Raw genomic sequence first — 49,144 nt, 5'->3', positions numbered from 1 at the left:
GGCGGTCAGCTCCAGCCCCCTCAAGTTCTACCGGTCGAAGCAGGCGATCCCGGCCCGCATGACCGGCCGCACCGGCGGCCGCCGCAACCGCCTCGCGTCATGACGCCGGCGCGCGGCCCTCGCTCACGTGCAGCACCGCGTCGGCGCCCGCCAGGACGGCCCGGTCCAGTGGAAACGGCCCTTGCGGGGACGCGATGTCCGTGCGCTCGGCCGCCGCGGGCAGGCCCGCGGCGGCGACGAGTCCCCACGAGTCGAACCGCCCCTGCAGCCGGCCCTCATGCGTCCCCGGGTCAGGGGCGGGCAGCCCGATCCCCGCGCTGCGACCCAGGCTCCCGACGACGCACGCGTACCGGTCGCCCAGCAGCGACGCCAGGATCGCGCCGGTCCCGGACCACGTCAAGTCCATGCCGCCCATCGACATCCGGGTCACGCTCCGCTGCAGATGCAGGTTGTGGCCATAAAGGAGCGTCGGACCGCGGTCGGCCTCGAGCGAGCGGATGTCGAGCACGTTCTGCGCCATCACCGCATCCCGCACCGCCCCCAGGCGGCTCCACCGGCGCGCGTCCTCCCCCGACCGGGCCGCCTCGCGGTGGTAACGCAGCAGGGCGAGCGCGGTCGTGGCGTTGACGCGGGCCTCGTCCCAGCGGGCCCGCGCGGCGCCCGCGGCGAGCTCGGGGGCGCGGGCGTACAACTCGGTGAGCAGGTCGTCCGCGATCGCGCGCAGCCGCATCGCCTCCTGACCGTCGCCGGGCGACCGCACCGGATCGGTGACGGCCTCCATGCCGGCCCAGCGCTCGTCGTCGCCCGCGAGACCCGCCACGTCGAGGTCGAGCCCCAGATAGTCCCGGACGTGCTCGATATAGCGGCGAGGGCTTTCGGCCGTGAACTCGAACGGCGCGTCGATGCCGTGGAACGCGAGCCGCTCCGGCTCGGGCCGGTCGGCGTTGTACCCGCGCATCCACTCGACCAGCGCCCGGTTCGCCGGAAACGCGCCGAAGCCGTGCGAGAAGCCCTCGGCCATCGCCTCATCGAGCGTGCCGAGTCCATGTTGGACGTAGGCGTTGACGCGGAGGCCGGCCACCCGGTCGGACTCGTACGCGATGGAGCGGAAGCCGCGCTCGACGAGCTGCGCGAAGATCTCGTTGCGGATCTCGGCGAACGCGGGCTCGCGGTGGTCGGGCTCGCCGAGGGCCACCAGGTCGTGGGAGTCGTTGACGAATTCGCGGATGTCTTGAGTCATGGCCTCAAACATAACCTTGAAAGAACGGTTGAGACTTGTCATGGATCTGAGCGCCGACAGGCGCTCCAGAGTCTCAATCTGCGGTCGAACCGCCGTAGCGCGGCGGGGCGCTGTCGGCCCGTTGCCTTAGCGCCCGGGCCATGGCAGTGCGATGGCCCGGGCTCATCCTCGGGCAGCTCGAGTGCTACTGGGACTTCCGCCTGCGGCCGCGACTGGAGGGATGACCGACGATGAGCGCCTGTGGGAGCCGGTCGCCGACTGCTGGAGCCTGCGGCCCGGACCCGAGGGCGCGCTCGAGATGGAGAACGCCGACCCCCGCCCCCGACCCGCCGCGGGTCACCTCCATCGCCTGGCGCGTAGTCCACATCGGATTCGATGTGTCCGGCGTGCGCCCGCGCGTTCGTCGGACCCACGAGGGCCTCGAGGACGCGGACATTGGGAACGCCGACCCCGCCCCGACCCGCCGCGGGTCACCGCCACCGCCTGGCTCATGGTCCACATCGGACAAGATGCGCTCGGCGTGCGCGCCCGCGCTTTCGTCGGACCCCACGAGACCTCGAGGACGCGGACATGCGGGACCTGCGGCTGTGGCCCGACCCGCTGCCCGCCACCGCCTCCGGCGCGATCGCCATGGTCGAGGCCGCCTACGCGGCCTGGCGCGACGGGGTGCGGGCGCTCGGCGCCGCGGCCGTCGAGCGACCGCTCGGACCGAAGGGCGCCTGGTTCGCCGAGGACTCCGTGGCGGCCCTCGTCCTCCACGTCAACCGCGAGTGCCCCGCCCACGGCGCCGAGATCCGCCTCCTCCGCGACCGCTACCGCGACCGGGAGCGGTGGCCGGTCACCCGGTCGTCAGCCCGAATCCGAAGGGGTACAACGGGTCGTAGGCGGTGTCGCCGACGTTCATCGGCTCCTGGTCGTTCGCGCGGGGCCACGTGACCGGCAGGCGCCCGCCGTACGGCGCCGCGCCGAACAGCGGATCGGCCACGCCCGCGCCCTCGCTGCCCGGCAGCCACGCGGCCACGAGCGCGTCGACCTCCGCGAGATGCGACGTGAGCTCGATCGGGCGGCCAGAGACGACGATGACCACGCAGTCGACTGCGGCGCAGACGGTGTCGATCGCGGCCGCATCCGCATCGGACACCCGCATGTCGTGCACGCCCACGCCCTCGTCGCCGATGCCCTCGGCGTACGGGTCCTCGGCGACCACGACGACGCCGACATCGGCGTCCCCGATCGGCTCGGAGGCGTTCTCGCTGAAGGTGATCGCCGCTTCGGGCGCGACCGCCGCCATGCCCTCGAGGATCGTGGTGCCCTCCGTGACGGCCTCGACCGAACCCTGCCAGGAGGCGGTCCAGCCGCCGAGTTGGCGGCCGAGCGAGTCGGCGCCCGAACCGGCCACGTAGACCGACGCGTCGCCGGCGAGCGGCAGGAGGTCGTTCTCGTTGCGCAGCAGCGTCTGCGACGCGGCCGCGGCCTGCCGGGCGACCTCGCGGTGCGCGTCCGAGCCGATGCCGCCCGCCCCGGAGGTGTCCGCGAACGGCCGCTCGAACAGGCCGAGTTCGAACTTCTGGGTGAGGATGCGGGCGACCGCGTCGTCGATCCGCTCCTCGCTCACCCCGCCGTTGTCCACTTCGGCCACGAGCGTGTCGATGAAACGGCGGTACTCGAACGGCACCATCACCATGTCGACCCCGGCGTTGATCGAGAGGCGCACGGCTTCGGCGTAGTCGGCGCTGACCTGGTCCACCGCCTGCCAGTCGGAGACGACGAAACCGTCGAACCCGAGCTCCCCCTTGAGGACCTCGTTGATGAGGTACGAGTCGGCGTGCGCTTTCACCGGCCCCTCGCCCAGGTCGGTGGAGGAGAACGACGCCATCACCGAGCCGACGCCCGCGTCCACCGCGGCCTGGAAGGGCGCCAGGTGGATCGAGCGGAGCTCCTCCTCGGTGAGGGTGGCGACGCCCTGGTCGAGGCGGTACGTGGAGCCGGGCGGGAGCAGGTCGTTCGGGGTGGTCGAGGTGCCGTACGCGGTGCCGCCGTCGCCCACGAAATGCTTCGCGGTGGCCAGGACGCTCGTGTTCGCGGCCAGGTCCTCGCCCTGGTAGCCCCGCACGACCGGCCCGGCGTACTCGACGGCCAGACCCGGATCCTCGCCGTAGGACTCGTACGTGCGGCCCCAGCGGTTGTCGCGGGCCACGCACACGCACGGCGCGAACGTCCAGTGCACGCCGGTCGCGCGGGTCTCGGCGGCGGTGATCGCCGCCGCCTGCGCGGCGAGGTCCGGGTCGTGCGCGGCGCCCAGGCCGATGTTGTGCGGGAAGATCACCGCGCCGGGGAGGGCGCCGTTGCCGTGCACCGCGTCGATGCCGTAGACGAGCGGGATTTCGAGACGCGACTCCATCGCCTCCCTTTGGAAGCCGTCGATCATCCCGGCCCAGCCCTCGGGGGTGTCGTGGAGGGCCTCCGAGCCGCCGTTGAGCAGCGAGCCGATGCCCAGCAGGCCGATGTCGGCGGGGATCCGTTCGATCGCGGGCACGGCGACCTGCGTCATCTGCCCGACCTTCTCCTCGATCGTCATGCGGCCGAGCAGGTCGTCCACGCGGTCGGCGACCGCGGCGTCGGCGTCGCGATAGGACGCCCCGCGGCCGCCGCCGGCCGGCACGACCACCAGCACGGTGATCACGGCGGCCGCCAGCGCGGCGATGAGGGCGGTCCAGAGGACGGCCGGACGGCGGAGGACTGCGGGCAGATGTGCGCCCATGGGGCTCCTTGAGGGGTGAGCGATCGTCTACGGCCCCAACCTGGCTCGACTGTAATGGAAGAGCGCTCCCATGTCCAGTGGGCCGGGAGCGGTGGGACTGGACCGGGAAGGCGGACTCGGGCGACCCGGAAGTGTACGGCCAGGCCTGCATCGGCATCGACGGCGGCGTTCGGTCCGCGGCGGCATCACGGAGTGGCGACCATCCATTCAGTACTTCGACGGGTGCTCTCTGCGGAGCGATCGCGCCGGTCGCGGGACCAATGTTCGACCCCGCGGCCGGCGCATTGCTTACATGGGAGCGCGAGACGTTTGGGGCGCGGTAACGCTTCCACGCAGTACGCGGTCCGCTGGCATGAACTGTCGGTAATGCCCAATACGAACGCCTGCATGGCACCGGTAAGGTAATCGCATGAATCGCCCTGTATAGGAAGGACTACTTCCGGTGCCCGACGCGCCCTCCACTCGTCTGGTCTACGACACCCTCTTGATCACCTCCCTCGACGACGTGTACAAGCCGGCCACGGGCACCCGCGTGACCGGACTGGGCATCGGTGCGGCGCTCCTGGCGGAACTGGTGCTCTCGCAGCACCTGACGGTGTGGGCGAGCAAGGGCGTCGACCTCGTGTGCTTCGACGAGCGGTTCCGGCCGCCCTCGGACTCACTGGCGCTGTGGCTGGTTGAGCACGTCCGAGCCGAGCGCACCAGCCTGAGCGTGCGCGACTGGCTCGGGTTCCTCTCGGCCGCGGACGTGTACACGAAGACCGCCGAGCACATGGTCATGCTCGGCATCATGGTCCGCCGCGAATACCGGTCGCGGTGGCGCCAGCGCGTGGAGGTCGGCTACGAGCCGGCGGACGCGCTCATCGCGAACGCGGTGTTCTCGCGACTGCGCCGCCATCTGTCCACTTCAGAGCGTGATATCTCGGTAGAGGACGCGTTCCTGCTGGCGCTCACCGAAGCCGTTGGGCTCGCCAAACCCCTCTACCACCAGTTCCCTTCCGGCGCACGCGTGTACGCCGGACAGCGGCGGCAGGCCCTGCCCGCACCGCTGCGCGCCGTCCTGGCGCACTTGGCGGCGACGGTGGCGGACATCGCCATCACCGGCGGCCGCTGAACCCCGTTCCCCGACGCCCGCAACTCCCCCGTCACCCGAAGAAGGAGTCCCCATGCCCGCTCCCTCCTCACGCCCCAGCGCGGTGCAAGCCGTCCTGGCGCGCGACAAGCTCGGCACGCTGAGCCTGCTGCACTTCTCCCTGACCGCCGCGACGCCGCTGACGGTGATCGCGGGCGGCGTCGTCGTCATGTTCGCCCTGGCCGGGCAGATCGGCATCCCGCTGGGGTACCTCATCATCGCCGCGTGCCTGTGGCTCTTCAGCGTCGGCTACACGACGATGTCGCGGCACATCACGAACGCGGGCGCGTTCTACGCGTTCATCGCCCGCGGCATCGGCCGCATCCCCGGGGTGGGGGCCGCATGGGTCGCGGCGACCGCCTACTGCGCCATGCAGATCAGCCTCTTCGGCCTGCTCGGACTCACGGCGGAGGGCGTCATGGCCCGGATGGGCCTGGACGCGCCGTGGTGGGCCTGCGCCCTCGTCGCGTGGCTCCTCATCGGTCTGCTGGGCACGCGCGCGGTCGACATCAACGCGAAGGTGCTCGCGATCCTCCTGCTCGTCGAGATCGCCGTGATCCTGCTGTTCAGCGCCTCGAACTTCGCCAACGCCGCCGACGGCGTCCCGCTCGCGGCGATGTCGCCGTCCACGCTCGGCGGTGAGGCGGCCGGGGCGATGCTGGCGCTGGCGGTCACCGGCTTCATCGGGTTCGAATCGCCCACCGTCTACGGCGAGGAGGCGAAGGACCGGCGGCGCACGGTCGCGCGGGCCACCCTCGCCACCGTCGGGATCCTCGCGTTCATCTACATCGCCTCGTCGTGGTCGATCATCGCCGCCGTCGGCGCGGACCGCGTCGTGGAGGCCGCCGTCGCGGACCCCTCGCTCATGTTCACCCTCGCCGGCGACCAGCTCGGCGCCCCGTGGGCGGTCATCGGCGAGGTGATGCTGCTGACCTCGGTCACCGCCGCCGCCTTGAGCTTCCACAACACCACCGCGCGCTACCTGTTCGCGCTCGGCCGCGAGCGCGTCGCGCCCGCGTGGCTGGGCCGCACCTCGCCGCGGACCTCCTCCCCGGCGGCCGCCTCGCTCACCCAGACCGTCGTCAGCGGCGTGGTGATCATCGCCTGGGCGGTCCTAGGCCTCGACCCGCTCGTGCACCTGTTCTTCTACATGAGCACGTCGGCCGGGATCGGCCTGCTCGCCCTGATCGCGACGTGCGCGGTAGCGGTCGTCGTGTACTTCGCGCGCGACCGGCGCGGGGAGTCCCTGTGGGCCACCAGGATCGCGCCGGTGCTCGCGGTCGTCGCGCTGCTGTGGGTGCTGTACCTCTCGGTGCTGCACTTCCACACGCTGCTCGGCGTCGAGAAGGGATCGACGCTGCCGGTGCTCGTCCCGATCCTGTTCGCGGGGTTGGCCTTCCTCGGCGCGGCCTGGGGCGCGTACCTCAAGTGGGGGCGCCCGGACGTGTACGCCGGGATCGGGCACGGCGCGAAGGCCGCGCTCGTGACCGAGGCGTCGGAACCGGTGGGAGTGGCCGGTGGCCGCTAGCGCCGCGCAGGTGGCGGGAATGATCGGCGAGGCCTTCGTGGACGTGCCGACCGCGGTCTGGCTCGTCGAAGACCCGGTCGAACGCGTCGCGGCCGTGGGCGGCCAGTTCGCGCTCGTGGTCGAGCACGCCCTGGCCCACGGCGGCGTGCTCACCTCCGGGCGCGACGACGCGCTCGAGGGCGCGCTCGTCTGGTTCGACCGCACCAAGGACGAGCCGCCGATCCCCGACTACGACGCGCGCCTGCGCGCGGCCTGCGGGCGGCATTACGAGGCGTTCGCCGAGCTCGACCGGATCATGGACGAGCAGCACCCGGCCGAACCGCACCTGTACGTCGCGCTCGTGGGCGTGCGCGCGGACGCGCGCGGCCGCGGCATCGCGGCGGACCTGTTCCGCGACATCCACAAGAGACTCGACGAGTCCGGCACGGCCGCATATCTGGAGGCGGTGTCGCCGCGCACCGCGGCCCTGTACGCGTCCCTGGGCTACCGGCCGCACGGCGAACCGTTCCCGATCGGCGCGGGCGGCCCGCCGCTCTACCCGATGTGGCGTCCCGCCGGCGGCTAGGACCGCCGGTCATCGCACGCCTCCGCCGCGCTTAGAGTCGGCGGCGGAGGTGTGCGATGACCGACTGGTGGTGGCTGGACCTGCTGCTGGCGATCGCGGGCGGACTGGCGCTGCTGTGGATCGCGCTGATCGTCGCCCTGGCGGTCGCCGGCCCGCGCGGGCCGCTCCTGCGCGAGGCGCTGCGCCTGCTGCCGGACCTACTCCGGCTCCTGCGTCGCCTCGCCGCCGACGGCGGCCTCCCGCGCGGCGTCCGCGTCCGGCTCGTGCTGCTCTTCGCCTACCTCGCATTGCCTTTCGACCTGGTCCCCGACTTCATCCCCGTCCTCGGGTACGCCGACGACGCGATCATCGTGGCCCTCGTCCTCCGCTCGGTCGTCCGCCGCGCCGGGATCGAGGCCGTGCGCGCGCACTGGCCCGGCACCGAGGACGGCTTCGACGTGCTCTGCCGCCTCACCGGACTCCCCCTGCCGCGTAAGGAGAGCTGAGGTCAGCGCCAGTCCTCCGGCGGATCGGCGCAGGCCACGGCCTCGGCCGGGCCGAACCGGTGCAGCCGCGCCCGGACCGCTCCGCACACGCACCGGGTCCACACGATCTCGCCTTCCGAGGTGCGGTGGCGCGAGACGACCGCTTCGTTTCCGTCGTCGGTCCAGCCGCACGCCCAGCACGTCGCGGCCCCTGCGCGGTCACCCATGACCGCCTCCTCCGGTCGCGGCGAGGCTCCCCGCCTGCGTGACCGGGCAGGCAGCGCCTTCACGTAGGCACGCGGCCCGGTCGCACAGGCGGCACAGCAGATCGCCCAGAGCGTCGTCCGGCACGCGCCCGGCCCGCTCGGTGCGGTCGTAGACGGCGTGCAGGACCTTCTCCAAGAGCGCTTCCAGCGCAACGCGTTCCGAGGGGTCGAGGGACGCGACGATCGGTTGCAGGACCCCCTTGCGGCTCTCGAGGATCCGCGCCGCTTCCCTCTCGCCTTCGGCCGTGAGATGCACCGCGACCGCGCGGCCCGTGCCGGCGCGGCGCTCCACGAGGCCGCGCTGCACCAGGCCGTCGACCATGCGGGCGGCCGCAGGCTGGCTCAGGCCGATGTACCGGCCGAGCGTCGTCACGGCGAGGCCCGGGAACTCGTCCACGGTCAGCAGCGCCGCACTGGCACTGTCGCCCAGGTCAGCGGCCTTCCGGTGCGCTTCGGCGACCAGATCGGCCACGTTCAGCGCGGTCGCGCCCAAGAGGTTCGCCAATCGATCATGCATGACTCATGCATACCCGCCGCTGCGGCGGGCAAACCGCAAAGCACTGGCGGATCCGGGACCTGCGTGGGAGGGTGTCGCGGTGCCCCACTCCTTCCCGGCGCAGGCCCGCCGATGACCTACCAGACTCGCATCCGACGCGTCCGCAACCCCGATCTGCCGATGGGTCAGCGCTACACGGCCCTGCGCTGCGCGGTTGAGCACTACCGACGGATCGGCTTCCACGCGACATGGCAGTTCATCACAAGCACCGATCCGCACCGACCGGTTCCACTCGATGAGTCCGGACTGTTCGAGGCCCTGGCCCGCCTGGAGACCTCCCGGAACGTGTGGCTTGCCGAGATGGACTCCTACGCTGCGCGCCGGACTGCGCTCAAACACCTCGGAATCCAGGCCGACCGCGAGGAAGTGCATTACCGACACAGTCAGCGCTGGCCCGGCCCGGACGCCCACGAGGCCGCGACCGTCGCCGTGCGGTACTTGCGGGACCGGGATCGGGAGTTCCACGGCCCGCCCGAGGTCTGGGAGCCGTTCACACCGCTCGAACAGGAGCTGTCCGGGCTGGTGGACGCCTTCCTGGGTCTGGGCCTCGACGCCTCACAACGCCGGCTGCTCTCGACCCTTCATACCCAGGTCACGAACGCCCGCCGACGACACACCCGCCACTACGACCTGTCGCTCGCGACTTCGCGGCTCTCTTGGGCGGCCACACTCATGCGAAACGACGCACTGCCGCTCGTTCGGCGCGGCTGGACCGGGGACGCCGAGGCGATCACCGCGATCTTCTGGGCCGCCCGAGGCCGCATGGCGTACCTGCCGACGCTGCACACGTTCGAGCAGACGCGCTGGTGGGTCGCGAACATCATGGCCCCGCAAGCGGAGCTGTGGGTCGCCGAGATGCGCGGCGTCCCGGTCGGGTTCGCTGCGCTGCAGGGCGACTCGCTCGACCACCTCTACCTCGACCCCGCGCACCAAGGCCGGGGCATCGGGGAGGCGCTGCTCGCGAAGGCGAAGCGCCGCCGCCGCGAGCTGCGGCTGCACGTGTTCGAGCAGAACACCGGCGCCCGCGCCTTCTACGCGCGGCACGGATTCACCGTCGTCGGCGGCGGCAGCGACAACGAAGAGGGCCTCCCCGACCTCGAGATGCGCTGGCGTCGCTAGAGCTGCTTCGCCAAGTCCGCGGCCGTGGCGAGTGCGCTCGCGGCGGCGTCGCGTTCGGCGTCGGTGAGTTCGGTGTCCTCGACCTGCTTGACGAGGGCGGCGGCCTTCGCGTCGTCCCCTTCGCGCAGTGCGAGTTCGGCCCGGTAGACGAGCGCGTCGAGCAGTTCGGGCTTCGGGGCGTCGCCGCCGTGGCGGGCGAGGGTCGAGTCGAGGAGCTTGACCGCCTGGACGGTGTCCCCTTTGGACTCGCCGAGGATGACCGCCTTGACGAGGGTCCGGCCCAGTTTGCCCTGCGGCGCTTCGGCTTTCTCGGCGTCGTCATGCTGCGGGAAGAAGCGGATGACATTGCCGCTCGGGTCGGTCAGGGAGAACCCGGCCCGGTTGCCGGTGTTGCCGCGTTTGCGCGGCCGGGTCACGCGAGGCGTCCCCGAGACGAGGACCTTGCCGTGGACCTTCCGCATCCCCGCCGCGAACTCGTCCCACAGCGACCCCGTGTCGGGCACGAACACCAGGCAGGTGCCGTAGTTGGCCTCGGGGTCGAGGGCGTCGAGGCCGAAGAAGTGCAGCTGCCAGTCGTCGCGGGCCATGACGATGTACGGATTCGGGCGGGTCTGGTGGTGGGTGCGGCGGAAGCCGAGCATCTCGTAGAACTCGCTGGTCTCGTCGATGGACCTGCACGGCAGCAGGGGAACGGTGACCGTTCCGGTGACGACGGTGCCGCTCATCGGCTTCCTTCCGGTTCGAGCGCGTCGGTGAGTGCGCGCAGGGCCGCCGTGGCGGTCGCGATCTGTGACGGGGCAAGGGAGGCCGCGAGGGCGTCGGCCCAGACGGCATGGGCGCGTTCGACTTCGGCCAGCGCACGGCGTCCGGCCGGGGTCGGGTCGAGGAGCTTCGCCCGGCGGTGGCGCGGGTTGTCTGTGAAGGCGGCGAGGCCGTCCGCGGCGAGCGCGTCCGCGGTCTGCTGCACGCTCTGGCGGCGCAGGCCCATCGTGCGGGCGATGTCGGCGACCGTCGCCGGGGCGTGGTCGATGACGCCGAGGACCTGCCAGCGGGCGCTGGTGAGCCCGGCGGGCCGGGCGAGGGCGTCGCCGGCGGCAAGGAGGGCGCCGTTGGCGCGGAAGACCTCGATGGCGAGTTCGGACACGGCGAGGCCTCGGGGGCTGAGTTCCATGCCTCCGAGGCTACGTCAATTGACAGGTACCTGTCAACTAGGCGACTGCGGTGGCCATCCGGTCGACGGCCTCGGTGATGATCTCCGGCGAGGTCGCGTAGTTGAGGCGCACATGGCCCGCGCCACCGGTGCCGAAGCGGTGCCCGGCGTTGAGGGCGACGCGGCCGCGTTCGAGGAAGACCGCGGCGGGGTCGTCGCCGAGGCCGAGCGCGCGGCAGTCGAGCCAGGCCAGGTAGGTGCCCGGCTGCGGGCGGTAGACCACTTGCGGGAGTCGGGTTTCGATCGCGGCGGCGAGGTGGCGGCGGTTCTCTTCGAGTCCGGCGAGGAGGGCGTCGAGCCAGGCGCCGCCTTCGCGGTAGGCGGCGGTCTGGGCGATGGCGCCCAGGTGGCTGGTGCTACCGCTGAGCTCCTCGGGCATGCGGGCGAGTTCGGCGGCGGAAGCCGGTCCGGCGACGGCGAGGGCGGCGCGCAGGCCGGGCAGGTTCCAGGCCTTGGCGGCGGAGGTGAGCGCGAAGCCGTTCTCGCCGCCGGGGACGGTGAGGTAGGGCGTGAACGCGGTGCCGGGGGCGCAGAGCGGGGAGTGCGCTTCGTCGGCGACCACGCGGACGCCGTAGGAGTCGGCGACGCGGGCGACCCGGGCGAGTTCGGCGGCGGTGTGGACGGTGCCGGTCGGGTTGTGAGGGCTGCAGAGGAGGTAGGCGGCGCGTCTGCCGCGGCCGAGGGCGAGTTCGAAGGCCTCGGCGAGGGCGGCGAAGTCGATGCGGTGGTCGCGACCGAGCGGCGCTTCGATCACCTTGCGGCCGTTGTAGGCGCAGAAGTCGTAGAACGGCGTGTAGACGGGGCTGTTGACGATGACCGCGTCGCCCGGGGCGGTGATGAGGTCGAGCATCGCGACGACGCCGAGCATGACGTCGGGGACGGGGCGGACGCGGGCGGGGGCGAGGTCGCTCCAGTCCCAGCGCGCGGCCGCGAATTCGGCGAAGGACTCGGCGTAGGCGGTGCCGTGGGGGTAGCCGGTGTCGCCGGCGGCCATGGCATCGGTGACGGCCTTGGTGATCGGTTCGGCCAGGGGGACGTCCATCTCGGCGACCCAGAGGGGCAGGACGTCGGCGGGGTGTTCGCGCCATTTGCTGCTGGTGCGCTGGCGGAGCTGGTCGAGGTGGAGTTGCCGGAGCGGGTTGCCGGGCAGGTCATTCGAGGCATTTGTGACGTCGCTCATAGCAGAACGGTAGCGAAGTTTCTCCGTTGTGTCACCTAGCGGCGGTTGGGGTCTGGCGCGTGAGCGGTGTCACGGGACCGGATCGGACTCGCACCTTGTAGTTCGTACTGCGAACTATTATGGTTCGTTATACGAACTAGTTTTCCGGAAAGGGAACGACATGACGCAGCAGGGCAAGACCGTGGCGATCATCGGCGGCGGGTACGGCGGCGCCGCCCTCGCCAAAGCGCTCGACGAGCACGCCGACGTGGTCCTGATCGAACCCAAGGACGCCTTCGTCCACGCCGCCGCATCGCTCCGGGCCCTCACGCGGCCGGACGAGTTCGCGGCGCGGATCTTCTATCCCTACGACGGAATCATCAAGCGCGGCAGGCAGATCCGTGAATACGCCGCCGGTGTCGACGAGCGGGGCGTCACCCTCGCCTCGGGCGCGCGGGTCGAGGCCGACTACATCGTGGTCGCCACGGGCTCGGGTTATCCGTACCCGGCCAAGACCCGCGCCGACTCCACCGATGAGGCCCTGGCGCACTTCAAGGCGACGCACACCGAACTGGCCGGGGCCGCTCGCGTGCTCATCGCCGGGGCGGGGCCGGTCGGCTTGGAGCTGGCCGGCGAGATCAAGGCCGTGTGGCCCGAGAAGCAGGTCACCATTGTGGACCCGTCCCGCGAGCTGATGCCCGGCTACGAGCCCGAACTGCGCACCGAGCTCCACGCGCAGCTCGAGAAGCTCGGCATCGAGGTGCGCCTCGGCACGAGCCTCGACGACGAGCCGGCCGTCGAGCCCGGCCGCGCCGGAGCCGTCTCGGTCACCGCCGAAGGCGAGCGCATCGAGGCCGACATCTGGTTCCGGGCGTTCGGGGCCAGCACCAACTCCGGGTACCTCGAGAACGGCGGCATCGCGCCGCTGAACCGGCGCGGCCGGCTGCCCGTCACCCCCAAGCTCAATGTGGAGGGACACGCGCACGTGTACGCGATCGGCGACGTCACCGATGTGAACGAGGAGAAGCGCGCCGCCTTCGCCGGCCGGCACGCGGAAGTGGTGGCCGCCAACATCATCGCGCAGATCAACGGGAAAGCGCCGGAGCAGGAGTACGAGCCCTCGCCCGTGCGGGTCGCGATCGTGCCGCTCGGACCCGAGCTCGGCGTCGGCCAGATCCCGACCGAGAACGGCCCCGCGCTGGTGCCGCTCGAATCGGTCATCGAATGGAAGGGCCGCGACCTCATGACCGGCTACTTCGACGCCGCGTTCCGGCTCGAGCCGACCGCGTAGCGAGACTCCCCCGTCCGCCTGATCGTCACAGGACGGGGAAGGCCCCCGCCTCGACCCGAGGCGGGGGCTTCGTCATGCCGGGAAACGCACTGGGCGCCTTCAGCTCTCGGTGCAGGTCTGGTTCGCGGACGGGCAGCCGGAGTCGGTGAAGACGACCGGCACGCGGTTGTCCACGACCACCCGGCTGAGCAGTCCGGCCAGGACCTCCTGCTCGGTGGCGCTGAGGCCCAGCGGGAGCTCCGCCACCCGCTTGACGGTCTCGTCGTGGAACTGCTCGGCGAGCTGCGCGCCCTTCTCGGTGAGGGCCACCCGGAACGCCCGCCCGTCGGCGGGGTCGGCCTCGCGGCGCACCAGGCCGTTCCTCTCAGAGCGGTCGACGAGCCCGGAGACGCTCGACTTCGCCAGGTTCAAGGTCTTGGCCAGCTCGAGCATGCCGAACGGCCGGGCGATGAGGACGCACAGCAGCTGCGCCTGCGCCATGGTGAGGTCGAACTCGCGCACCGAGTCGGCGTACACGGCGTCGACCAGGAACGCGGTCCGCACCAACGCGGTCCCCATGCTCATCGGCTCGCCCGTGTGCTCCTCCATAGACCAAGCTTACCCGCAGGCCACGCCCGGTGCCCGGTGTCATCGACCACCCCGCCGGCCCGGAAGCCGCGCGCACCGGCGGCTCCGGACCCGTGCTGACAGGCAGTTTCTTTGTTGTTACAGCTGACCGAAAGATTGACATATGTGGCTCGCCCTGGAATCATTGCCGGAGCGTTTCGACCCCGCAATACGGGATCTTCCCGGCAAATTCGATTCAACGCGCCAAGCATGGAAGGCCGACCCGGCATGCCCTCCCGCGGCGCATAGAAAGAGTGATCACCCTTGCGACGCAAACCGATCCGGCTCCTTGCGGCCGTGGTCGCGGTCGCGGCCGCCGCCGCGGCCGCGTTCACCGTCAGGACCGCCTTCGCCGAAACCGAGACCGAGCACGCGGACACCGCGCAGCTCAGCGCCGCCGAGACCGTCGCGGCCATGCAGCCCGGCTGGAACCTCGGCAACTCGCTCGACGCCGTCGGCGAGGACGAGACCGCCTGGGGCAACCCGCGCATCACTCCTGAACTGCTCGACTCGATCCGGGCCCAGGGCTTCAACTCGATCCGCATCCCCGTCACCTGGTCCGCGCACCAGGACGAGGCGGCCCCGTACGCGATCGACACCGCGTACATGGACCGCGTCGAAGAGGTCGTGGACCTCGCCCTCGAGGACGGCTTCTACGTCCTCATCAACATCCACCACGACTCGTGGCAGTGGGTCAACCAGATGCCCGCCCAGCACGACGCGGTCCTCGCCCGGTACGACGCGGCGTGGACGCAGATCGCCGAGGCCTTCGCCGACGCCCCGCCGGAACTCGTGTTCGAGAACATCAACGAGCCCCAGTTCGCCGACGTGAGCGAGGAGGAGGGCGACGCGCTCCTGCACGAGCTCAACGCCTCCTTCCACGAGATCGTGCGCGGCTCCGGCGGCGGCAACGCCGAACGGCTCCTCGTGATCCCGACGCTGCACACCAGTGCCGAGCAGCCGCGCCTCGACGCCGCCGCCGAGAGCATCGCGTCCCTCAACGACCCGATGATCGCCGCGACCGTGCACAACTACGGGTTCTGGCCCTTCAGCGTCAACATCGCCGGCTACACCACCTTCAACGACGAGGTGCGCGCCGACCTCGAAGGGGTCTTCGACCGCGTCAAGGCCACCTTTGTGGACAAGGGCGTGCCGGTCATCCTCGGCGAGTGGGGCCTTCTGGGGTTCGACAAGCACGTGGGCGTCGTCGAGCAGGGCGAGAAGCTGAAGTTCTTCGAGTACCTCGGCTACTACGCCGCGAAGACCGGCGTGACCACCATGTGGTGGGACAACGGCCAGCACTTCGACCGCACCGCCCACACCTGGAAGGACCCCGAGCTGTTCGCGCACGTCGCGGGCGCCTGGGAGGGCCGCTCCGGCACCGCCGCCACCGACCTCGTGTACGTGCCGGCCGGCGAGACGCCCGCCGCGCAGACCATCGCGCTGCATGAGAACGGCCTCGAGTTCACCGGGCTCTCGCACGGCGACGCCGAGCTGGCTGAGGGCACCGACTACACCGTGGGCGCCGACGGCCTGACCTTGAGCGCCGACCTGCTGGCCCGCCTCGTCGGCGACGGCGGGCTCGGCGAGCGGGCCGTGCTCGAAGCGCGCTTCTCCTCGGGCGTGCCGTGGCGGTTCCACGTCATCTCCTCCCGGGCCCCGGTCGCGCAGGACGCGAGCGGGACCACCGCCGGGCTCGACGTGCCCGTGGCGTTCAACGGCGACCAGCTCGCCACCATGGAGGCGGTCTACGCGGACGGGACCCCGGCGGGCCCTGCCGACTGGACCGCGTTCAAGGAGTTCGCCCTCGCGTTCGAACCGGACTACGAGGCCGGCACGATCGCGCTCACCGAGGCGTTCTTCGCGGCCGTGGACGACAATTCGACCGTGAGCCTCACCTTCCACTTCTGGAGCGGAACGACGCTCGAGTACACCGTGGAGCGTTCCGGCTCAGGCGTGACCGGCAGCGCCGCATAGCGACTCGCCCTATATAAACAACCGCGCACACGGGGCGCCCGGCGACCGGGCGCCCCGTTTCGTCCCTGTGTTGGGAGCGTTTCCCCAGTAAGGAGGCCCGGAGGGGGACGCCCCGACCGGTGTGCACTCGCTCGTGTTCGACTCCCCAATGGGCTAGTCTGGAGCGGCGTCCCGCACCGGCGAGGGACCGCTCGCGCGCTCCAGCGCCGGGCGCGCGCTGACTGCCCGAAGCGACGCCCCCGCTCCCCTGACACCTGCCCATTCAGTGCCGATTGGATAGTCCTTGAACGAGTCAGCAGCCAAATGGCCGCCGCGGGGGTTCGATCCCACCGTCCCCTCCACGGCGCGCGTCTACGACGCCGCCCTCGGCGGCAAGAACAACTTCAAGGTCGACCGCGAGGCCGTCGAGGTCTTCGAGCGACTGATCCCCCAGGTCCGCGAGGCGACCTGGCTCAACCGGAAGGCGCTCATCCGCGGCATCCAGTACCTGGTCCGCGCCGCGGGCATCGACCAGATCCTGGACATCGGCTGCGGTCTGCCGACCGAGCAGAACACGCACCAGGTCGCGCAGGAGATCAACCCCGACACGCGGGTCGTCTACGTGGACAACGACCCCATGGTGCTCTCGCACGGCCGCGCGCTCCTCGCCGACAACAGCACCACGACCGTGGTCACCGCGGACCTCCGCGATCCGGCCGGCATCCTGGCCAACCCCGAGGTGCGCGGGCACCTCGACTTCGACCGGCCCATCGCCCTGGTCATCGTCGGCATGATCATGCAGATCCACGAGAACGAGAAGCCGGACGAGATCATCGCCACCCTCATGGAACCGCTCGCGTCCGGCTCGCACCTGTTCCTCACCGCCTGGCCCGACACCGGCGACGAGGCCCAGCGCGGGCTCTCGCAAGGCTGCCTCGAGACCCTCGGCAACGGGTGGATACGGCCCGTCGAACGCCTGGAACGGCACTTCCAGGGCATGCCGATGGTCCCGCCCGGGCTCGAGTACGTCTCCCGCTGGCATCCCGAGGAGCCGGACCGGAAGGTCCCCTCCTTCGAGGAGCTCGAGCCGTACGAACGCACCCAGATGGCCGGGATCGCGGTCAAGCCCTGACGAAACCCTCCGGCGAGGCGGCGGCGGCCGAGCCGTAGATTGGTACCGCGCAGCGTGTTCGAGAAGAGAAGAGACCGCCTATGCCCATGCTCGAGATCCGCCGGCACAGCAAGCGCAACGGAGACGAGGCCGTCCACCTCTCTCAGGAAGGCGTCGAGCTGGCCCGCTGGTCGGGCACCCTCATGGGACCGTTCCAAGTGGTCGCCACGAGCGTCGCGCCGCGCGCTCGTGAGACCGCGATCGCCATGGGGTTCGCGGTCACCGTCGAACTCCCCACCCTCCCCAACGTCAACGGGTTCCTGCAGGAGTCCCAAGCCGCCACCTACGACATCGGCGCGCCGTTCACCCGCCTCGCGCGGCTCGTGAACCGGCGCGGCAGCACCGCCGCCGACTACGCGCACGCGCTCGCCCGGCAGTGGTCGGAGCTCATGGCGCCGCTCGGGCCCGGCGACGCGGCCCTCGTGATCGGCCACGGCGGCCACATCGAATGCGGCCTCGTGACGCTCTTCCCGGAAGCCGACCACGACGAGTGGGGCGCGTTGTTCGGGTACATGGAAGGCGCGCGGCTGCACTACGACACGGCCGCGCGGCGCTTCCACGACATCGAGTTCGTACGCGGCTGAGCCGCTGAGGTGAAGCGGGGGCCGACCGCCGTCGGCCCCCGCTTTCAGTCTTTGCCGGTGCGGATCGCCAGGCGCGGCAGGTACCAGACCGCCGCGGCCGCCGCGGCGAGCGCGTACAGGACCACCAGCGGGACCGGGAAGCCCAGGGCCACACCGGACTGCTCGAACTCCAGGTTCTCCAGGGCCGAGATCATCGGGCCGGAGGAGAGCATGTCCTGAAACGTCAGCTGCTGCCAGAACAGGTCCTGGGCGTTGACGAGGAGCAGCGCCATTCCCATGAGCGCCACCATGGGCCAGGCCTCCTTGAGGAACGCGGCGCGCGCCTCGCGGGGCTCGGCCCCGCGCATGAGCGCGGCGCGGCGGCGGTCCTCCAGGCCCCAGTACAGGGCCGTGAAGACGAACAGCAGCGGGACGGCGACCCAGGCGCGGGCCGGGAACGACCCGATCACCATGTACTCTCCTTCGCCCGCAACGGCCTCCAGGTTCGCCGCGCCGAGCGGCCCGGAGCCGGTGAAGAGCCACGGCGCGAACGGCAGCAGCAGCCAGCGCGAGGCGTTCCCCAAGGGCCGCAGGCAGCCGAGCGCGTAGCCGCCGAGGGCCGCGAGCGGGAGCGCGACGGCGGTGGTGATGAGCGGTGGACCCCACGTGCGGCGGATCGCCAGCCACAGGTCCGCGCCTTCGCTGGTGTCCTCGCCCATACGGGCGAGCCAGGGCAGCAGGAACGCGCCGACGGCGGCGAGCAGGAGCGTGAGCGCGATGGCGCCGGCGACCGTGGCGGCGGGCCGGGCCGGTGCCGGGTCGACCGGACCGACGTCGATTCTGGTGCGGGCGACGATGAACACGAGGGCGGCGGCGATGCCGAGCCCGGCGAGGATCGCCATGAGCAGCACGGATTTCGCGGCCGAGAGGCCCGGGGAGATGCCGGAGTAGAGGCCGCTGAAGATCTGCGCCACGGGGGTGGCGGGTTCGAGGCCGCTGATGGTGCTGTAGGCGAAGGTCTGGAGGCCGCACGCGGTGACGGCGAGCGCGGTCAGGCAGGCGGTGACGGCGACGGCGGTTTTCGGGCCGCTCTCGGTGCCGCGGATGGCGGCGAGCGCGGCGAGGACGCCGAGGCCGACCACGACGCCGGCGATGAGGCCGGGCCAGTCGTAGAGGCTCGCCGGGCGGTCGCTCTCGGCGACGACGCGGTCGATGAGCCGGGCGACGGTGAGCGCGGCGGGGGCGAACGAGATCGCCGCGAGGCTCCATACGACGCGGGCGGCGGTGCTCAGGCGGGTGCTGGAGCGGTGGAGGAGCCAGGCGGCGAGCGGGGCGACGACGGCGCCGGCGAGGATCATCACGAGGATCGGACCGGCAAGGGCGGCAAGGCCTTCGGTGAAGGCGCCTTCGGCGGCGACCTGGTCGTAGTTCGCAGGTCCGATGGTCTCGGCCGAGCCGAAGACGCTGAGGCCTTCGATGCGGCTGAGCTGGATCGTGCGGAGGGTCGGCAGGAGGTAGGCGCTGACGGCGGCGGTGACGGGCGCGGCGAGCAGGAAGAGGGCGAGCGCGATGCGGGCGGTGTCGCTCTGGGTCTGCAGCAGCGTCGGGTAGGACGGGTCGATCTCGGTGCCGCTGCTCGCATGGCCGCTCTCGTCGCCGCGCAGGGGCTCGGGTCGTCCACTGGGGCTGGTTCCGGGGTCCGCCCGGATGCCGCCGGTCGAGCCGTTCGCGGCGTCGGGTGGCGCGGCCGGGTTGCGGTTGGGGGCGGGCAGGAATTGGGGCGCGATGCGGGCCGGGGCGGATCGGGACGACGGGGGCGGTCCGCCGGCGCTGGGCGGCTGGTCCATGAACACTCCTGAATGGATAAAGGGTGGGAGCTCACGAAAATTATGCGCCACGTCACCTGACCGAAACCAGGCGGGCATGGAGGCATGAAATAGGAACCCGCCGGACGCAGTAGTACGTCACATGTCATGCGTGACGCGCTATGCGAGACCGCTCGGAAACGGACCCGGCAGGGTTCGACCGCTTATAGGGTTGCCCCGGGCCGGGACCGGGTGCTTTGATCAGACCATGCCGAGCACCGCGCAGTTCCTGGCGTTCATCGTCGCCTCGCTGATCCTGATCCTGATACCCGGCCCCTCGGTCATGTTCACCGTCAGCCGGGCGCTGGTGTACGGCCGCAGGCAGGCGGTGCTCACCGCGTGGGGCAACGCGTCGGGCACGTTCCTGGCCTCGGCGCTCGCGGCGGTCGGGCTCGGCGCGCTCATCCAGGAGTCGGCGGTGGCGTTCGCGATCGTGAAGTACGCGGGCGCGGCGTACCTGGTGTACCTGGGCGTGAAGGCGCTGCGCGACCGCAAGGGCCTGATGGCGGGGCCGGAAGAGGAGTCGGGCAGTCCGAAGCGCGCGCTGGCGACCATGGCGGAGGGGTTCGTCGTGGGGCTGCTCAACCCGAAGACGATCCTGTTCTACCTGGCGATGCTCCCCCAGTTCATCAACACTGAGTCGGGTTCGGCGACGGCCCAGATGCTGCTGCTCGGCGCGATCTTCGCGGCGCTCGCGGCCCTCTGCGACACGGTCTGGGGCCTGGTCGCCTCGGCCGCCCGGGAGGTCCTCCGGCGCCCGCGAGCCAAGCGCGTCCTCAACCGCACCGGCGGCACCGCCCTCATCGGACTCGGCATCGCGGCGGCAGCAGGCGAACGCGCCTGACGCTCGGAGCCGCGACGCTGTTCGAAGCGTTGGCAGAAAAGCCCTGTCGCGCCCCGAGCGATCGTTGATCCCGGGGACGTCGCTATCCCCGCGGGCGTGACGCGCCCTCGGGGTGCCCTCGACGGAGACTGGAACGGCTCGGTCGCCGCGGGCCGGACCCGGACCTCGGCACAATCGGTCAGGACATGCTTCGACACATACCAGAAGTCGCCAGGAACGGGGCTTCATCGGCATCGGAACGGACGCCGACGGTGACCTGCACGCCGAATGAGGGTTCCGGCCCGCTCGACCCCGGGGCCGCGGCCGGGTAACCGGCCGCGGCCCTTTTCGCTAGCGCGCCAGGGCGTTCGCGTGCAGTCGGGCGCGCAGGAAGGCGAGGATCTCACGGCGGGCGGGCCGGGAGGCCGGGACCAGGCCGGGGACGCTCATGAACTTGTGGACCGCGTTCGGGTACCCGATGTAGCTGGCGTCGTTGCCCGCGGCGCGCAGGCGCCGGACGTACTCGCGGGCGTGGTCGCACACCGGGTCGAGCTCCCCCGCCACGGCCAGCGTGGGCGGCAGGCCCGCGAGGTCCGCGGTCTGCAACGGGGACAAGGGGTCCGGGTCGAGACCCGCCGGAAGGGCGGTCCTGCGCGCGAGGCCCAGTTCGCCGGCGGAGAGGCCCGGCCGGCCGATGTTCCGTTCGACCGAAGGGTAGTCCGTCATGGTCGCGGTCCAGTCGAGGGCGGCGTAGAGGAGGACCTGCGCGCTGACGGCCGGGCCGGACTCGCGCGAGCGCTGGGCGAGGAGCGCGGCGATGGTGCCGCCGGCGCTCTCGCCGACGACGGCGATCCGAGCCGGGTCGATGCCCCAGCCGAAGGGGTCGTCGGCGAGGCGGTCGAGCGCGTCGCGGCCGTCGTCGACGGGCGCGGGGAGCGGGTGCTCGGGAGCGAGGCGGTATTCGACGGCGGCCACGACGGCGGGGAGCGCCGCGGCGAGGCCGCTGTTGAGCCAGTCGTTCTGGGCGGCGGTTCCGGTGATGAAGCCGCCGCCGTGGAAGGAGAGGACGAGCGGGAGCCGGTCGCGGCGGTCCTCGGGCCGGTGGACGCGGAGGGTGACGCGGCGGCCGGGCAGGTCGAGGGCGTGCTCCTCGATGCGGACGCGGCGGTCGGGGCGGCCGGCGATGAGGCGCATGACGGGCGAGCGGAGCATGCGGGCGAGTTTGGCGCGCCCGGCGACGATCTCGTCCGGGGTGACGGCGTCCCAGTCGGGTCGGTCCTTGAGGAAGAGGCGGGCGCCGAGCGGGGCGTTGACGGTCATGGTGTCCTCCCGGGTCGAATTACGCTACTTCCAGTAGCATAATTGGCAGGATAGCCTGTCCCCGTGCAGGAATCCACTTCACCGGGAGCAGGACGCCCGCGCGCGGACGTCACCGCCGACGTGTTCGCCGCGACCCTGCGCTCGGTACACGAGTCCGGGTACGCGGGCGCGACGATGGACAGGATCGCGGTCGCCGCGGGCGTCGCGAAGACGACGCTGTACCGGCGCTGGCCGTCGAAGGGCGCGTTGATCACCGCGTGCCTCGTGGACGCGTTCGGCCCCGCGCCGCTCGTGGGCGAGGGCCGGGAGGAGGTGCTGACCACCGCGATCCGCTGGGGCGCGGCGAAGATCGGCGAGCCGGGCGTCGGCGCGGCCTTCGCGGGCGTGTTCACCGACGCCGTGAGCGACCCGGCCCTGCGCGAGATCCTCGCGAACGAGCTGCAGGCCCCGTACCTGCGGGTGCTGCAGGACGCGCTCGGCGAATCCGAGCAGCGCGTCCGGTTCGTCATCGACGTCGCCATGGGCGCACTGCTGCACCGCATGGGGATCTCCGGCGAGCCCATGGCCGAGGACGACGTCGAAACGCTCATCGCGATGGTCATCGGCGTCTTCCGCTGAGGGGCGGGCGCCGACCTAGACTGGGCGGGCGCATCGCAGCGCAGGACAGGAACGGAGCGCCCGAGATGACCGAGTTTCCCGCTGAGGTCCGCGACCGGTTCGCCGGTGCGGGCATGGACCTGGACCAGCTGTTCTCCGCCGGAGAGCTCGGCGACCGCATGGGGATAGACGTGCTCGAGGCCGCCCCGGAGCGGGTCGTGGCGCGCATGGTCGTCGAGGGGAACCGGCAGCCGTACGGGCTGCTGCACGGGGGCGCGTCGGCGGTGCTGGCCGAGACGCTCGGCTCGATCGGGTCGATGCTGCACGGTGGCCCCGAGAAGATCGCGGTCGGCGTGGACCTCAACGTGACCCACCACCGGGCGGTCCGGTCGGGAACGGTCACCGGGGTCGCCACCCCGATCCACCGCGGACGGTCGACCGCGACGTACGAGATCGTCGTCAGCGACGAGGCCGGCAAGCGCGTGTGCACCGGTCGCCTCACCTGCCTGATCCGGGACGCCCCGCAAGCCTGAGACGGTGCGCCGCAGGCATGGCGGTCCCGGTTCGCAGCGCAAGGGACCGGCGCCCCGCGTGCCGCGACCCCCTGGTGCGCGGCGCGCGGAGCGCCGGTGTTCGTGCGGCTCAGTCGGTCTCGACCGGGAGCTGCACGGGCGCGTTCGCCGACTGCCGGAACCGGTGAACGCGCACCTCCTGCCACACCCCGCCGGTGCGGAACGGATCGGCGTCGATCCACTCCAGCGCCGCGGCGCGGTCGGGGACGTCGACGATGAAGAGGCTGCCGATGCCGCGCTCGCCGTCATCCGACAGCAGCGGTCCGTAGACCAGCGGCTTCGGCGAGGCGGTCCGCAGTCGGGCCGAGTGCGCGGCCATCTGCTCGGTTCGGCGCTCGGCCCCGTCGTCGCCGTCGAGGCAGTGGATGGTGAAGAGCACGGGATTCAGACTCCTGTCGGTACGCGCGGCGTGGTCTCGTCGCGCAGCGTCTGGCGCGCGGCCATGGCCTCCTGCTTCTCGGCGAACCGCTCCGGGATCACCCGGATCTCCGCCTCGAACCGGGCCGCGATCCGCCCGGTCTGCTGGATCTCCACAGTGAACGCGATGACGTGCCCGACCGGTCCCTTCTCCTTGCTGCGCAACCGGTACTCGAGCTGCGCCGGGATCGGGAAGACGAAGTTGAGGAACGTCGAGTTCACGTGGCTGATGACGAACCGCGACTTCGGCTCCGGCTCGATCAGGTACCGCTCGGTGACGGCGGTCCAGGTCTGCCGGGCGGCCTCCAGCAGTGTCACCGCCGGGATGTGCAGGCCCGTGAGGTGGTCCTCGAGGACCTCGACTCGCTCGTCGAGGACCAGCGGGGTCCGGTAGCGGCCCTCGCCGACCCGCTCGAGATCGCCGATGAGGACGTTCTTCTCGTAGACCTTGTGGGTCACCGCGCGCTCCACCGGCTGCGGCACGTGATCCTGAGTAGACAGTACACAGCGGCCGGTCTCGGCGAACTTGTCCAGCTCGGCCAGCTGCTCCCCCGTCAGGCCTTGGCCGACGGTGATCTTGGGCGGGCCGTCGCCGGCGCCGATGCGCAGGAACTCCAGCATCGCGCTCACTCCGATGGTGCCCGGATGCGTCAGGAACTCCTCGAACCGGTCGCCGACGACCATGACCGACCGCTCGTGCGCGGCGTTCATACCGCCACCCCAACGCTCGCGGCCGCGGCGTACGCGTCGGCGAGTTCGCCGACCGTGCGCACGTCCGAGATCACCAGGTCGCCTTCGCCGAACGGGTCGGCGCCGAACTCGATCTCGAGCTGGATGATGAGGCGCGCGAGCAGCAGGGAGTTGAGCCCGACCGCGTTCAGCGCCTCGGAGCCGTCGATCGCGCCGTGCTCGACACCCGCCTCCTCGAGGAGGTCGATGACGTGGGTGCGGACGGTGTTCAGGGCTTCGATCTTGTCTAGCATGTGATTCCTCCGTCGACGATGATGTTCTGTCCGGTGATGAACGAGGCGCCGGGCGAGGCCACGAACAGGACGGCGTTCGCGATCTCCTCGATGTCGGCGAGGCGGCCCAGCGGGGTGCGCTTCTGGATGCGCGCGCGGTTCTCAGGCGTCACGTCGGCGGTCATGCCGCTGTCGAAGAAGCCGGGGACCACGGAGTTGACGCGGATGTTGAGCGGCCCGAGCTCGCGGGCGAGGCTGCGGGTGAAGCCGTCGAGGCCGGCTTTGGCCGCGGCGTAGACCGCGACGCCGCGGAAGCCGCGGATCGCGTTGATCGAGGAGACGTTGACGATCTGCCCGCTCCGCTGGGCGCTCATGACCTTCGCGCAGGCCTGCGCGAGGGCGATGGGCGCGGTCAGGTTGAGGGCGATCAGGTCCTCGATGCGGCGGCCCGGCACGGTCAGGAACAGCTCCTGCTCGGTCAGGACGCCGGCGTTGTTGACGAGCAGGTCGATCCGGCCGAACCGGCGCCTGGCCCCGGCAGCGAAGCCGCGCAGTGCCGCGGTGTCGGCGAGATCGACTGCGGCCCAGTGGAAGTCCTCAGGGTGCTTCTCGGCCATGGCCTCGGTGAACTCGCTCGCGGTCCGGCTGAACGTGGCGATCCGCCAGCCCTGGTCGAGCAGCCGCTCGGCCAGGACCATGCCGAGGCCGCGGCTGCCGCCGCTGATCACGGCCACCGGCGCGGTGCTCACGCCGCGCCCCGGATCTTCTTGAACCGGTCCGAGTGCTGCCGGTCGCCCGAGACCTGCACGACCGCGGGGACCTTGAACGACTCGAGCTTCTCGCGGCAGTGGGCGCGGATGCGCTTCTGCATCACCCCGGGGTCCTCGTCGGAGTCGGGGCTCAGGAGCACGGTGGCCTTGACGACCATGCCGGTGACGTGGCTCGGGTGGCCGCTCACGGTCACCTCCGCGACGCCGGGCACCTCGAGGACGGTGTTCTCGACCTCGCTGGGGTAGACCTTCTCGCCGCCGACGTTGATGATCTCGGAGCGGCGGCCGAGGATGCGGATCCACTCGCCGTCGGTCTCGACCACGTCCTGCGTGTTGAAGAACCCGTCGGCGTCGAACGGCGCGTCGGCGTTGAGGTAGCCGAGCATCGCCATGTCCGAGCGGATCCACAGGATGTCGTCGATGATCTTGTGCTCGAATCCGGCGTCGCCGAGCTTGACCCAGAGCGTGTCGTCGCCGCGGGACTTCGTCGGCAGGATGCCGAGCTCGGAGAGGCCGTACGTCTGCTTGAACCGCACGCGCGGCAGCGCGGCCGAGAGCCGCTTGAGGGTGCGGATCGGCATCGGCTCGGTCCCGTACGTGACCAGTTGCAGCGAGCTGCTGTCGAACCGCTCCAGGACCCCGGAGATGAGGACCATGTTCAGGAACGTCGGCGTCGTCGGCAGCACTTCGACCTGGTGGCGCTCGACCGCGGCGAACACGGCCTCGGGGCTGCGGTTCGCGATCGTGATCACGGTGCCGCCCTGGACGAGCGTGTGCAGGAGCGTGTTGATCCCGCCGATGTGGTCCAGACTCAGGAACGAGAGGATGCGCTGGTCGCGGCCTTTCGCCCGGTAGCGGGCGAGGACCTTCTGGAAGTCGAGCACCGAGGCCTTGCTGCGGCCGGTGGTGCCGGAGCTGAAGAGCACCAGGCCGGGGTGGCCGGCCTCGCGCAGCGCCCGGTAGTGCGCGTGGTCGGCGCTGACGCCGGTGCGCTCCAAGGCGCGGACGCCGTTCTCCTCGACCGAGACCACGAGCTCGACCTGTGCGACCTCCAGGAACTCGGCCCGCTTCGCCGCCGGCAGCGCGCTCAGCGGCACGACCACGACGCGGCGCTCGATGAGCGCCAGCAGGCCCGCGCACAGCAGCGGCGAGAACGTCCCTTCCAGAGCGACGACGCTGCCGGGGGCGACGTCGTGGCCGTCGAGGAATCGCTGCCAGTCCCCCGCCATTTCGACGAGCTGCCGATAAGTGCTGCCGTGGCCTTGGAATACGACGGCCTCACTGTCGCCGTGTTCCGCGAGTTGTCTCACAATGGCAATGTTCATGACGCCTCCCTGTAAGCAGGAATGCGACGACGCAGGCCGCGATGCCGGGTGCCGCATAGCAGGTTCACCTCGAACGGCGATGTCGGCGCCGGAGCGGAAGCCCTGGTGGCCGTCGGTTCGAGTTCCTTTGCGGGCAAGCCTATGCAGGGGATCGGCGGCCCGCAATATCCACTTTCGGGCTGCGCGGATGGGGGTGCCCGAACGGGTATACCCGTCCATTCGCGAGTGTGTGGACGCTATTCGGCGGTGACTGCGGTGACCACGATCGCGCCGTCAGTATGCCAGCGTCCGGCGAAAGACGGCACCCGCGACGGGCCGTTTTCACGAGGGAGGAGGAGGTCGGCGGTGAATGCGCCGGCGCGGTCGAAGCGGAGCCGGGCGTCGAGGAATCCGAGCCAGCGTCCGGTGACGGTGAACCAGGCCTTGTAGAGGGCTTCCTTGGCGCTGAAGGCGACCAGGGGCCAGTGGACGGCCGGATCGGCGGCGGCCAGGCTCGCGAGGTCGGCGCGCTCGTCGGGCAGCAGCACGGTCGCGTGGAGCTCGGTCGGCAGCGGGCGGTGGACTTCGGCGTCGATCCCGATGGCCGCCAGGCGGTCTCCTCGGGCCGCGACGGCGGCGCGGTAGCCGTCGCAGTGGGTGATGCTGCCGACGACGCCGTCGGGCCACATGGGCTGTCCCCGGTCACCGGTCGGGATGGCGGCGGCGGGCAGGCCGAGACGCGCGAGGGCCTGCCGGGCGCAGTGGCGGCCGGCGGCGAACTCGCGCCGGCGGGAGGGCACGGCCCCGCGGACGTGCGCCTCCTCCTCAGGGAAGAGGCGCACGTCCGCGGGGTCGGTCGTGGTCCAGGCGGCGGCGACGCCGTCCGGGAGGATCCGCTCGATCAACGGCGGTCCCGGCGTCCGGTGGCGGTCACCGGTTCGGTCGGGCGGGTGAGCGGTCGTCGTTCACGCGGCGTCCGGCGGCTCCGGGAGCGGGCCGGGTGCCGCGGAGAGCCGGGTCCAGCCGAGGCGTCCGGCGTGCTCGGCGAGCACCGGGTCGGCGCCGATCACGCACGGGTGGCCGACCTGCTGGAGCATGTCGAGGTCGCTCGCGTGGTCGCCGTAGCAGAAGCAGTCCGCGGGGTCCAGGCCGTAGGCGGCGATGGTCTCCTGGACGGCCAGGGCCTTGACCTCGCCGATCATGGGGCGCTCGATGTCGCCGGTGAGCCGGCCGTCGGCGCCGACGATCGGGACGGTGCCGAGCGCCAGGTCGACGCCCAGTTCCTCCGCGAGCGGCGCGAGGCAGGCCTCGAACGAGCCGGAGACGAGGACCGTCATGTCGCCGTCGCTTCGGTGCGCCCGGATCGCATCCATGGTGGCCTGGACGAAGGCGTCCGGGCGGAGCCGGTAGGCCGCATACCACTTGCGGCCCTCTTCCAAGAGCGCGTCGTAGGAGGCCCCGGTGAAGCCGCGGTAAAAGGCGCGGTTGACCTCGGAGCGGGGCCGGCCCGCGGCGGCGAGCGCGTGCAGCTCGGCGGCGGCCGCTTCGTAGGTCCGCTGGTCGTCGCTGTGCTCGAGCCAGTGGCGGAGGAAGTCGAACATGCTCTTGACGCTGATGACGGTCTCGTCCACGTCGAAGAACGCGGCTCGGGTGCGGTCGGTCATGCCGTTGCCTCTCAGGTGGTCTGCTGACATTCGAGGACGTAAGGGTCGGGTGCCGCCACCGGTGGCAGCGGCTCCTCGTCGGGGTGCGCCTCCCGCGGCGCGCGCGAGGTGTGCAGGCCCTCTCGGAGGATGCGGGTAACCGCGAAGGTCCTGTTGGGAGAGTCGAGTTTGGCCATGATGCTGCCGACGAGGCGTTTCGCACCGTGCTGCGAGATCTCGAGCCGGCGCGCGATCTGCTTGTTGCTCATGCCCTCGACGAGGAGCGGCACCACTTCGCGTTCGCGCGGAGTGAGCCGCGGCGGCCGCTTGGTGTCGGCGGTCCGGGAGGTGAGGAGCCGGTGCGCGAGCCGCGCGGGTATCGGGAGCTCCCCGATCGCGATGCGCTCCAGGCAGTCCCGGACGGCGTAGGGGGACAGGTCCTCGGCGTCGAGGATGCCGGCGCTGGGGATGCGGGCGACCTGGGCGAGGTCGACCTCGGCGGTGCGGGTGACGAGGAGGACGGAGCGGAGGTCGCTCTCGGCGAGCATCGCCACGGCGGCGGGCCGCAGCTCGTCGAGTACGAGGAAGACGAGGGCGGGGCCGAGCGGGTCGGACCGCCCCGCGGCGCTGTGGATCGCGGTCTCGGGGCTCTCGTGGGTGGTGACGGTCCGCACGAGGTCGAGTCTGGTGAGTATTCGTTCGAGTTCCGTGCGGAGGTGTCCGCCGCCGATGCCCAGGGCCACGTTGAACACGGCCTCGGACCATACCTGCCCTGGTGGTCTGTCCAGCATGTCTGCCCGACTCCTGTCTCTCGGTCGCAGGGGGTGTTTCGTCGCCGCGGTGCCGGAGGAAGCGCTTTTGCTTGAAGCTCTGAGTAATTGGCGCATTCGGCCGCTGGACCGGTGCTGCCGTAGCGCTTTCCGGGACCTGGATGGAGGGAGATCGATATGTCGGCGAAACGGTTTCCGTCGGTTCCGCGGGGGTCCGGATCGGAGGGAAAGTGCCGAGTCGATGACGGTGGCGACGTTGCCGCGATCCATCGTTGCCCGGCTCCTCCCGGATTGTCAACACCGGATGTCCGGATTCGGACACGAAGAGTGAGACGGGACGTTCGGAGGACTCGGGCAGTTTGCGCGTCCACGTATCATCCGTAGGAACTTCCGTCCCCACCGCACAGCCGGTTTCCCTATGCGACAAGGAAGGTCACCACAATGACAACCCCGGAACACCCCCCGCGGGCGCCGAAGTCGACGCCTCGGGACAGGGAAGTCATCGCGCATCTCATCGCCGCCCCGGACCAGCAGACGGCCGCGGAATGGCTGGGGATCACCGACCGGCACCTGCGCCGGAGGGTCGATTCGATCATGCGGCGATTCGGTGCCGAGACGACACTGCAGATGGTGGTAATGGCCACTGTCTACGGTGATGTGAATCCGAAGGCGGTGCCCGCAAACACGCCCGCGTTCGCACTCCTCACCGAGGCGTTCGAACGGCGGGGCAGTGCTTCGGGATCGCCTTGAGAATGGCGCGCCACGCGTCCGATTCGGACCGACCTCGTCGTCGGAGTGCCGCGGCCCCCTGAGCGCGCAGGGGGCCGCGGAGCATCGGACGGCCCTAGCCGCTACGCCCGGGTGCGGGGCTGGAGGTTGACCACGATCACCGCGAGGATCGAGATGATCAGGCCGGTGAGGTGGACCATCTGGACCGGGCCCATCTTCATCCAGTACCCGAACCACATGCCGCCGCAGAGGAACACGACGAACAGGCCGGAGAACGCGGTGAGGCCGAGGTTGGCCGCGCGGAGGGCGCGCGCCGGGAGCGCCGGCTCGCGCCGGAGCAGGGCCCTGATGGCGAAGACGGCGCCGCGCCACAGCAGCGCGATCGTGAGCAGCTGGTAGGCGATGACGCCGATGAGCGCCGGGACCGCCAGGCCCTCGGGGATCGCGCGCCACTCGATGCCGTTGCCCAGCACCGTGTCCGCATCGAGTTCGTCCATCGTGAACATGCCCGCGATGAGCGCGCGGTTCGTGCCGAAGTCGTTGATGTTGTTGGTGACGACCAGGGTCAGCCAGGCGGCGGCCCAGGTGAGGATCAGGGTCTGAAAGAGGATGATCCCGGTGCCGCCGGAGCGCTCGGGCTCGTCGACGAGGCGCAGCGGCGCCGGCTCGGTCTTGACCGTGGGGGTAGACAAGGGTCTGTTCCTTTCGTTCAGTGTGCGGTGGCGTAGGGGGGCTCGGGTTGCGGGCCGAGCCCGTCGTGGGCGGCGATCCACTTGTCGTGGAGCCACATCGAGGTGCCGCGCCGCGCGCGGGCGGCGTCCCAGCTGATACCGCGCTCGTAGGTGAGGACGGTGCCGCCGGGGCCGACGACGGCCCAGGTGTAGCGGCCGTCGGCATGGCGGGTCTTGACCTTCATGCCGGTGACCGCCCGGACGGAGCCGTCCGCTTCGGTCACGGTCTCGTCGTGCCGCTTGATCCACTGCACGGCGAGGTCGTCGGCGTAGGCGCCGGCGGCGCGGCGGATGAGGTCGAATGCGGCCCTGCGGCTTTCGGCGCGGTCGAGGAGGCTGGCCGGGTCGTTCGCGCGGAGGCAGGTGTAGCCGAGGAGGCGGCCGTCCCGGTCGGCGACGACGGTGGCGTGGGGGCCGCCGAGGCGGTAGCCGTCCGGTTGGCGGCGGACCACGGTGACCGGCAGGCCGTCGTGGTCGCCCTCGCGGACGTCCACTATGTCCCAAGTGGATGGAACGGCGAGGCCGGTGCCGAAGAGCGCCTGGCGCTCGAGGGTGCGTGCGGTGTGGGTGTCATCGCGGGTGTCGGTTCGCGTCATCTGGTTTCCTGGGGGTAGAGGCCCGGTAAGGCCATGCTGTTCCTGGTACGGCGCGCAGCGAGGGCGATCATCGACCCCGCGGCGAGAAGGGTTCCGGCGGCGACGCAGACGCCCGCGAATCCGGCGGCGTCGGCGAAGGCCGCCAACTGCGGGCCCAGGCTCGCCCCGATGAACAGGACGAACGTGTACAGCGCGGTTGCGGCGGCCCTGGCCGGGCCGGCGACCGAGCCGACGGCCTCGATGAGGCCCGGCGCGGCGAGCGCCACGCCGCCGACGAACTCGAGCAGGCACACCGCGATCGCCCACACGCCGAGGCCGGAGACGGCGGCGGCGAGGAACGCGCTGGCGGCGGCCACGGCCAGCGCGCCGACGACGCGCGTGGTCGGGGCGTACTTGCGCAGGCGTCCGGCGATCCAGGGCGCGGCGAGGAAGGCCGGGAGCGCGGAGGCGCGCAGGAGGAGCATCGCGGTCGGGTTGCCCGCGACGGCTTCGGGTCCGACGGTCTCGAGTCCGGTGTAGACGGCGACGAACGAGGCGAGGACCGTCGCGGTCGCGAGGTAGAGCAGGAGGGTGTCGCGGCGCCGGAGCATCGCTCCCATGGCGCGCAAGGGGTTGGTGCGTGCGGTGCCGTCGCGGGCGGGGTCGGGTTCGAGGACGAAGTAGAGGATGGCGGCGAGTGCGAGGACGCCGACGGTGCCGCCGAAGAACGGGGACTGCCAGCCGAAGGCGGGCAGGAGGAGGGTGGCCGCGGCTTGGGCGATGATCGCGGAGGCGATGAAGCCGCTGGTCATCGTGGTGAGCGCGATGGGTCGGCGGGGCGGGGCGATGCGTTCGGCGACGTAGGCGAGGGCGGCGGGGGCGAAGAACGCCGACGTGAACCCTTGGATCGCGCGGAGGGTGAGGCCGGAGGCGAGGTCGTCGGCGAGGCCGACGGCGCCGGTGGCGAGGGCGGAGGCGACGAGGCCGATGAGGAGGACGCGGCGGCGTCCGAACCGGTCGGCGGCGGGGCCGGAGAAGAGGAAGCCGGCGGCGTAGGCGAAGCCGAAGGCGGTGACCATCCAGGCGGCTTGGGCGGTGCCGGCGCGCCAGCCGGCGGTGAACTCCCCGAGGAGGGGGATGACCACGTAGAGCTGGCCGACGACGAAGACGCCGGCCGCGGCCAGCGGGACGATGGTGCGCCCGGTGGGCGCCCAGTGCGGTTCGGGGTCCGGGCCGGGCGTCGCGGCGGGGCGGACTTGGGCTTGCTGGCTCATGATCCCATTAGACCACCAACTCGTTTGTTGGTCAACATCGGAGTTGGAGTATTATTACGTTCATGTCGGATTCACAACTTCGCACTTACGACACCGGGGCGGCCGCGGCGCCGCTGACCACCCGGGAGAAGCTCCTGCGCGCCGCCCGGGAGGTGTTCGCCGAGCACGGGCTCGCCCATACGCGCATCTCCGACATCGCCGCCCGCTCGGGCGTCAACCGCGAGCGCGTCTACGGGTATTTCGGCAGCAAGGAGGGGTTGTTCGACGCGGTCGTCAACGACGCGCTCGACGAGCTCGCCGAGGCGGTGCCGCTGACGGCGGGCGAGGACCTCGTCGAGTACGTCGACCGGGTGCACGAGTTCCACCGGCTGCACCCGCAGCTGCTGCGGCTGCTGCTGTGGGAGGCGCTGCACTACCGGACCGAGCCGCTGCCGGGCGAGGCGGAGCGGCAGGGGCGCTACCGCGAGAAGGTCAGCGCGCTGGAGCGGTCGCTCGGCGCGGCCGAGGGGCATCTGCAGGCGGCCCCGACCCTGTTCATCCTCATCGGACTCGCCGCGTGGCCGAGCGTCGTGCCGCAGCTCGCGCGCCTCATCATGGGCGCCGACGAGAGCGAGAACCCCGAGATCATGCGCGAGCATGTGCTCAGCTTCGCCCGATCGGCCCTGCGCCCCACGAAAGAAGAAGCCGGAGCCTGACGCACCGGCACCGGCCTCCGGCCGGTTCCCTCCCCTGCGGTCGGGTGCGGCGAATCGCCGCGCCCGAAACACCCAGGGTGCCAGGCGGGTACGACATTGCGGCCGCGCCGCCCGACTTGCCTCGGTTGTCCCGCACCCGAGGTCGGGTGCGCCGATACGCAGCTCCCCCGATTACAAGGGTGGCAGGCGGGTACGACATCGCCGCCGGTAACAGGGCTCGGCCGAGCGCAGGTCCGTCCGGGTTGCGCGGGTCGTCCCTCCCCCGGGGTCGGGTGCGCCGGTTCCGAGCTCCCCCGAAATGTCCAGGGTGGCAGACGGGTACGACATTGAGGCCGGGGCGGCTTTCACCTCCCCGGCCGGTCTCGTGAGGGTTGCTCAGGCGAGGAGGTCGTTCATCGTGCCGTAGGGGACGCCGTCCTCGACCGCCGTGTACGAGTCCGCTTCGAAGAAGCCGACCGCCGCCTTCCGTGCGACCTCGTACGCGGCCATGGCGACGCGCGAGCCGAGGCTGATACGGGCCACGCCGAGGCGGTCGAGCTCCGACGGCGCGGGAGCACCGGGCCCGGCAAGGATGTTCAGCGGCAGACGGATCGCCGCGACGAGGGCCGCGATCACGGCCGGGTCGGTCACGCCGGGAACGAAGATGCCGTCGGCGCCGGCGTCCGCGTAGGCCTTCGCGCGCGCCACGGTCGCGTCGAAACGCTCCGACTCCTCGCCGATCCCGGCCAGGTACACGTCGATGCGCGCGTTGATGAACAGGTCCGGTCCCGCGCCCTCGCGGGCCGCGCCCAACCGTTCCACCTGGTCCGCGAGATCCCGCAGGGACCCCGGGGCCTCCGCGGTGGTGTCCTCGATGTTGACGCCGACGGCGCCGGCCTCGGCCACCGCCGCGAGGGTCGCGGCCACCTCCTTCGGCGTCGCGCCGAAACCCGACTCGATGTCAGCGGTCACCGGCACGTCCACGGCCCGCACGACCCGGGCGATCGCCTCCAATGCCGCGTCGCGGTCGATCGCGTCGCCGTCCGGGCGGCCGAGACTCCACGCGACCCCCGCGCTCGTCGTCGCGATCGCCGGTGCGCCCGCGGCGGCGATGACCGCGGCGCTGGCGGCGTCCCAGCAGTTCGGAAGCCGCAGGGCCGGGGTGGTGTGGAGGGAGCGGAAGCGGGAAGCGGTCGTGTTCGTCATGCCCCCAATCTAAACGGCGATGTCGCCCCGTGGCCGGCCGCGAAACGACATCACCGTCAACGCGCGTCAGGCGCGGCCGACCGCCGAGACGAGCGCGTCTGCCAGCTCGGCCGGCTTCGTGAACTGCGGCCAGTGCCCCGTCGGGAGGTCGATGTACGAGACGTCCTTGACCGCCGCGATCTCCCGCACGAACGGCACGCCCTGCTCGATCCACGCCCGCACCATCGCGCTGCTGAACTCGCAGCAGACGAGCGTGATCGGCACGTCGAAGCGGCGCTCGTCCCCGAGCACCTGCTGGTCGAACGCGACGCCCTTCGGCGAGGGGATCGCCCTGGCGCGGAAGGCCTCGCGGAGGTCGTCGTCGAGGTCGACCAGGTCCTCGTCCTCGAACACCTCCCAGTCGGGCAGGGGGATCTCGCCGTCCACGACCGGCAGCTCGTCGTTGATGACCCCGCCGGGACCGAGCGGCGCCGAGTCGACGTAGACGACGCGGGCGATCCGGTCGGGCCGGGCGTCGGCGACCGCGTGCGCGACCGCGCCGCCGCCGGAGTGGCCCACGAGCACGATCGGGCCGTCGATCGCGTCTACAGCGGCCACGACCGCGTCGACGTGGTCGCGCAGGCCGATGCCGGAGCGGTCGGCGTCGCGGGATGCCATGCCGGGCAGGGTGATCGGGTGGGTCCGGTGGCCGGCCTTCTCGAGTGCGGGCGTGATGTCGCTCCACGACGACGCGTCGAGCCAGAGTCCGGGGATGAGGATGATGTCCATCGCCCGACCATAGCGGCGGGCACCGACAACGGCGCTAGTTCCCGGCGCGGAGGGTCATCACCGTGATGTCGGCGTCCGCGCCGACCCGGATCGGCGGGCCGTTCGTGCCCGCGCCGTTCGTGACGAACACCTGCGTGTCCCCGTGCCGTTCGAGTCCGGTGAGCTGGCCGCTGCGGATGAGCGACGCGTAGTGCACGGGCCACATCTGGCCGCCGTGGGTGTGGCCCGAGAGCTGGAGGTCCACGCCGTAACCGCCGATGTAGTCGACCGCGTTCGGCTGGTGGGCCATGAAGACCACCGGCCGGGCCGGGTCCCGGTCGCCCAGAGCCGCTTCGAAATCCGGGCCGGTCTCGCTCTCGAAGCCGCGCTGGACGACGATGAGGTCGTTGACGCCCGCGAGGTCGAAGCCGGGCAGTTCGACCCGGGTGTTCGGGAGGCCGCGCATGCCGAGCTCGGCGACGCGGTCGTACCACTCGTCGGCGCCCACATAGTGCTCGGCGTTGCCCGCCACGAAGAAGGTCCCGTCGCGCGCCTCGAGGCGGGCGAGCGGGTCGACGGCGTCGCGAACCTGGTCGACCTCGTTGCTGGCGAGGTCGCCGACGAACGCGATGAGGTCGGCTTGCGCGCGGTTGATCTGCTCGACCACGCGCTCGCAGTATTCGCGCCCGCGGATCGCCGAGAAGTGCGTGTCGCCGACGACCGCGATCCGGTAGCCGTCGAACCGCCGGTCGAGGCGTTCGAGGCGGACGGTCACCGGCTTGAGCGGCGGGGTCCGGTAGCCCTCGTACAGGCCGTGCCCGACCGTCGCGACCGCCAGCGCGGACGCCCCGAGCCCGATCGCGCGTGAGACGACGCGGCGTCGTGTGTGACCGGTGACGTGTGACGTACTACTGGGCGCTGCCGATGCGCCGGTCGCCGTTGCCGACTCGGCGGGCTCGGGATGCTCGCTCGTTTGCTCGCGTCGGCGTTCGCGCCGCTGCCGCAGCCAGTCGCGGAGGATCGCCCAGGGCGGCGGCTCCGGTGGCACTCCCTTGCGACGCAGGAGGAACCACCGCAAGGCCTCGGTGACCACGAGGAGGCCGAAGAGGTACAGGAAGACGCCGAACCAGATCAGGCCCGGGTAGCCGACAGCGGCTTGGACACTGATCGGGGCGTCCGAGGGGGTAAGGAACCGGGCGAGGAGTCCGAAGACCGCGAGGACGCCGAGCACGATCGCGCCGATCGGCCGCCACACGGATCCCGGTTTCGTCGTGTCTCGGCACAGCCGCCACCACAGGTACCCATGGAGGACGGCGAAGCCGACGGTGACCGCGAGGAGACGGACGACGAACCAGGCGAAGGCCATCGCCTAGCGCCCGGCCATCGCGCCGCCGAGGGATCGGATGAGCGGGGCGGTGGCGTTCTGGCGCTCGGGGCTATCGGGGGCGGCGTCGCTGGCCGTTGCCGTGCGCGTCATGTCAGGCCTCCTCTGTCTCGTTCGACGCTGCAAGTTTAGAAGGCCGCTCGATCAGGAGGCCCTTGAGATTGGCCGTATGACCGCACTCTCTCCGGCGGAGAAGCTCCGCATCGCATTCGACTTGCACGAGACGGGGCGGCGCATGTACCTGCAGACACTCCGGCGAAAACACCGCGGACTAAGCGAAGAGCAGTTGGAGGCCAAATTGCTGCAGTGGCTTCTCGCGCCCCCGGGGGGCGAGAACGGCGACTTTCCGGGCCCGCGATCGGGAAGGTTCGCGTGAACCAGCTGGAAGCAGGACTGCGGCGGATCGCCACTGCGCTTGATCGCAGCGGCGTCAAGTGGGCTTGTCGGCGGTTTCGCTGTATCTGCCCGAGTCGGGCCGCGTTTCACCCGTGACATCGACTTGGCGGTGGCGGTCCGGGACGGCACCGCTGCCGAATCCGGGAGCTGATGATCGACGGCTACGAGCTATTCGCCTCGGTTGAGCAGGAGTCGGTCGGGCGACTTGCAACCGTTCGGTTTGTAGACGGCCGAGCAGAGGCCGGGCATCTGTGGTCGACCTCCTCTTCGCCGGCTCTGGGATCGAGCCAGAGATCACGCGGGACTCGGAGAAGCTGGAAATCCTGCCCGGGCTTACCGTGCCGGTGGCTCGGATCGGCCACCTGATCGCGGTGAAGCTTCTCGCGCGTGATGACGAGCGGCGTCCGCAAGACCTCGCCGACCTCCGTGCTCTGGTTGCCGATGCCTCTCCGGAGGACCTCGCCGAAGCAGAGACGGCTGTTGTACTCATCGAGAGTCGCGGTTATCAGCGAGAGCGCGACCTGCGGGCGGCTTTGCGGTCCTTCATTGGTCAGTGAGTTCACGTCCGGGCGATTTGGACGAGGTCGGGGTTCTGGCCGCGGCGGGCGAGGAGTGCCCTTCCTGGCGGGAGGAGGCGGCTGGCGGTGCCGTTGACGAGGCGGCCTTCGAGGCGGTCGCCGGAGAAGAGGAGGCCGGGGCTGGACATGTCGCAGAGCTGGCGCAGGAGGGGTTCGTAGACGGCGCGGGCGGCGCCGCCGGTGCGGCGGGCGAGGATGAGGTGGAGGCCGAGGTCGGCGCCGTGGGCGGCGAGTTCGGTCAAGGGCGCCAGGGGGTTTCCTGCGCTGGTGGTGACGAGGTCGTAGTCGTCGACGACGACGAAGACCTCGGGGCCGGTCCACCAGTCGCGGTCGCGCAGCTGCTGCGGGGTGACGTCGGGTCCGGGGAGGCGCTTCTTGAGGGCCTCGGCGAGCTCGGCGGCGTTCTGGGCGGCGTGGGCGGCGGTGTTGCAGTAGGTGATGAGGTGGTCTTCGGGGATCTCCTCGAGGTGGGAGCGGCGGTAGTCGACGAGGAAGATCCCGGCTTCGGTGCCGGGGCGGCGCACGGTCTGGCGCATGATGGCGCGCAGGAGCGTGGTCTTGCCGGTCTGGGTGTCGCCGAAGACGACGAGGTGCGGGTCTTTCCCGAAGTCGATGACGGCGGGGCCGAGGTCGCTTTCGGCGACGCCGACGACGGGCGCGAGCGCGTACGGGTCGCCGGTGGGGGCGGGGACGGGCGGGACGAGTTCGCGGAGGGCGACGTCGACGGGGAGGGCTTTGACGGCGGCGACGCCGGGTCCGGGCCAGCGGCGGCGGACTTCGGCGGCGAGGTCGGCGAACCCGTCCGCTAGGTCCTGTGTGGACTCCAGGTCGTCGATGCGGGGCAGGGCGATGTGCCCGAACCGCTTGTCGGCGGTGAGGACCCGGCCCGGGACCTCTTTGGGGAGTTCCTCGATGAGCTTGCGGTCGATGCCGGAGTCGAAGGCGTCGGCGAGGCGCAGTTCGATGCGGCCTGAGAACGACGCGGCGAGGCGGGCGCGCACCTGCGCGGAGTTGACGGCGGTGAGCACGGTGTGGACGCCGAGCGCGGGGCCGCGCGAGGCGATCTCCATGAGCAGGTCGTTCGCGTCCTCGTCGGCTTCGGTGAGGCCGCCCCAGCCGTCGATGGCGAGCAGGAGGTCGCCCGGGACGTCCACGGTGCCGTCGGCGGCTGCGCGGCGAAGTCCCGCGGCGGCGTCGATGCCGTTGCGGCGCATCAGGTGCTCGCGGGCGTCGAGGAGGTTGCGGACTTCGGCGAGAGTGCGGGCGACGAGTTCGGGTTCGGCGCGGCCGGCGGCGACGGCCACGTGCGGGAGGGCGGTGAGGCCGCCGAGTGCGCCGCCGCCGTAGTCGATCACGTAGGCGGCCAGGGTTTTCGGCGGGTAGCGGAGGGCGAGGCCGGCGATGAGGGTGCGCAGGAGCGTGGACTTGCCGGAGCCGGGTGCGCCGAGGACGACGAGGTTGGCGTCGGCGCCGGCGAGGTCCCATTCGAGGGGTCCTTGGCGCTGCTCGCGCGGGTGGTCGAGGAGGCCGAGCACCGCTTTCACCGTGCCGTCTTCGCCTGCGTCCGCGCCGATCCGGTTGAGCGGCAGGGTTTCGGGGAGCGGCGGGAGCCAGACGGGGCGGACCGGGTCGATGCCCTCGGTCGCGGTGGCGGCGGCGAGGGAGGCGACGAGGACGCGCAGCACGCTGTGCTCGGCGTCCGGCGTCTCCCCCACGCCGCGCGCGGTCTCGGCGGTCATGGCGTCGAGGACGTTGACGACCGGCGGCACCGGCCAGCGCAGCACCGGGAGGGTCCGTTCGGCCGCTTCGCGCGGGGGCGTGTACCTGCCGGAGACCATGGCGGCCTTGAACCTCGTGAAGATGGTGGTGTCCACTTTGAGGTATCCGGAGCCGGGTTCGGGCGGGAGGCGGTAGGCGTCGGGGACGCCGATGGCCTCGCGGCTCTCGGCTTCGGAGAAGGTGCGCAGGCCGATCCGGTAGGACAGGTGCGATTCGAGGCCGCGCAGGTGCGCCGATTCGAGCCGCTGGGTGGCGAGGAGCAGGTGGACGCCGATGGAGCGGCCGATGCGCCCGACGGCGACGAACAGGTCCGAGAAGTCGGGCTTGGCGGTGAGGAGTTCGGAGAACTCGTCGATGATGACGAGCAGGTGCGGGAGGGGCTCGATGTCCGGGTGGTGTTGGCGCAGTCTGGCGTAGGCGTGGACGTTCGGGAGGTTCCCGGCGTCTTTGAGGAGCTGCTGGCGGCGGCTCATCTCGCCGTAGAGGGCTTCGGCGAAGCGGTCGACGAGGCCGAGGTCGTCGGCGAGGTTGGTGATGGCGCCGGCGCTGTGCGGGAGGGCGTCGCAGTCGGCGAAGGTCGCGCCGCCTTTGAAGTCGACGGTGAGGAGGGCGAGGCGTTCGGGCGGGTGGCGGACGGCGAGGGCGGCGACGAGGGTGCGCAGGGCCTCGGACTTGCCGGAGCCGGTGGCGCCCACGATGAGGCCGTGGGGGCCCATGCCGCCGAGCGCGGACTCTTTGAGGTCGAGTTCGACGGGCCGGCCGTCGGCGTCGACGGCGAAGGGGACGCGCAGGAGCGCCGATTCCTCGCGGGGCGCCCAGGTGCGTTTCCAGTCGACGTCGGCCGGGTCGGCGACGCCGAGGATGTCCGCGAGGCCGTGGACGCCGGAGAGGGCGCGGGAGACGTCGTCGAGGGCGAGCCGCCAGGGGCTCAGTGCCCGGGCGATGGCGGCGAGGTCGGCGGGGTCGAGCCGGTCGGGGCGGCCGGTGCGCGTGGTCTCGCTGACGCTGCCTTCGGTGCGTTCGACGCGGGTGATCGCGACGGTGTCGGCGTCCACTTTGATGCGTGCGGCGGTGTGCTCGGGTTCCTGTCGCTGTTCGGCGACGAGGGTCCAGCAGTGGACGCCGAGCAGTTGGGGCGCCTCGTCGGCGCCTTTGAAAGCAGTGGCGAGGAGGCCGGGGAGTGAGACCTGGTGTTCGCCGTCGACGATGACGAGGAGGCGGCGCGAGCCGGGGCCGGGCGGGCCGCCGCGGCGGCGGCGCAGTTCGGCGGCGCGGAGGGCGAGGTCCTCGGCGAGGAGTTCGGCGAGTTCGGCGGTGCTGGGGCAGATGAGCGGGACGGGCGCTTCGCCGTCGCCGGGGTCGGCGAGGAGATGGGGCAGCCAGGAGAGCTTCGTCCACTCCGGGGCGACGGAGGGGTGGGCGACGACCGCGACGCGGAGGTCTTCGGGGGCGACGAGGACCGCGAGCTGGGCGAGCATCGCCTGCGCGGCGGCGCGGGTGCGGGCGTACTCGCCGATGATCGCGGTGTCGCCGACCGCTCCGAGGTCGAGGGTGAGCGGCTGGTCGGCGAGGCGCGCGTACTGGTCGACGAGTTCTTCGGCGCCGGACTGGCAGACGGGGTCGTAGACGGTGAGCGGGTGCTGCTCGTCGATCTTCAACGAGAGCGCGCGGCTCAAAGGCACCGCCGCGAGTCCGCATCGGACGGTGAGGAGGTCGGCGTCGGTCGCGCGTCGCTCCCAGCGGCGGCCCGGGTCGCACGCGAGGCCGAGCAGCAGCCCGGGGTGCGGGTGGCGGCGGGCGGCGTGGTCGCGCTGGGCCTTCACGGCCTCGCGGATGGTGTGCCGGGCGTCTTCGAGGTAGTCGAGGTAGCGTTCGCGCTCCTGCCGGAGCTTTCGCCTCGGACCCGAGCGCATCGCGGCGAACAGCACGATGCCCATCGCGACGCTCGCCACGAGCATGAGCAGGCCCGCCGTCGCGTACAGGGGCCGCTGCAGGTTGGACAGGACCATGATCATCGCGCCCGAGCCGGACATGAGCGGCATCATGAGCATCGGCGCGCCCATCGCCGCCGACGGCGGATCGCCCAGGGCCGGCGGGGAGGCGAGCGTGATCGGCTCGGTCGAGACCTCGGGTGCGGGGCGCCGCGCGGGGCGGCGGACGACGTCGGTGCCCATGTCAGACCCCGGCGACCATCGCGTACAGGCCGGCGAGGTGCCCGGCGAGGACGATCATGCCCGCCACCAGGATCGTCTCGGCGACCGCCACGACCCGCCGCCACCACGCGGCCGACACGGCCGAGCGCGACACCGACGCGACCGAGACGTACGCGAGCCCGGCCAGCACGGCGAGCGCCGGGAGCCAGGCGAGCAAGGGCGCGGAGAGGCCGATCCACCGCCATGCGGCCCAGGCGAGCGCCGCCATCCCGGCCAGGCGCAGGGGCGCCACATGCCGGATGAGCTCGTATATCCGCGAGCGGGTCAAGAGGGCGAGCGCGGCTCCGGTGCCCATGAGCGCGGCCCAGGTGTCCCCTTGGGCGGCAAGGAGGACGGCGGCCGCGCCGGTGATCGCGGCGATGCCGCACACCGCGCCGGTGAGGCGCGCGTCGGTCGCTTCGAGGCGGCGCGCGAGACGCACGTCGGTGGTCGGTTCGCCCGCTCGCACCTCGCGGTCGAGCGCGAAGAGCCCGGCCGAGGACATCGCGAGGCGCGGCACGAGCGCGAGCGCGAACAGTCCGATGAGGACGATAAGGCTCTGGGCGCGGACCGCGCTGAGCCCCAGGTGCGCCCACAGCGCCCACGCGAGTGCGGCGAGCGCGAGCGCGCACGCGATGCCGACCGCGTACGCGGTGGCGAGCCGCGCCCCGGCGCGGGCGGCGGTGATGAGGACAAGCGCGGCCAGCCCTGCGCCGATGAGGCGCGTGGCCGGGTGGGCGCCGCCGTCGGCGGCGAGCACGTCCACGGCGCTGTAGCCGACGCGCCCGGCCCACAGCGCCCCGCCGGTGAGCGCCAAGTGCGTCATGAGGTCGTGCTGCCGCGCCGACCACCAGGACATGAGCACCGCGAGGAGGCCGACCAGACCGCCGGTCAGGAGGATCGCGGGGTTCGCGCCGGGGCTGAACGCGGCCGCCGCGACAAGGAGGCCGGCGGTGCCGATCGCGAGGAGGCGGCCGGTGCCGGGGTCCCAGCGGGCGCCGCCCGCGTCCACGGCGTCCTCGACCGCGTCGCGCACGTCCTCCACGGTGTCGGGGAGCGCGGCGGCCGTGGCGTCGTGCAGCAGGAGCACGCCGCCGTCGGGGACGGTGCGGTCGGCGAGGGTCTCGGCGGGCGCGAACGTCGCACCGTCGATCGTGGACAGCGCCCAGCCGGTGCCGTCGTCGTCGGGCTCCTCGGGGCCGGTGTGCCGCAGCAGCTGCGGGAGGAGTTCGGCGACGGGCAGGTCGTCGGGGAGCGCGAGGTCGCGGGTGGCGCGGGGGCCGACGACGGTGACGGTGCTGTATCGACCGGGCAAGACGGGCCTTTGCAGTGGGGGTTCAGGGCGTTTCGACGAGCACCGCGGCGGGCGGGGCGCTCAGGGCGTTGCGTTCGGCCTCGGCTTCGGCGTCGCGCTCCTTCTGCTTCTCGAAGGCGTTGGCGACGGCGAACGCGGCGACCACGAGGGCCACCGCGATCGCGCCGATGAGGGCCGCGGGCCACAGCGGCTGGCGCTGCCGCCAGCTCCGCGCCGAGCCGTAGAGGACGGCGGCGCGGAGCTGGCGGCGGCGCAGGGCGGCGGCCTGGAGCACGTAGCGCTCGCTCTGGCCGGTGCGCCGCATGGCCATCGGGGCGAGGTCGGTGCCGGGGGCGGAGTCGGCGGACCTCGCCGGGGCGTCGGTGGCCTCCGGGGTCACCCGCCCCACCGGGAGTTGATGCGCGTCATGGTCGTCGACCAGTTCGTCGCCGAGTCCTCGGTGGCCGAGGCGAGCTTGTTGAAGGCCGCCTGGATCTCCGTGAACTCGCCCTCGGAGGTGGTGTTGAACGTGCCGAAGCCGTCGGTGCCGGCGCCGACCCACTGGCCCTGCACGGTGCTGACGTGGCTCTTGATCTCGCCGAGGATGGCCTCGAAGCGGCCGCGGTAGGTGTGCTGGACGCCGGCGAGGTCCTGCAGGTTGCCGACGTTGCCGTAGAGCTCGAATCCTGAACCAGGCATAGTGGAGTGTCCCTTCTAGATCTGGATCGTGATCGGCTTGATGCCGGGCAGGTTGCCTTCGGCGCCGGTGTAGCCGCCGACGTTCTGGTCGTCGGTGGTGAAGCCGTCGTCGCTGGTCGTGCCCTGCGCGAGCGCGCTGAGCCCGTACTTGTTCGCCATGTCGTTGTACGACTCGATGAACGCGGCCTTGGCGCGCTGGAAGGCGGCGAGGGAGGCGCCCTGCTGGGCGTCGACGTCCGCTTCCATCTCGGCGATGAGGGCCTGGAGGTCGCCCGTCAGGCTCTCGACGGAGATGCCGTGGTTGTTGGCGCTGGTGGTGAGGGCGTTGGCGGTGGTGAGCCCGAATTCCGTTCCGATTCCGGCCATGTGGGGTGCCTCCTAGGGAGCTGTGGATGGCCCGTGCGGGGGGAGCGTATCGGATCATGTTGACACGGCGGTGAAGTGAAAGTAAAGGGCTGCGGCCACCACTCTGGATCGCTGCGACCCCTTGCCACAACATGATCAACTTCCACCACTGTCGTTGCGCCGCAACGGCAGACAGTTCACCTGATGTTGTTCCAATCCTCATTGATTCCCGATACGCTGACCGCAGCCAAGAGTCCGCACCCCCCTGGAGGACCAATGGACCGCATCGGCATGAACCCCAACGAGGCCAACTTCAAGGGCGGCCAGACGATCGCGTCGGCGGAGTCGTTCGGGACGCTGCAGGGCGAGCTGCTGAGCATCGTCGAGAAGTGCGTGACCGCCGCCGGGGAGCCCGAGGTCGTCACCGGCTACGACGAGTTCGGGGCCACCTGGTCGACCGACCTGGCCAAGACCGCCGCGCACGGCGAGAGCGTCGGCGCCACCACCCATCTCACCGTCGGCGACGGCGTCGGCACCGACGCCGCGAACGCCGGCCTGCAGAACGTCGAGGCGCCCGCACCCGGCGCCCCCGGCATCAACCTGGTCTAGCCCGCTCGAAGGAGAACCCCCAATGCCGAGCATTCCCACCGCGGCCAGCCTCAACGTCCCCGAGTCCAAAGCGGACGTGCCGTCCCTGCGCGAGGGCGCCACCGAGTTCGAGTCCAAGTCCGGCACCATCATCGGCCGCGGCGGCGACGTCATGGCCCAGATGAACGCCACCGCCGTCGAGTTCACCGAGCTCGTCTCCGAGCAGCTGCGCGCCAAGGGCGCCGAGTCGATCGAGGCCGCCCGCAAGGCCATGGAGGGCTCGGTGTGGGGCAGCGCCGTCACCGGCAAGTGGGCCGACGCCGCCGAGACCTACCAGCAGCTCGCCGCGAACTACACCGCGCTGTGGTCGGAGGCGGTGAGCAGCGGCTTCGGCGTCACCGCCGAGTCCGCCGGAGTCACCGGCGGCATGCCCGGCGATGTCGCCTCCCGCGTCATGGACAACGCGATGGCCGAGGCCGGGGCCGAGCGGCTCGCCGGCATGCAGGGCGTCGTCAACGCCGCGTACGAGACGTACAAGGCCGAGGCCAAGACCGCCGGTTCGCACCTCAAGCAGGGGCCGACCCCCGCGAACCTCAAAGCCCTCGCCGCGGGCGGCACCACCACCTGGGCGCTGTTCAACGTCTTCGGCGCCAAGGCGGGCGTCCCGCCGCTCGACGGCGCCGAAGGCAAGCGGCTCGCCGAGGCCATGGTCGACTACCTCGCGGGCAAGGACGGCGACATCCCGACCACGCTCCTGGCCAAGATCAAGGCGCTCCTGTCGCTCGGCCTGCACGCCCAGGACCTCCAGGGCCAGCCGGGCAAACGGCTCGCGCCCGAGCAGCTCGACTTCCTCGAGCAGCTGTTCAAGGGCATGGACATCCCCTGGAACGACAACGACCCCAACGCCGGGAACCTGCTGTACATGCTGCCCGCGTGGCTCAAGGACCGCGAGGTCCCGGCCGCGGACCAGTCGCTCATCCTGGGCGCGTTCGGTGGCGGCCTCCTCGCCGTCTCGAACGAGAAGCTCGGCGGCGGCTTCGGCCGCCTCCCCGAGAGTCTGCGCAACACGCTCGGCTACTACACGAAGAAAGTCGACGACTTCAGCGTCCCCGAACTGCACGACCAGCTCATCGGGCTCGCCCCGCTGCTCGGCGCGACGGACGACAAGGGCGTGGGCCTCGGCAGGCTGCAGGGCGGCAAGGAGTTCTCCGCGTCGCTCACCCTCGCCGTCTCCGACTTCTACTCCGACGTGATGGCCCGCCGCCCCGCGTACTCGGTGCCCTACACCGACCTCGAGCAGTACGTGCCCGACCTGCTGGGCGCGAGTACCCGCAACCACGAGGCGAACTACGAGCTCCTCACCGGCGGGTTCCAGCACCCCGACCTGGGCAAGGACACCCCGGAGTACCTGGTGCGCAGCCTGTTCGGGCACCAGTGGAAGGACGAGGGCAAGGCCGCGGCGGGGCTCATCGACTGGATCGGCACCGACGCCGGCTCGAAAGACAAGGCCACAGTGGACCGCGCCACCGAGGCCGCGTACGCGCTCTTCACCACCGTCACCGACCGCGACAACGCCTCCGGGATCTGGAAGGAGTCGGCGTACGACTTCTTCACCGACTCCTACGGCAAGATCGGCAGCTTCGAGAAGGCCCCCCTCGGGGCCGCGAACGGCGCGATCACGTACTCGATGGCCAAGGCCGCCGTCCCCTACCTCGACTACTTCGCCGAGACCGACACCGGCGGCAAGGACCGCCTGTTCATGTCGCAGGACCCCAGGGCCGCCGACATGTACCTCTCGCAGCAGACCCGCGAGGACTTCGTCGAGCTCATCATGGGCGGCGACACCTCCCGCGACAAGTTCGGCGCCGAGGTCTACCGCAATGTCCTCCTCGACGCCCACTACGCCGACAGCTGGAAGGACACCGAGGAGGCGAACGACGAGGCCATGCGCACCGGCCGCCTCATGGGTTTGCTCGACACCGGCTTCCAGCGCGTCTTCGACGACGCCAATGTGGACGCGAATGCGAAGACGTCCGAGTCGACGCAGCACGCGAACTGGGCGCGCGCCGGCGCGGCCGCCGTCAAGGAGGTCGTCACCGAGCTGCCGTTCGTGCGCGGCCTCGGCCGCGGCACGCAGCAGATCATCAGGCAGGTCGCCGAGAGCTTCAAATGGACGCCGGGCGTCTCGCAGTCGTACGACCTCATCTGGGAGAAGGGCGTCGCGCCCAAGCCCGAGGACTTCGACCGCAAGGGCGACCCCAGCTACGAGCAGTTCAACTTCGCGGTGACCCACACCGTCGTCGAGCAGCAGCTCAAGGACGCGAACTCGGGGCTGACGATCGAGGACGTCCGGAAGGCCGACGCCCGCCTGGTCGAGCAGGACGCGAAAGGCAAGTGGCAGCTGCGGTCCGCCGACGAGCTGATGAAGCTCCACGAGCCGTCCGGCAAGGCCGCCGACAAGGGCATGTACACCTACAGCGACGCCGAGCGCCAGCTCCACCGCCTGCTCGAAGAGAAGCTGAAGACGAAGGTGGACAAGTTCAACGACACCTTCAACAACCAGCGCAAGGACACCGGGTCCTAGCACCCCGCCCACTATGCAATGAGGACGCCTTGACCCCGACTGATTCGCGCACCCCCCAGCGCGATCTGCCCGACCGCATCCAGCACGGCCTCGAAGGACTCCGCGACCGCATCGGGGCGAACAAGGCCGTGGCCGCGACGGCCGCAGTCGTCGCGGTCGTGCTCCTCGTCGCCATCGTCGCCGCCGTCATCGCCTCCACCGGCGGCGGCGACGATGGGACGCCGGCTGCGGCCGAGTCCTCTTCGGCGGCAGCGGAAGACCAGGTCGCGCCGACCCTGCCCGCCGACGGCGCGTACCTCGCGCGCCAGGAGGCCACGGGGCTGTGCGTCACCAACGGCCCCGAGCCGGGCAACCCCGATCGCAGCGTCATGGTCCTCGGCGACTGCGCCGCGACCTACCCGGCCGGGCTCGCGTTCGCGTCGCAGGGCGCGGGCGTGTACACCGTCGGCCTCGACTTCGCCGCGGACGGATGGCAGGCCTGCTGGGGCGCGGACGAACCGGCCGACGAGGCCGGGTACCTCACCGCCGGGCAGGACTGCGCCGACACCGATCTGCAGCGGTTCGAGCTCGCCGGGGTCGGCGCCGACTCCTACACGATCGCCGTCGTCGCCTCCGGACTCTGCCTGGGGCTCTTGGAGGACGCGGCCGCCGAGGCGGGCGCGGCCCTCGCCACCGCCCCGTGCGACCCCGACGACCCGACCCAGCGGTTCGCGCTGCTGGTCCCCTGACCCGAACCCTGCACCACTCCTCAAAGGACCCTTCGGTGGCACAACGTGATCCGCGCGTCCCCCGGCACTCGGCCGGGACGGACCTGCCCGCGAGGCTCCGCGAATTCGCGGAGCAGGCCCGGCTGCGCCTGGGCTCCAACCAGGCCATGGCCGGCGTCGCCGCCGTCGTCGCGCTCGTCCTGACCGTCGCCGTCGTCGCCGCGGTCATGGCCGCCGGGGGCGGCGAGGACGACCCCGAGCCCGCCGCCGCGACGGAGGCGGCAGCGACCTCGGTGGCCGCGACTTCGACGCCCTCCGCGTCGCCCTCGCCCAGCCCGAGCCCTTCGGCCACACCGAGCGCCGAGCCGTCCGCCGAGGACGAACCGGAGGAGCCGGCCGAGACGACCGAGACGACCGAGGCCGCCCCGCCTCCCCCCGCCTACCCCGATGACGGCTGGTACCAGGTGAAGCAGGAGGCCAGCGGGTTGTGCCTGAGCACCGGCCCCGAGCCGGGCAACGAGGGCCGCACCGTCGTCGTACTCGCCGGGTGCGGCTCGGCCCACCCGTCCACGATCCAGGTCGTGGCCTGGGACGAGGGCGTGTACGTCTTCAACCTGCACTTCGCCGACTGGAGCGCGTGCATGGGCGCCGACGCCCCCGCCGACCAGGAGGGGTACCTCATGGCCGCGTACGGGTGCGAGTTCACCGAGACCCAGTTCTGGGAGCTCGAGCCGCAGGGCGGCGGCGTCTACACGATCGCCACCAGCGCCTCGGGGATGTGCGTCGGGATGCTCGAGGGCCGCTCCTCGAGTGCGGGCGAGCCGACCGCCACCGACTCGTGCGACGCCGGGGACGCGACCCAGCGGTTCACCCTGACCTGATGAGGGATCAACCGATCGGTTGATCCCCGGGATCAACCGGCGGCTCCGACGCGCGGTCGATGCCGCGCCGCCCCGATCTTGCGAGTGTTGACGTTACACGAAGCAAGGAGGCGGCGATGGCGATCATCGAAGTAGAGGACCTGGTCAAGACGTACGGCGATCACCGTGCGGTGGACGGGATCTCGTTCGAGGTGGGCGAAGGCGAGATCTTCGGCATCCTCGGCCCCAACGGGGCGGGCAAGACGACCACAGTGGAGTGCGTCGAGGGTCTGCGGTCCCGCGACGGCGGCAGCGTCAAAGTGATGGGGCTCGACCCCGAGAAGGACGGCGCGGAGCTCAAGCAGGTGCTGGGCATCCAGCTGCAGCAGTCCCGCCTGCCCGACCGCATCCGCGTCGGCGAGGCCCTGGACCTGTACGGGTCGTTCTACCGGCAGCGCGCGGACACCGACCGGCTCATCGAGAAGCTGGGCCTGGGCGGCAAGCGCAAGACGCCGTTCGGGAAGCTCTCCGGCGGCCAGCAGCAGCGCCTGTCGATCGCGCTCGCGCTCGTCGGCAGCCCGCGCGTGGCCGTCCTCGACGAACTGACCACCGGCCTCGACCCGCAGGCGCGGCGCGACACGTGGGACCTCATCGAGCAGGTGCGGAACTCCGGGGTCACGATCATCCTGGTCACCCACTTCATGGACGAGGCCGAGCGGCTGTGCGACCGCATCGCCGTGGTCGACTCCGGGCGGATCGTCGCCCTCGACACCCCCGCCGGGCTCACCGCCCGCGTCAGCGAGGAGCAGCGGGTGCGGTTCCGGCCCTCCGCCGAGTTCGCCGACGCGCTCCTGCTCGACCTGCCCGAGGTCGCCCGCGTCGAGCGCCACGGCGCGCACGTGGTCGTCACCGGCGGCGAGAACCTCCTCCAAGCCGTCGTGTCCGTCCTGGCGCGCAACCAGATCGTGGCCGCGGACCTGCGGGTCGAACAGGTCAGCCTCGACGACGCGTTCGTGGCCCTCACCGGCAAGTCCCTCGAGCACTAAGCCCCGCAAGGAGAACCAGATGTCCGCTCTCGGCAAACTCATCCAGATCGAAGCCCGCCTGTTCGTGCGCGACCCCATGACGTTCGTCGTCGGGCTGCTCCTGCCCACCGTGGTCCTGCTCGGCCT

The 49,144-nt window shown here is 71.5% G+C and carries 51 protein-coding genes (1 of these 51 running past the window's edge); 22 read left to right on the top strand and 29 right to left on the bottom strand.

The window, feature by feature from the left end:
• Window positions 1-97 precede the first annotated feature (97 nt).
• Both AB0K52_RS19175 and AB0K52_RS19170 read right to left on the bottom strand, forming a co-directional pair.
• Entirely contained in the window at window positions 98-1,240 is a 1,143-nt protein-coding gene (locus tag AB0K52_RS19175) for an erythromycin esterase family protein (RefSeq protein WP_363533922.1), read from the bottom strand.
• Between the two features lie 838 nt (window positions 1,241-2,078).
• Window positions 2,079-4,001, bottom strand: coding sequence for a glycoside hydrolase family 3 N-terminal domain-containing protein (locus AB0K52_RS19170; RefSeq protein WP_363533919.1), 1,923 nt, complete (start codon window positions 3,999-4,001; stop codon window positions 2,079-2,081).
• 442 nt (window positions 4,002-4,443) lie between these two features.
• Between AB0K52_RS19170 and AB0K52_RS19165 the strand changes: the two genes are divergently transcribed.
• From AB0K52_RS19165 to AB0K52_RS19150, 4 genes are read left to right on the top strand one after another with little or no spacing between them, the layout of a single operon-like run.
• Complete coding sequence (locus tag AB0K52_RS19165; protein ID WP_363533916.1) at window positions 4,444-5,115, top strand: GPP34 family phosphoprotein; 672 nt, start codon at window positions 4,444-4,446, stop codon at window positions 5,113-5,115.
• A gap of 52 nt (window positions 5,116-5,167) precedes the next feature.
• On the top strand, window positions 5,168-6,661 hold the full coding sequence (locus AB0K52_RS19160) for an APC family permease (protein ID WP_363533913.1): 1,494 nt from the start codon (window positions 5,168-5,170) through the stop codon (window positions 6,659-6,661).
• Entirely contained in the window at window positions 6,651-7,226 is a 576-nt protein-coding gene (locus AB0K52_RS19155) for a GNAT family N-acetyltransferase (protein ID WP_363533910.1), read from the top strand. The genes AB0K52_RS19160 and AB0K52_RS19155 overlap by 11 nt, the downstream gene beginning before the upstream one ends.
• Window positions 7,227-7,282: 56 nt before the next feature.
• A complete protein-coding gene (locus AB0K52_RS19150; RefSeq protein WP_363533907.1) occupies window positions 7,283-7,711 on the top strand; it encodes a YkvA family protein in 429 nt (142 codons plus the stop codon).
• A 2-nt stretch (window positions 7,712-7,713) separates the two neighbouring features.
• Here the strand turns inward: AB0K52_RS19150 and AB0K52_RS19145 are convergent, their stop codons facing one another.
• Both AB0K52_RS19145 and AB0K52_RS19140 read right to left on the bottom strand, forming a co-directional pair.
• Window positions 7,714-7,917, bottom strand: a complete 204-nt coding sequence (locus AB0K52_RS19145; RefSeq protein WP_363533904.1) for a hypothetical protein — start codon at window positions 7,915-7,917, stop codon at window positions 7,714-7,716.
• Window positions 7,910-8,473 carry a MarR family transcriptional regulator gene (locus tag AB0K52_RS19140; protein ID WP_363533901.1) on the bottom strand — a complete coding sequence of 188 codons (564 nt, stop codon included), beginning with the start codon at window positions 8,471-8,473 and terminating at the stop codon, window positions 7,910-7,912. Before AB0K52_RS19140 ends, AB0K52_RS19145 begins: the two co-directional genes overlap by 8 nt.
• A 111-nt stretch (window positions 8,474-8,584) precedes the next feature.
• Between AB0K52_RS19140 and AB0K52_RS19135 the strand changes: the two genes are divergently transcribed.
• Complete coding sequence (locus AB0K52_RS19135; RefSeq protein WP_363533898.1) at window positions 8,585-9,631, top strand: GNAT family N-acetyltransferase; 1,047 nt, start codon at window positions 8,585-8,587, stop codon at window positions 9,629-9,631.
• Here AB0K52_RS19135 and AB0K52_RS19130 read toward each other — a convergent pair.
• From AB0K52_RS19130 to AB0K52_RS19120, 3 genes are read right to left on the bottom strand one after another with little or no spacing between them, the layout of a single operon-like run.
• Window positions 9,628-10,356 (bottom strand): VOC family protein, encoded by a 729-nt coding sequence (locus AB0K52_RS19130; protein WP_363533895.1) that lies wholly within the window; start codon window positions 10,354-10,356, stop codon window positions 9,628-9,630. The genes AB0K52_RS19135 and AB0K52_RS19130 overlap by 4 nt on opposite strands.
• The gene (locus AB0K52_RS19125; protein ID WP_363533892.1) at window positions 10,353-10,802 is read right to left on the bottom strand and encodes a MarR family transcriptional regulator; all 450 of its coding nucleotides are present in this window, start codon (window positions 10,800-10,802) and stop codon (window positions 10,353-10,355) included. Before AB0K52_RS19125 ends, AB0K52_RS19130 begins: the two co-directional genes overlap by 4 nt.
• A gap of 37 nt (window positions 10,803-10,839) precedes the next feature.
• A complete protein-coding gene (locus tag AB0K52_RS19120) occupies window positions 10,840-12,021 on the bottom strand; it encodes an aminotransferase class I/II-fold pyridoxal phosphate-dependent enzyme (RefSeq protein WP_363533889.1) in 1,182 nt (393 codons plus the stop codon).
• A 160-nt stretch (window positions 12,022-12,181) separates the two neighbouring features.
• Between AB0K52_RS19120 and AB0K52_RS19115 the strand changes: the two genes are divergently transcribed.
• Window positions 12,182-13,291: an FAD-dependent oxidoreductase gene (locus AB0K52_RS19115; RefSeq protein WP_363533886.1), complete on the top strand. Its 1,110-nt coding sequence runs from the start codon at window positions 12,182-12,184 to the stop codon at window positions 13,289-13,291.
• A 99-nt stretch (window positions 13,292-13,390) separates the two neighbouring features.
• On the opposite strand, the gene AB0K52_RS19110 is transcribed toward AB0K52_RS19115, so the two are convergent.
• The gene (locus tag AB0K52_RS19110) at window positions 13,391-13,855 is read right to left on the bottom strand and encodes a MarR family transcriptional regulator (protein ID WP_363533934.1); all 465 of its coding nucleotides are present in this window, start codon (window positions 13,853-13,855) and stop codon (window positions 13,391-13,393) included.
• Between the two features lie 306 nt (window positions 13,856-14,161).
• Here AB0K52_RS19110 and AB0K52_RS19105 point away from each other — a divergent pair, with 306 nt between their 5' ends.
• The 3 genes from AB0K52_RS19105 (at window position 14,162) to AB0K52_RS19095 (ending at window position 17,608) form a co-directional block, all read left to right on the top strand.
• Window positions 14,162-15,874 (top strand): cellulase family glycosylhydrolase, encoded by a 1,713-nt coding sequence (locus AB0K52_RS19105; protein ID WP_363533883.1) that lies wholly within the window; start codon window positions 14,162-14,164, stop codon window positions 15,872-15,874.
• 283 nt (window positions 15,875-16,157) lie between these two features.
• Window positions 16,158-16,985, top strand: coding sequence for an SAM-dependent methyltransferase (locus AB0K52_RS19100; RefSeq protein WP_363533881.1), 828 nt, complete (start codon window positions 16,158-16,160; stop codon window positions 16,983-16,985).
• Window positions 16,986-17,065: 80 nt separating this feature from the next.
• Window positions 17,066-17,608: a hypothetical protein gene (locus AB0K52_RS19095; protein ID WP_363533878.1), complete on the top strand. Its 543-nt coding sequence runs from the start codon at window positions 17,066-17,068 to the stop codon at window positions 17,606-17,608.
• Between the two features lie 44 nt (window positions 17,609-17,652).
• On the opposite strand, the gene AB0K52_RS19090 is transcribed toward AB0K52_RS19095, so the two are convergent.
• Window positions 17,653-19,434 (bottom strand): hypothetical protein, encoded by a 1,782-nt coding sequence (locus AB0K52_RS19090; protein ID WP_363533875.1) that lies wholly within the window; start codon window positions 19,432-19,434, stop codon window positions 17,653-17,655.
• Window positions 19,435-19,660: 226 nt separating this feature from the next.
• Between AB0K52_RS19090 and AB0K52_RS19085 the strand changes: the two genes are divergently transcribed.
• On the top strand, window positions 19,661-20,296 hold the full coding sequence (locus AB0K52_RS19085; protein WP_363533872.1) for a LysE family translocator: 636 nt from the start codon (window positions 19,661-19,663) through the stop codon (window positions 20,294-20,296).
• A 330-nt stretch (window positions 20,297-20,626) separates the two neighbouring features.
• Here the strand turns inward: AB0K52_RS19085 and AB0K52_RS19080 are convergent, their stop codons facing one another.
• A complete protein-coding gene (locus AB0K52_RS19080; protein WP_363533869.1) occupies window positions 20,627-21,595 on the bottom strand; it encodes an alpha/beta hydrolase in 969 nt (322 codons plus the stop codon).
• A gap of 63 nt (window positions 21,596-21,658) precedes the next feature.
• Between AB0K52_RS19080 and AB0K52_RS19075 the strand changes: the two genes are divergently transcribed.
• Entirely contained in the window at window positions 21,659-22,213 is a 555-nt protein-coding gene (locus AB0K52_RS19075; RefSeq protein ID WP_363533866.1) for a TetR/AcrR family transcriptional regulator, read from the top strand.
• 65 nt (window positions 22,214-22,278) lie between these two features.
• Window positions 22,279-22,725 carry a hotdog fold thioesterase gene (locus tag AB0K52_RS19070; protein WP_363533863.1) on the top strand — a complete coding sequence of 149 codons (447 nt, stop codon included), beginning with the start codon at window positions 22,279-22,281 and terminating at the stop codon, window positions 22,723-22,725.
• 109 nt (window positions 22,726-22,834) lie between these two features.
• On the opposite strand, the gene AB0K52_RS19065 is transcribed toward AB0K52_RS19070, so the two are convergent.
• The 8 genes from AB0K52_RS19065 to AB0K52_RS19030 all read right to left on the bottom strand — a co-directional run bounded on the left by AB0K52_RS19065 (window position 22,835) and on the right by AB0K52_RS19030 (window position 28,651).
• Window positions 22,835-23,143: a YciI family protein gene (locus AB0K52_RS19065; protein ID WP_208498597.1), complete on the bottom strand. Its 309-nt coding sequence runs from the start codon at window positions 23,141-23,143 to the stop codon at window positions 22,835-22,837.
• Window positions 23,144-23,148: 5 nt separating this feature from the next.
• On the bottom strand, window positions 23,149-23,892 hold the full coding sequence (locus AB0K52_RS19060; RefSeq protein WP_363533860.1) for an AfsA-related hotdog domain-containing protein: 744 nt from the start codon (window positions 23,890-23,892) through the stop codon (window positions 23,149-23,151).
• Window positions 23,889-24,164 (bottom strand): phosphopantetheine-binding protein, encoded by a 276-nt coding sequence (locus AB0K52_RS19055; RefSeq protein WP_363533857.1) that lies wholly within the window; start codon window positions 24,162-24,164, stop codon window positions 23,889-23,891. The genes AB0K52_RS19060 and AB0K52_RS19055 overlap by 4 nt, the downstream gene beginning before the upstream one ends.
• Window positions 24,158-24,892, bottom strand: a complete 735-nt coding sequence (locus AB0K52_RS19050; protein WP_363533855.1) for an SDR family oxidoreductase — start codon at window positions 24,890-24,892, stop codon at window positions 24,158-24,160. The genes AB0K52_RS19055 and AB0K52_RS19050 overlap by 7 nt, the downstream gene beginning before the upstream one ends.
• A complete protein-coding gene (locus tag AB0K52_RS19045; RefSeq protein WP_363533852.1) occupies window positions 24,889-26,238 on the bottom strand; it encodes a fatty acid--CoA ligase family protein in 1,350 nt (449 codons plus the stop codon). Before AB0K52_RS19045 ends, AB0K52_RS19050 begins: the two co-directional genes overlap by 4 nt.
• 236 nt (window positions 26,239-26,474) lie before the next feature.
• Window positions 26,475-27,122 carry a 4'-phosphopantetheinyl transferase superfamily protein gene (locus AB0K52_RS19040; protein WP_363533849.1) on the bottom strand — a complete coding sequence of 216 codons (648 nt, stop codon included), beginning with the start codon at window positions 27,120-27,122 and terminating at the stop codon, window positions 26,475-26,477.
• Window positions 27,123-27,182: 60 nt separating this feature from the next.
• Window positions 27,183-27,881: an HAD-IB family hydrolase gene (locus tag AB0K52_RS19035; RefSeq protein WP_363533846.1), complete on the bottom strand. Its 699-nt coding sequence runs from the start codon at window positions 27,879-27,881 to the stop codon at window positions 27,183-27,185.
• Between the two features lie 11 nt (window positions 27,882-27,892).
• Window positions 27,893-28,651: a LuxR C-terminal-related transcriptional regulator gene (locus AB0K52_RS19030; RefSeq protein ID WP_363533843.1), complete on the bottom strand. Its 759-nt coding sequence runs from the start codon at window positions 28,649-28,651 to the stop codon at window positions 27,893-27,895.
• 420 nt (window positions 28,652-29,071) lie between these two features.
• Here AB0K52_RS19030 and AB0K52_RS19025 point away from each other — a divergent pair, with 420 nt between their 5' ends.
• Window positions 29,072-29,380, top strand: coding sequence for a hypothetical protein (locus AB0K52_RS19025; protein WP_363533841.1), 309 nt, complete (start codon window positions 29,072-29,074; stop codon window positions 29,378-29,380).
• 101 nt (window positions 29,381-29,481) lie between these two features.
• On the opposite strand, the gene AB0K52_RS19020 is transcribed toward AB0K52_RS19025, so the two are convergent.
• From AB0K52_RS19020 to AB0K52_RS19010, 3 genes are read right to left on the bottom strand one after another with little or no spacing between them, the layout of a single operon-like run.
• Window positions 29,482-30,051 carry a DUF2165 family protein gene (locus AB0K52_RS19020; protein WP_363533838.1) on the bottom strand — a complete coding sequence of 190 codons (570 nt, stop codon included), beginning with the start codon at window positions 30,049-30,051 and terminating at the stop codon, window positions 29,482-29,484.
• A 17-nt stretch (window positions 30,052-30,068) separates the two neighbouring features.
• Window positions 30,069-30,686, bottom strand: coding sequence for a hypothetical protein (locus tag AB0K52_RS19015; protein ID WP_363533835.1), 618 nt, complete (start codon window positions 30,684-30,686; stop codon window positions 30,069-30,071).
• The gene (locus AB0K52_RS19010; RefSeq protein ID WP_363533832.1) at window positions 30,683-31,939 is read right to left on the bottom strand and encodes an MFS transporter; all 1,257 of its coding nucleotides are present in this window, start codon (window positions 31,937-31,939) and stop codon (window positions 30,683-30,685) included. The genes AB0K52_RS19015 and AB0K52_RS19010 overlap by 4 nt, the downstream gene beginning before the upstream one ends.
• 62 nt (window positions 31,940-32,001) lie before the next feature.
• On the opposite strand from AB0K52_RS19010, the gene AB0K52_RS19005 reads away from it, so the two are divergent.
• Window positions 32,002-32,634, top strand: coding sequence for a TetR/AcrR family transcriptional regulator (locus AB0K52_RS19005; RefSeq protein WP_363533829.1), 633 nt, complete (start codon window positions 32,002-32,004; stop codon window positions 32,632-32,634).
• A gap of 375 nt (window positions 32,635-33,009) precedes the next feature.
• Here AB0K52_RS19005 and AB0K52_RS19000 read toward each other — a convergent pair whose 3' ends face one another.
• The 3 genes from AB0K52_RS19000 to AB0K52_RS18990 form a co-directional block, all read right to left on the bottom strand.
• Window positions 33,010-33,819 (bottom strand): isocitrate lyase/phosphoenolpyruvate mutase family protein, encoded by an 810-nt coding sequence (locus AB0K52_RS19000; protein WP_363533826.1) that lies wholly within the window; start codon window positions 33,817-33,819, stop codon window positions 33,010-33,012.
• A 66-nt stretch (window positions 33,820-33,885) separates the two neighbouring features.
• Window positions 33,886-34,587: an alpha/beta hydrolase gene (locus tag AB0K52_RS18995; protein ID WP_363533823.1), complete on the bottom strand. Its 702-nt coding sequence runs from the start codon at window positions 34,585-34,587 to the stop codon at window positions 33,886-33,888.
• A gap of 34 nt (window positions 34,588-34,621) precedes the next feature.
• Window positions 34,622-35,932, bottom strand: coding sequence for a metallophosphoesterase (locus tag AB0K52_RS18990; protein WP_363533820.1), 1,311 nt, complete (start codon window positions 35,930-35,932; stop codon window positions 34,622-34,624).
• Window positions 35,933-36,041: 109 nt separating this feature from the next.
• Between AB0K52_RS18990 and AB0K52_RS18985 the strand changes: the two genes are divergently transcribed.
• Both AB0K52_RS18985 and AB0K52_RS18980 read left to right on the top strand, forming a co-directional pair.
• Window positions 36,042-36,326: a hypothetical protein gene (locus tag AB0K52_RS18985; RefSeq protein ID WP_363533819.1), complete on the top strand. Its 285-nt coding sequence runs from the start codon at window positions 36,042-36,044 to the stop codon at window positions 36,324-36,326.
• Between the two features lie 271 nt (window positions 36,327-36,597).
• Window positions 36,598-36,903: a hypothetical protein gene (locus AB0K52_RS18980; RefSeq protein WP_363533816.1), complete on the top strand. Its 306-nt coding sequence runs from the start codon at window positions 36,598-36,600 to the stop codon at window positions 36,901-36,903.
• 2 nt (window positions 36,904-36,905) lie between these two features.
• Here the strand turns inward: AB0K52_RS18980 and eccCa are convergent, their stop codons facing one another.
• From eccCa to AB0K52_RS18955, 5 genes are read right to left on the bottom strand one after another with little or no spacing between them, the layout of a single operon-like run.
• Window positions 36,906-40,877, bottom strand: a complete 3,972-nt coding sequence (eccCa, locus tag AB0K52_RS18975) for a type VII secretion protein EccCa (RefSeq protein WP_363533814.1) — start codon at window positions 40,875-40,877, stop codon at window positions 36,906-36,908.
• 1 nt (window position 40,878) lies between these two features.
• Window positions 40,879-42,210 (bottom strand): type VII secretion integral membrane protein EccD, encoded by a 1,332-nt coding sequence (eccD, locus tag AB0K52_RS18970; RefSeq protein ID WP_363533811.1) that lies wholly within the window; start codon window positions 42,208-42,210, stop codon window positions 40,879-40,881.
• A gap of 22 nt (window positions 42,211-42,232) precedes the next feature.
• Window positions 42,233-42,598 (bottom strand): hypothetical protein, encoded by a 366-nt coding sequence (locus AB0K52_RS18965; RefSeq protein WP_363533808.1) that lies wholly within the window; start codon window positions 42,596-42,598, stop codon window positions 42,233-42,235.
• Entirely contained in the window at window positions 42,586-42,888 is a 303-nt protein-coding gene (locus AB0K52_RS18960; RefSeq protein ID WP_363533805.1) for a WXG100 family type VII secretion target, read from the bottom strand. The genes AB0K52_RS18965 and AB0K52_RS18960 overlap by 13 nt, the downstream gene beginning before the upstream one ends.
• Before the next feature lie 15 nt (window positions 42,889-42,903).
• Window positions 42,904-43,254, bottom strand: a complete 351-nt coding sequence (locus tag AB0K52_RS18955) for a hypothetical protein (RefSeq protein WP_208498618.1) — start codon at window positions 43,252-43,254, stop codon at window positions 42,904-42,906.
• A gap of 255 nt (window positions 43,255-43,509) precedes the next feature.
• On the opposite strand from AB0K52_RS18955, the gene AB0K52_RS18950 reads away from it, so the two are divergent.
• From AB0K52_RS18950 to AB0K52_RS18925, 6 genes are all read left to right on the top strand, one after another.
• Window positions 43,510-43,842 (top strand): hypothetical protein, encoded by a 333-nt coding sequence (locus tag AB0K52_RS18950; protein WP_363533802.1) that lies wholly within the window; start codon window positions 43,510-43,512, stop codon window positions 43,840-43,842.
• Window positions 43,843-43,864: 22 nt separating this feature from the next.
• A complete protein-coding gene (locus AB0K52_RS18945) occupies window positions 43,865-46,405 on the top strand; it encodes a hypothetical protein (protein ID WP_363533799.1) in 2,541 nt (846 codons plus the stop codon).
• Between the two features lie 29 nt (window positions 46,406-46,434).
• On the top strand, window positions 46,435-47,133 hold the full coding sequence (locus AB0K52_RS18940; protein ID WP_363533796.1) for a hypothetical protein: 699 nt from the start codon (window positions 46,435-46,437) through the stop codon (window positions 47,131-47,133).
• Between the two features lie 35 nt (window positions 47,134-47,168).
• Window positions 47,169-47,993: a ricin-type beta-trefoil lectin domain protein gene (locus tag AB0K52_RS18935; protein ID WP_363533793.1), complete on the top strand. Its 825-nt coding sequence runs from the start codon at window positions 47,169-47,171 to the stop codon at window positions 47,991-47,993.
• 116 nt (window positions 47,994-48,109) lie between these two features.
• Window positions 48,110-49,018 carry an ABC transporter ATP-binding protein gene (locus AB0K52_RS18930; protein WP_363533790.1) on the top strand — a complete coding sequence of 303 codons (909 nt, stop codon included), beginning with the start codon at window positions 48,110-48,112 and terminating at the stop codon, window positions 49,016-49,018.
• Between the two features lie 19 nt (window positions 49,019-49,037).
• Window positions 49,038-49,144, top strand: the beginning of a protein-coding gene (locus AB0K52_RS18925) for an ABC transporter permease (RefSeq protein ID WP_363533787.1). Its footprint extends 628 nt past the window's final position; 107 of the gene's 735 nt are visible here — the first part of the coding sequence; its start codon is at window positions 49,038-49,040; the stop codon falls past the right edge of the window.

The sequence above is a fragment of the Glycomyces sp. NPDC049804 genome (genome assembly GCF_040674615.1).
Lineage (GTDB): Bacteria > Actinomycetota > Actinomycetes > Mycobacteriales > Micromonosporaceae > Glycomyces > Glycomyces niveus.
The sequence above is the reverse complement of the archived record's forward strand: the minus strand, read 5'-3'. Positions and strand labels throughout refer to the sequence as shown.

Bases quoted from the DNA above. Each gene is read 5' to 3' on its own strand.
- AB0K52_RS19175 (WP_363533922.1), bottom strand. From the start codon at position 1,240: ATGACTCAAGACATCCGCGAATTCGTCAACGACTCCCACGACCTGGTG.
- AB0K52_RS19170 (WP_363533919.1), bottom strand. From the start codon at position 4,001: ATGGGCGCACATCTGCCCGCAGTCCTCCGCCGTCCGGCCGTCCTCTGG.
- AB0K52_RS19160 (WP_363533913.1), top strand. From the start codon at position 5,168: ATGCCCGCTCCCTCCTCACGCCCCAGCGCGGTGCAAGCCGTCCTGGCG.
- AB0K52_RS19150 (WP_363533907.1), top strand. From the start codon at position 7,283: ATGACCGACTGGTGGTGGCTGGACCTGCTGCTGGCGATCGCGGGCGGA.
- AB0K52_RS19145 (WP_363533904.1), bottom strand. From the start codon at position 7,917: ATGGGTGACCGCGCAGGGGCCGCGACGTGCTGGGCGTGCGGCTGGACC.
- AB0K52_RS19140 (WP_363533901.1), bottom strand. From the start codon at position 8,473: ATGCATGATCGATTGGCGAACCTCTTGGGCGCGACCGCGCTGAACGTG.
- AB0K52_RS19135 (WP_363533898.1), top strand. From the start codon at position 8,585: ATGACCTACCAGACTCGCATCCGACGCGTCCGCAACCCCGATCTGCCG.
- AB0K52_RS19130 (WP_363533895.1), bottom strand. From the start codon at position 10,356: ATGAGCGGCACCGTCGTCACCGGAACGGTCACCGTTCCCCTGCTGCCG.
- AB0K52_RS19125 (WP_363533892.1), bottom strand. From the start codon at position 10,802: ATGGAACTCAGCCCCCGAGGCCTCGCCGTGTCCGAACTCGCCATCGAG.
- AB0K52_RS19120 (WP_363533889.1), bottom strand. From the start codon at position 12,021: ATGAGCGACGTCACAAATGCCTCGAATGACCTGCCCGGCAACCCGCTC.
- AB0K52_RS19115 (WP_363533886.1), top strand. From the start codon at position 12,182: ATGACGCAGCAGGGCAAGACCGTGGCGATCATCGGCGGCGGGTACGGC.
- AB0K52_RS19110 (WP_363533934.1), bottom strand. From the start codon at position 13,855: ATGAGCATGGGGACCGCGTTGGTGCGGACCGCGTTCCTGGTCGACGCC.
- AB0K52_RS19095 (WP_363533878.1), top strand. From the start codon at position 17,066: ATGCCCATGCTCGAGATCCGCCGGCACAGCAAGCGCAACGGAGACGAG.
- AB0K52_RS19090 (WP_363533875.1), bottom strand. From the start codon at position 19,434: ATGGACCAGCCGCCCAGCGCCGGCGGACCGCCCCCGTCGTCCCGATCC.
- AB0K52_RS19085 (WP_363533872.1), top strand. From the start codon at position 19,661: ATGCCGAGCACCGCGCAGTTCCTGGCGTTCATCGTCGCCTCGCTGATC.
- AB0K52_RS19080 (WP_363533869.1), bottom strand. From the start codon at position 21,595: ATGACCGTCAACGCCCCGCTCGGCGCCCGCCTCTTCCTCAAGGACCGA.
- AB0K52_RS19070 (WP_363533863.1), top strand. From the start codon at position 22,279: ATGACCGAGTTTCCCGCTGAGGTCCGCGACCGGTTCGCCGGTGCGGGC.
- AB0K52_RS19060 (WP_363533860.1), bottom strand. From the start codon at position 23,892: ATGAACGCCGCGCACGAGCGGTCGGTCATGGTCGTCGGCGACCGGTTC.
- AB0K52_RS19055 (WP_363533857.1), bottom strand. From the start codon at position 24,164: ATGCTAGACAAGATCGAAGCCCTGAACACCGTCCGCACCCACGTCATC.
- AB0K52_RS19045 (WP_363533852.1), bottom strand. From the start codon at position 26,238: ATGAACATTGCCATTGTGAGACAACTCGCGGAACACGGCGACAGTGAG.
- AB0K52_RS19035 (WP_363533846.1), bottom strand. From the start codon at position 27,881: ATGACCGACCGCACCCGAGCCGCGTTCTTCGACGTGGACGAGACCGTC.
- AB0K52_RS19030 (WP_363533843.1), bottom strand. From the start codon at position 28,651: ATGCTGGACAGACCACCAGGGCAGGTATGGTCCGAGGCCGTGTTCAAC.
- AB0K52_RS19025 (WP_363533841.1), top strand. From the start codon at position 29,072: ATGACAACCCCGGAACACCCCCCGCGGGCGCCGAAGTCGACGCCTCGG.
- AB0K52_RS19015 (WP_363533835.1), bottom strand. From the start codon at position 30,686: ATGACGCGAACCGACACCCGCGATGACACCCACACCGCACGCACCCTC.
- AB0K52_RS19010 (WP_363533832.1), bottom strand. From the start codon at position 31,939: ATGAGCCAGCAAGCCCAAGTCCGCCCCGCCGCGACGCCCGGCCCGGAC.
- AB0K52_RS19005 (WP_363533829.1), top strand. From the start codon at position 32,002: ATGTCGGATTCACAACTTCGCACTTACGACACCGGGGCGGCCGCGGCG.
- AB0K52_RS19000 (WP_363533826.1), bottom strand. From the start codon at position 33,819: ATGACGAACACGACCGCTTCCCGCTTCCGCTCCCTCCACACCACCCCG.
- AB0K52_RS18995 (WP_363533823.1), bottom strand. From the start codon at position 34,587: ATGGACATCATCCTCATCCCCGGACTCTGGCTCGACGCGTCGTCGTGG.
- AB0K52_RS18990 (WP_363533820.1), bottom strand. From the start codon at position 35,932: ATGGCCTTCGCCTGGTTCGTCGTCCGTCTCCTCGCGGTCACCGTCGGC.
- AB0K52_RS18985 (WP_363533819.1), top strand. From the start codon at position 36,042: ATGTCAGGCCTCCTCTGTCTCGTTCGACGCTGCAAGTTTAGAAGGCCG.
- eccCa (WP_363533814.1), bottom strand. From the start codon at position 40,877: ATGGGCACCGACGTCGTCCGCCGCCCCGCGCGGCGCCCCGCACCCGAG.
- AB0K52_RS18960 (WP_363533805.1), bottom strand. From the start codon at position 42,888: ATGCCTGGTTCAGGATTCGAGCTCTACGGCAACGTCGGCAACCTGCAG.
- AB0K52_RS18955 (WP_208498618.1), bottom strand. From the start codon at position 43,254: ATGGCCGGAATCGGAACGGAATTCGGGCTCACCACCGCCAACGCCCTC.
- AB0K52_RS18950 (WP_363533802.1), top strand. From the start codon at position 43,510: ATGGACCGCATCGGCATGAACCCCAACGAGGCCAACTTCAAGGGCGGC.
- AB0K52_RS18945 (WP_363533799.1), top strand. From the start codon at position 43,865: ATGCCGAGCATTCCCACCGCGGCCAGCCTCAACGTCCCCGAGTCCAAA.
- AB0K52_RS18930 (WP_363533790.1), top strand. From the start codon at position 48,110: ATGGCGATCATCGAAGTAGAGGACCTGGTCAAGACGTACGGCGATCAC.